We start from the raw sequence: 42,680 nt of genomic DNA, 5'->3' as shown, positions 1-42,680 counted from the left end.
CCCCCGTCCCCCCGTCCCCCCGCGACGGCCTCACAAGCTTCTTGCCCATCCCGCGTGCATTCCGTATAGAATTGGAGTTGATCCCTCTTTCCCGCCGTCGCTGTTGCGAGGGGTGCAAGGCTGATTGACCGGCGCGTCATGCGCCGCGCTGCGGCCTCAACTCTAAACTCAAGGAGAACCTCATGAATCGCAAGCGCAAATGGATGGTTGGGGCGGTGTGCGCCATCATGGCGACGGTCCTTTACGCATTTCCGGCCGCAGCCCTGTACGTTGAGCCCGCCATGATCGGCTCCAACACGGGCAAGGTCGTGCACGCCGGCTTCACCGACCTGCCCCTGCGCGACGGGCAGGGCACCACCAGCGGCGTGGTCATGAAGCTTGCGCACAATCAGACGCTCAATGTCTGGTGGAACGACGGCGAGGGCTGGGCCTATGTTGAAGTGCCGGGCACCAAACAGTTCGGCTGGGTCTGCCTGGAAAACACCTACTGATCGGCGGAACGTTCCCGCGACCGGCGCGAAGCGATAGGGGATTCCAAAGGGACTGGTCCCTTTGGCCGCCGGAGGCATCTTAAACACTTCGTTTTCTCCCACAAAAAAAGCCCGGCCGGGTTTCCCCGGCCGGGCTTTCCCTTTAGAGAAGTTGTTCCCTGGTGATGTAATTATGCCGAAATTCTCGTACAGGGCTACAAGTCATGAACTCGTGTCTGCCTGAGTGTCGCAATCAACCTGTCGTCTTGCTGGCGGTTGCGGGAATACGACCCGGCCGGTGGTTGTTAATATTGCTATTCTGCAGGCGTATGCAAAATCACGGTCATTATTGTCTAAAAGGTATTGAGTGACGAAAAACAGGTCTGGTGTGAACAATAAAGCTGTGTTGGTAGATGGTGCAGAAGTATGACACTTCTCAGTGAAGGGGTCTGGGCGGTCTTGAAGTGGTAATAATCGAAATCCATTTCCAAATAGAACGGGTTTTGCAGGGGATGTGACTTCTTCACGCTGCAAATCTTCATGAATATTGAGTGTTAGTTGCCTGAATTTGTCGATATTTATTGGTTTGTTGTCTTTTCCTTCAGCCTCACCGATGAGTCGCCCTTCATCGGACTCGAATACAACATCAAATTCAGAGGTCGAGTCTTTGTATTGGGAGGCATTAAATCCCATGATGTTTAATGCCTCGATGATCATGTTTTCTAGCGGCTTTCCCTTTTCAAATAATAGGCCGCGCATCGCGCAGATCGAATTAAGTTGCTCAACAATTTGTTCCTTAGCATTTTGAACTCGCTCAACTTCTTTCTCCGCAGCTAGTAACTGTAAGCGGAGGCCGCTCTCTGCTCCAATTGAAAAGTGTTGAGTACTTGCCCATGTGGGTTCCGGCGTGACTTCTGAGTTGCACCGCAATGCTTTGTCAAGGGACACTATGCAAGATATTAGTCTGTTTGCAAATGCTGTAGCTTTGTCTGACCAGCATTCGTCAATGCTGCCGTCTTTGTTTTCTATTTCTTCGAGGAAATCGTCTTGCGAAAAATTTACATCCGGCAGAACCAATAATGATCCGTTTGACATTTTACTCTTGTAGAGTGCTCCTACTGCTTTGTCTCCAACTCGAGTAGCTAGACATGCAGGGACAGATTCGCCGCTAAATATTACTTTGTATTGTGAGAGAGATTCAAATTGTTCCCAGTAAGGCTTAAGAATCTCCGCATATTTTGGGGTAGTTTTGATTGAGCTCCCACATGTTTGTATTGGGCTTATATTTGCGGGAATAGATTGGTAGTTGTTCATGATAGAGACAAGTCTCGTTGTTGTTTTATTTCTTCCGGTGCCAGAGAATGTTCGTTGCCCTGTGTCAACATATACCTCTGACAATTCAGAGGCGTAAACAACGACAGTTTTTCCACTTTCGACGGCTTGTTTTATTTCTCTACGCCAATGCTCACAGCATTCTTTCAGGCGAACAGAATTGCTATCACTAAGGCAAGGTTTCCCTTGGTATTGTTCGTTTGTATGCGAATATAAAAATGAATGTATTGCAGGTTTGAATATGATTATGTCCCAGTCCAGAAGAGAGCTTTTTGATTGAAAATCAACGAACACAGTGTCGTCCGAGGCTAATTCACATTCGACGGTAAGGATTTTCTTTTTCATAATGGTTTGAGGCTCCTTTGGATAGCCGGAAATGGAAAATCAGCGGCCAGAAGTAATCATGATAGCTTAAGGTATTAAGCCATCAACGGACGAAAAAGCAATAAAAGCCCGGCCGGGTTTCCCCGGCCGGGCCTTGCTATTTCTGTTGTCGTGTCGGCGCGGCTATTTCTTCACTTCGGTGTAGTCCGCGTCCACCACGTCCTCGTCCTTGCCGTGGCCGCCGGGCTGGGCTCCGCCAGCTGCGCCGGCCGCTCCGGCCTCGGGGCCGCCGGGCTGTGCGCCCTGCTGCTGGTAGAGCTGCTCGGCCAGCTTGTGGGCCACCTGGGAGAGTTCCTCGGTGCCCTTCTTGATGGCCTCGGCGTCATCGCCCTTCATGGCTTCCTTCAGGCGTTCGATCTTGGCCTCGATCTCGGCCTTGGTCACGGCCTCCACCTTCTCGCCCAGGTCGCGCAGGGTCTTCTCGGTGGTGTAGACCAGGGTGTCGGCGTGGTTGCGGGCCTCGATGACTTCCTGCTTCTTCTTGTCGTCGGAAGCGTGGGACTCGGCGTCCTTGATCAGCTTCTGGATCTCGGCTTCGGAGAGGCCGGAGGAAGCGGTGATCTGGATGGACTGCAGCTTGCCGGTGGCCGTGTCCTTGGCGGAGACGTTGACGATGCCGTTGGCGTCGATGTCGAAGCTGACCTCGATCTGCGGCACGCCGCGGGGGGCGGCGGGCAGGCCGGTGAGCTCGAAGCGGCCCAGGGTCATGTTGTCGGAGGCCATGGGGCGCTCGCCCTGCATGACGTGGATGGACACCGAGGGCTGGTTGTCGGCGGCCGTGGTGAACACCTGCGACTTGCGGGTGGGGATGGTCGTGTTGCGCTCGATGAGCTTGGTGAACACGCCGCCCATGGTCTCGATGCCCAGCGACAGCGGGGTGACGTCGAGCAGGAGCACGTCCTTGACGTCGCCCGCCAGGATGCCGCCCTGGATGGCCGCGCCCATGGCCACGACCTCGTCGGGGTTCATGGAGAGGTTGGGATCCTTGCCGAAGAGGTCCTTCACCTTCTGCTGCACCATGGGCATGCGGGTCATGCCGCCCACGAGGATGATCTCGTCGATGTCCGAGGCGGAGAGGCCGGCGTCGGCCAGGGCTTTCTTGCAGGGCCCGGCGGTGCGTTCGACCAGGTCTTCCACCAGCTTCTCGAGCTTGCCGCGCGAGAGCTTGACCATCATGTGCTTGGGGCCGTTGGCGTCGGCGGTGATGAAGGGCAGGTTGACCTCGGTCTCCATGGCGGTGGAGAGTTCCTTCTTGGCCTTTTCCGCCGCTTCCTTCAGGCGCTGCAGGGCCATGCGGTCCTGGGAGAGGTCGATGCCGTTCTCGCGCTTGAACTCGTCCACCAGGTACTGGATGACGCGGTGGTCGAAGTCCTCGCCGCCCAGGAAGGTGTCGCCGTTGGTGGAACGGACTTCCACCACGTTGTCGCCCACTTCCAGGATGGAGATGTCGAAGGTGCCGCCGCCAAGGTCGAACACGGCGATCTTCTCGTTGGCCTTCTTGTCGAAACCGTAGGCCAGGGAGGCGGCCGTGGGCTCGTTGATGATGCGCTTGACGTCGAGGCCCGCGATGCGGCCGGCGTCCTTGGTGGCCTGGCGCTGGGAGTCGTTGAAGTAGGCCGGGACGGTGATGACGGCTTCGGTGACGGTCTCGCCCAGGCTGGCTTCAGCGTCGGACTTCAGCTTGGCCAGGATCATGGCCGAGATCTCGGGGGCCGAGTACTTCTTGCCGTCGACTTCGACAGCGGCTTCGCCGTTGGCGCCCTCGACGATCTTGTAGGGGCAGTGGGTGAGCCAGTTGGCCACCTCGGGGGAGTTGAAGGAACGGCCCATGAGGCGCTTGACCGCGAAAATGGTGCGCTCGGGGTTGGTGACTGCCTGGCGCTTGGCGATCTCGCCCACGAGGCGTTCCTTGGTAAAGGCGACGATGGAGGGGGTGGTGCGCCCGCCTTCCGGGGTGATGACGCACTTCGGGTCCTTGCCCTCCATGACGTAAACGCACGAGTTGGTCGTGCCGAGGTCGATCCCGATGATTTTACCCATTGAATCCGTTCCTCCTTGAGGGGGGTGATGTCTGCCGGTGTCGCTTGGGAACCGGATTATGTCTTCTCGTAAGTCGCGCCCGCTCGGGCGGGCGCTTCGAGTCCCGACTATAAGTCGGAAAACCGGGGTGTAAAGGGGTACACCCCGAAAATAGCGGGATTAATCTCCCTGGCTCACCAGCACCTTGGCCGGGCGCAGCAGGCGTCCGCGCAGGCGGTAGCCGGAGAGCATGACCTGGATCACGTGGTTGGGGGGCGTCTTGCCGCCGGGCTGCATGCCCACGGCCTCGTGGAATTCGGGGTTGAACTCCTCGCCGGCCTGGCCGCAGGGATCCAGGCCGTGGCGGGCCAGGGTGTCCAGGAAGATCTTGCGGGTCATGTCCACGCCCATGACCACGTCCTTGCAGGCGGCCACGGTGCGGCCGTGGGCCAGGGCCAGGTCCAGGTTGTCGAGCACGGGCAGCAGGTCCGCCAGGACGCCCTCGGCGGCGAACTTGACGAACTCCTCCTTCTCCCGGATCAGGCGCTTCTTGAGGTTCTCGGTGTCCGCCAGGGCGCGCAGGCGCTTGTCGGTCTCGGCGGCCACGGCCTGCTTGAGCGCGGCGATCTCCTCTTCGGGGGTGAGGGGGGCGGCCTCTTCGGCCGGGGTTTCAGGGGTATCGTTTTCAAGCGTCATGCATCGCTCCTTGTAATGCTTGGAAATGCTTCATGCCCGCAGCCCGTTCAAAAAAGGGGCTGGCAAGGCGCAAGGAAAAGTCAGGGCCGAAGCGTATCAGGCATACGTGAGGGCCTGACTCTTCCGCCGCAACGCAGCCAGCGCGGATTTTTCAACGGGCTGCTAGAAGTGGCGGCCCAGCATGGTTGATATCAGCCGGGCGGTGTAATCTACAAGGGGCACCACCTCGGCGTAGTCCATGCGGATGGGCCCGATCACGCTCACGGAGCCCAGCGGCGCGCCTTGCGGGCCGTAGGGCGCGCTCACCAGGCCGCAGGCGGCCAAGTCGCCCACCTTGGCCTCTTCGCCGAGGACCACCACGGTGCGGTACTCGTCCATGGTCTTGTCCAGAACCTCCAGCAGGCGGGTGCGGTCCTCCAGGGCCTTGAGGATGTCGCGCATGGCCGCGATGTCGGAGAACTCCGGCTGGGAGAGCATGTTCAGCGTGCCCTCCACGAACACCTCGGGCGTCTCCGTGGTGGAGAAGGCGTCCATGGCCAGGCGCATGGCCCGCCCCGTCAGGGAGGAGAGCTCGCGCTCGGCCGCGCCCATCTCCGCGATGATGCGGGAGCGCACCTGGGACACGGTGAGGTTCTGGAAATGGTGGTTCAGGTAGTTGCCGAAGTGCACCAGGTCGTCGGCGCGGATGTCCTCCGCGACGCTGACCACGCGCTTCTGCACCAGCCCGCCTTGCAGCACCAGGATGGCCATGACCAGCCCGGGGCGCAAGAGCACGAAATCGATCTGACGCCACAGGGCCTGCGAGTGCCTGGGCGCGAGCACCATGCACACCTGGTTGGAGACGCGCGAGAGCAGGCGCGAGGCGTGGCGCAGCATATCGTCTATCTCAAGGCCGGCGTTACCGAGCTGAACCTGCATCATCTGCTGGGTGGGCACTGCCAGGGGCCGCAGCTGCATCACCTGGTCGAGATAGAGGCGGAAGGCCATGGGCGTGGGTACGCGCCCGGCCGATGTGTGCGGCTGGGCAAGATAGCCCTTGTCCGTCAGGTCGGACATGGTGTTGCGGATGGAGGCCGGGGAGAGGTGCGACCTGCCGGACTTGGAGACCGTTCGGGAGCCAACGGGCTGCGCCTTGGCGATGTAGTCCTCCACGATGGCCGTGAGGACTTCGATTTCCCGAGGGGTCAGGGCTTGGTCCAGCATGGGTTGGCACTCCGGTCTTGAGAGTGCCAGAGAGCTAACAACGGGGGGAGGGGCTGTCAAGGGAGGCGGGTCTACCCCGTGTGCTCCAGGTCAAGCACTTCCTGCCCCCGCACGTAGGGCATCATCACCGGCTTGTTCACCTGGGAAAGCAGGTTCTCGATGGCGGCCTTGAGGCGCAGGATGGCCTCCTCCACGCCCCTGAGGGAGTTGACCTTGCGCTCCAGGTCCAGCTCCTTGAGCAGTTCATGCAGCTCTCCCACCTCTGCGGCCAGCCCCTCGGCCTCCTTGGGCAGCGGGCGCGCCAGGGCGGCGCGCACGTCCCCGGCCAGGAACTCCAGCTCCTCCATGACCAGGGCGTTGTAGTTCATCATGATGCCCAGCACGTTGTTGCCCACGTGGGCCATGCCGCCCGCGGCCTTGGCCAGGGCGTCCTTGCCGACCTCGAGCTGGCGTCCCACGGTGAGCGAGATGATCTTGGAGGCGTCGGCCAGAAACTGGGAGTCGTAGCGGTCGAAGAATCCGGTCTGGTGCGAGTAGAGGTTGATGGCGCCGAAGGCGTAGCAGTCAGAGCGCAGGATGAAGGCCAAGCGGGAGCGGTAGCCCTCCTGGTAGGCCATGCAGTCCACGGATTCGCCGCCGCGCTCCAAGCCGCGCAGGTCGTTCGAGAGCACGTGGAACACCCCGCGCTCGTGCACGGCGCGCATCACGGGGTGGTTGGGCAGCGAGTCCTCCATGGCCCAGACGAAGATGGGGGTTTGGCGGTTGGAGGAGTCGGACGCGGCCACGTTGATCCAGTTGCCCTCCTCGTCGCGCAGGCGGCAGACGAACAGGTCCGCGCCCAGCTCGCGCAGCAGGATCTCGCCGGATTGCTCCAGAACCTCTTCCGCCGTGGTGAACTCCTGCCCGGCGGCGATCAGCTCGTAAATGATCTCGATGGTCAGCGTGCTGCGCTCGTAGGCGCGCTTGAGCAGCTCGAAGCGGTGCTCAAGCTCCACGAAGTGCGGGTGGCAGTGGCGCAGCCGGGCCAGGCGGGAGGACTTCACGCGGTCCAGGTCGAGCCGGAGCTCGGTGAGGCAGGTGAGCAGCTCCCCCCAGTCCCTCACCGGGGTGTCCAGGCCGAGGAAGTCGGGGCGCTTCACAAGGATGTCGAGGCTGGTCCTGATGGAGACCAGCAGGTGCAGGACTGCGGTGCGTACGGCGGAAGGAGCCTGTTCGAGCATGCGGGTGATCTCGCAGCGCATGTCCAGGCGGTTCTCGAAACGGCAGGCTTGTCTGATGTCGTGAGCTAGTGGGGCCATGTAGGCAGAAGTTAGTCAAGGAAGCACGAAAGGCAAGAGGAAAATGCGGGAATCGCAAAGGAATGATTTCACAATGCAAGGGCCGCGGGAATCGTCATCCCCGCGGCCCTCCCTGAGGAAGAGACCGGGCTCAGCCCATGCCTCTCGACTCGGTGAGCTGACGCTCGCGAGCGCTCTCTTCTCGCGGCATCGCCTCACTACAACCAACCCGCGTCTTTATTAGCAATCCCGGTGCCAACTTGCAGTGTCGATGGCAAATATTTGTAACAAGCTGTTTTGAATGGATATAGTCGATAGGGGGCTGGACAGGGCCCCGGCATTTTGCTAACCGGAGTTTACAGGGTGCATCCTGAAGAACGCAGCACTGGGAACGCAGGAACGCGCCCACTCATGAACCGAAGAGCTTCCGGCGGATGGTCCGCCAGAGGCCGGGGCGTTGCACCCCTTGCAGGGCAAGCCACCGATCCACGAAGCGGCGCTGCTGCGCCGAGGCGGGCCGGGCGCGCGGGGCGCAGCCCACAAGGCCCGCTTGGGCCAGTTCCTCGGGGGGGGACTCCAGGCACAGGCCGTGGCGGGCCAGCCAGCAGGCCAGCACCAGCCCGGTGCGCCCCATGCCGAAGCGGCAATGGATGAGCACCTTGTCTCCGCCCGCGATGGATGCGTCCACCCAGTCCAGGGCGGAGGCGAGCGGGCCGGGTTCGGGCACGCCCATGTCGTCTATGGGCAGGTAACGCACGAGGAAGCCGTAGTCGCGCTCGTAGTCCGCCAGGTCGCAGAACTCGGCGCAGAGGTTGAGCACGCAGCAGAGGCCCTGGGCCTTGAGCAGCTCCACGTGTTCGGGCTTGCAAGGCATGGCGCCCACGGCCAGGGCCTGTGTGACCCAGAAAATTTCGTATCCGTCCTCGAGGCAGGTGCTCGTCACGGCGTCTCCTCCACTGGATGGTTCCATCTGGCCCCTTGAGGGGCCGCCAGTCAAGCCCGCCCCGGCCTCCCGGCGCGGGGGGAGCGCGCTCATGAGCCTCTTCAAGCCTCGCAACCTGCAGACCAAGTTCATCATTGGCCTGGCCGCCATCATGGCCGTGGTGGGGGTCTTCTTCGTCTACCTGCTCCAGCAGTACCTGCGCGAGACCCTGGAGCAGGAGACGCGGGGCAAGGCCCAGGTGATCCTGCGGGGTGTGGAGTCGCTGCATGTGTACGTGCAGAACAACCTGCGCCCGGTGATGACGGGGCCGCTCTTGGAGAACGAGGGCCTCCTGGAGGCCATGTCCTGCACGGCGCTGGCGCGGGCCGCCATGGGCGGCGGGGGGCAGGCCCAGGGCAAGGACGCCGACTCCTACCGCTTCCGGCGCGTGGCCATCGGGGCCCGCAGCCCGGACCTGGAGGCCGCCGGCCTGGAGCGCGACTTCATCCAGCGCTTCCAGCGGGATGAATACCTGGAGTGGGCCGAGGCACTCACCGACGAGAACGGGCAGGAGACCTTCATCATGGCCCAGCCCGTGCGCTACCAGGGCTTCTGCCTGCGCTGCCACGGCGACCCGGCCGACGCCCCGCGCGACCTGGTGGCCGCCTTCGGCTCTGACAGGGGCTTCGGCCGCAAGGAGGGCGAGCTGGCCGGGGCGCACGTGGTGCGCCTGCCCATGCGCGGAAGCGAGCTGCGCATCCGGGGCGCCACCCTGGGCTTTGTGCTCATGTTCAGCGTGGGCGCGCTGATCCTCTTCGGCACCATCTACTTCTTCTTCAACCGCCTGGTGGTGCACAACCTGCGCCGGGCCCAGGTGGTCATGGCGCGCCACTTCCCGGACGCCGCCCCGGTGGACGCGCCGCGCTCCGTGCTGCAACGCTCCGACGAGATCGAGGGGATGCTCGGCTCCCTGGAGCACTTCGCGGACAGCCTGAGCCAGGCCAGGGCGCAGCTCAAGTCCTACGCCTCCAACCTGGAGTCCATGGTGGCCGTGCGCACGCAGGACCTCTCCCGGGAGGCAGAGGCCCGCAGGGCGGACGTGGGACTGTTCGTGAACCTGCTCAGCGGGTTCAACCGCAGCCAGGACAGGGTGGAGCTGCTGGACGCCTGCCTGGAGCTCATCGCCAGGAGGTTCAACGCCCAGCGGGTGGTCTACTGCTGCACCATGGCCTCGGGCGTCACCGGGGGCACGCGCTCCTGGCCGGACCCGGGCGACACCGGGCCGGTGCCCTACCACTGGCAGAGCCTGGCCGGAAGCGGCGTGGCGGACTTTCAGCGCGGCTGCGCCAACATACCCGTGCAGACCCCGGACACCACGCTCGGTGTGCTGACCATCTGCTGGGCGCCGGGCGGCCAACCCGACAACCTGCCGCAGGAGGTGCTCCTGGCGGTGGGGCAGCAGTTGGGCGTGGTGCTCGAGAACATGGATGCGCTGGACAACCTCCTGCGCCAGAACGACATGCTCCAGGCCGTGTTCGAGGGCATCTCCGACCCTGTGGCCCTGCTGGACGGGCAGGGCCGGGTGCTGCTGGCCAACCGCTCGGCCCAGGCCTTGGCCGGGCCGGAGGACGGCGACGGCAGGCCGAGGCTGCTCGGGGCGCTGGGGGTCGAGGCGGCCCGCCTGGGGGATGGCGGCTCCCCCGAAGTGCCGGATATCCCAGTGGTGCGCGAGGTGCGCCTGCCCGGCGACCGCACGTTCATGGCCTCGCTCTACCCCCTGCCCGACTTCAGGGGCCAGGGCGTGCGGCTGGTGGCCTACGCCCGCGAGATCACCGACGAGCGGCGCATGCGGGAGCTGGCCCAGCAGAACGAGAAGCTGCTGGCGGTGGGCCGCCTGGCGGCCGGGCTGGCCCACGAGATCAACAACCCCCTGGGGGTGATCCTCTTCTACGGCGAGCTGCTGCGCTCCTCCATGAGCGAGGGACAGGCCGGGCGCGAGGACGTGGAGGTCATCCTCAAGCACACCCGCACGGCCCAGAAGGTCCTGCGCGACCTGCTCAACTTCGTGCGCCCCAAGCGGGCGGCCCCAGCCCCGTGCGACCTGGGCGGCGCGGCCAGGCAGACCGCCGGCGTGTTCCAGGCCCACGCGGCGGCCTCGGGCGTCAGCCTGGAGGTGGACGCCCCCGAGGGCCTGCCGCCGGTGCTGGCGGACGCCTCCGCCCTGGAGCAGGTGCTCTCCAACCTGCTCATCAACGCCCTGGACGCCGTGCCCGGCGGCGGGGCCATCGCCGTGAGGGCCTTCGTCGAGGATGGGCAGGGGGTGCTCTCGGTGTCGGACAACGGGCCGGGCATCGCCCAGGAAGATCTGGGCCGCATTTTCGACCCCTTCTTCACCACGAAGGAGGTGGGCAAGGGCACCGGCCTGGGCCTGGCCGTGGTCTACGGCCTGGTCAAGGACATGGGCGGCAGCGTGATGGCGCGCAGCGAAGGCGGGGCGGAGTTCATCGTGCGCCTGCCACTGGCGGGCGCGAAAGAGGGGGCGGGACGTGAAGCGGCTTGAATCCATTCTGGTGGTCGACGACCAACCCGATTTCGCCAAGGGGCTGGCCAGGCTGATAAACTCCCGCCATGACGACCTGGAGGTCCTCCTGGCGCAGGACGGCACGCAGGCCCTGCGGCTCCTCGAGGAGCAGCGCTTCGACATCCTCTTCACCGATCTGCGCATGCCGGGCATGGACGGCCAGGAGCTGCTGGAGCGGGCCGTGCGCCTGGACCCCTCGCTCACGGTGGTCATGCTCACGGCCCACGGCGACGTGGAGTCAGCCGTGGCGGCCATCAAGACCGGGGCCTACGACTTCCTCTCCAAACCGCTGGAGCCCGACAGCCTGTTCATGGCCCTGGAGAAGGCCCTGGAGCGCTCCCGCCTGCTGCGAGAGAACAGGCGCCTGCGAGGCAGCGTGGCCGCCAGCGAGGCGGGGCTTGAGATCATCGGCGAGTCGCCCTGCATGCTGCGCCTGAAGAAGACCATAGCAGCCGTGGCCGGGTCGGACTACACGGTGCTCATCCAGGGCGAATCCGGCACCGGCAAGGAGGCCGTGGCCAGGGCCATCCACCGCCTGAGCGGGCGCAGCCAGGGGGCCATGCTCTCGGTGAACTGCCCGGCCATACCGGACCAACTGCTCGAATCCGAGCTGTTCGGCCACGTCAAGGGCGCGTTCACCGGGGCGGACAGGGCCAGCAAGGGCCTGTTCCTGGCGGCCGAGGGCGGCACCATCCTGCTCGACGAAATCGGGGACATCCCCATGAACATCCAGACCAAGCTGCTGCGCGTGCTCCAGGAGCGCGAGGTCCGGGCAGTGGGCGGCAGCGAGACCGTGAAGGTGGACGTGCGCATCCTGGCCTCCACCAACCAGCACCTGGCCGAGAAGATCAAGGACAAGAGCTTCCGCGAGGATCTGTTCTACCGCCTCAACGTGCTCACCATCCAGACCCCGGCCCTGCGCGAGCGCCGGGAGGACATCCCACTGCTGGCCGTGCACTTCATGCAGCGCAGCTGCGAGGAGATGCACCTGCCCGTCAAGGAGCTCACCCCCGACGCCCTGGGCTACCTGGCCGGGCGAGAGTGGCCGGGCAACGTGCGCCAGCTGCTCAACTTCATGCGCCGGCTGGTGGTTTTCTCGCCGGGGGACGTCATCGACGCCGAGGCCGCCCTGCTGGTGGACGGCGGCGAGACCTCCCCCCAGGGGGCCTCGGCCCCGCTGGGCAGCTACCAGGACGCCAAGAACACCGCCCTGGACGCCTTCACCCGCACCTACGTGGACCAGCTGCTCACCCGCACCAAGGGCAACATCTCCGAAGCGGCCAGGGTAAGCGGGCTGGAACGGGCGAGTTTACAGAAAATTTTGAAACGTTTAGGTATCGAAGCCCAGGATTTCAAAGCCTGACGGCTTCAGGAGGCCTTGCATGCCCGCGCGTCTGCTCGCAACGCTGCTTCTCGCCGTCTGGGCGCTCCCGGCCTTTGTCGTTCCGGTCCGCGCGCAGACTGCCGCCATCCGCTCGGCGGAGGTGGTCATCCCGCAGAACATGCACATCCCGGTTCCGGCGGGGTTGAAGCAGCTCTTTCCGCAGGGCTTCGTGCCGGGGATGGGCTTCGGACTCAACTGCGCCATCGCACAGTCCGACGGCTCCATGGTGCTGCACACCCTCACCGGGCGCGGCCCGGTTCTGCCCGGCCCCACCGTGCAGCAGGGCGGCGCCTGGACCGGGTCGGGCCTGTTCGTGCTCCCCGGCTACACTCCCTCCATCCTGACCCTGAAGCTCTCCGGTAACAAGGCCGAGCTGGTGGGCGCGATCCCTCTTTGCGACGAAGGCGGCAAACCCGTCAGCGGGCTGCCCCCGGCGCCCACGGTCACCGGCGCGCCCGTGGTCGTCCCGCTGGACCTGGGGCTCGGCAGGCTGCCCTTCGCGGCGACAGGATTCGACCCCCAGGGCGTGGCCTTCGACGTCAAGCGCGGCGTGTACTGGATCGCTGACAGCTACCGGCCCGCGCTGCTGCGCGTCTCCCCGCGCGACGGGCGCGTGCTGGAGGTCCTCGCCGCCGGGGGCGACCTCGAGGACCTGCTGGCCACGCACCGCCCCGGCTGGGGATTCTCCGGCGTGAGCCTGAGCCCGGTGGGCAAGGTGCACACCATGATGCGCGGCGTGCTGTTCGTTAACGACGTGCCTGCGGTGTTCAGCCGCATCATCGAGTACGACCCCGACTCCGAGCGCGTGCGCCAGCTGGCCTACCCCATAGACACCGAGACCTTCCCGGACCGCGCCCGGGTGGTCACCGGCGACCCGGTGGCCTACGCCGACAAGAAGGTGCTCGTGCTGGAGCAGGGCATCGACAAGGAGGGCAAGCCCCGCAGCCTCGTCTTCGCGGCGGACCTCTCCCAGGGGCACAACATCAGCCGGGTGTTCAACGAGGAGGGCAAGCCCACCGAGATCCTGGTGGAGCCCGCCCAGTGGAAGGCCGCGGGAACCCGCCTGGTGAAGAAGACCCTCGTGCTGGACCTGCAGGCCTCCGGCTTCAGCGAACCCTTCGTGGAGAGCATGACCCTGCTCTCCGACGGGCGCACCCTGGCCTTCATGAGCGGGCACGGCTTCGGGCTGGAGGGGCAGATTTCGGGCTACGCCACCAACAAGGACGGCACCCCGGGGCTCAACCCCGCCTCCTACATGCTGGCGGACGGAAAGGGCCTTGTCTACGGCGACCAGCCCAGCAAGGCCGTCTTCGGCATCCGCCCAACCAGGGAGGTGCCGAGGCTCTGGCTGGTCACGCTGCCGAAGAAGGTGGTGGATTACTAGCGGGGGCGGTCAGACCAGCCCCAGGCACAGGGCCGCGGCCAGGGTGACGAGCATCCCCCCCACCAGCCTGCGCACGGCCGTGATGGTGACCTTGCCCAGTACGCGCGCGCCGATGAAGGCTCCCAGGAACGCCGACAGCGTGGCCGCCGCGATCAGGCCCGGGTTGCCCCGGAGCACCCCCGGGCCGGTCAGGCCCGCGTAGACCGTGAGTCTGGCGGCGTCCACCAGGCAGGCCAGCACCACGCCCGTGGCCACGAAAGCCTCCTTGCCGAGCCCAGCTCCCAGCAGGAAGGCGCTGCGGAAGGCCCCCTGGTTGCCGCTGAGCCCGCCGAAGAAGCCGCTCACGATCCCTCCCAGGGGCAGCCAGGACGCCGGGTGGGGCCGCGCGCCCTTGCCGCCGCGCAGCTCGCGTACGGCGAAGAACAGGATGAGCACCCCCACCAGCAGTTTCACCGGGGCCACCTCCAGGGCGTTACCGTAAAGGGTGTAGCGGTACAGGGGCGGCAGGCCGGACACCCTGACCAGCGCCCAGGCCCCGGCGAGGCTGGCCAGCATGGCCGGGATGCCGAAGCGCAGCACCACGCTCAGGTCGGCCCGCCTGCCGAACAGCGCCAGCTTGAAGAGATTGTTGGCGAAGTGCACCACAGCCGTGGCCGCCACGGCCGTCTCCACGGGGAAGAAGAGCGCCATGACGGGCGCCAGCACGGTGCCCAGCCCGAAACCCGAGAAGAGGGTCAGGCCGGACGCGGCCAGGGCCGTGAGGCAGATGACGAGGTATTCCATGCAGTCCTCCTGGCGGTCCGGGATTGTGGCGCCGGGGTGAGGAAATGCCCGCTCCGTAGCCGTCCACCGGCCCGGGGCGGGGTCGCCCCCGCTCCGGGGACCAGTTGATCCTTACATCTCAGCATTGTCGACGCGGCAACTAAAAAGGCGGCCTTGAGGCCGCCTTGTGTTCAAACGCGTGATCAGCGCTATTCCGGCCCCACCTCAAGGCTTGAGAAAACGTACTCGCGCAGGGCCTGCAGCCAGGGGCGCGGCGAGACGCCGGTGGCTCCGCTGAACTTGGCCGTGGAGAGCACGGAGTAGGCCGGGCGCTTGGCCTTCATGGGCCACTGGTCGCTGGTGATGGCCCGCACCTGGCAGCGCAGCCCGGCGGCGGTCACCGCCTCGCTGGCCAGCTCGCACCAGCTGGCCCGCCCGGCGTTGGCCAGGTGGAAGAGCCCGGTGGCCCCAGCCTGCACCAGGGCCACGGAATAGGCGGCCAGGTCAGGGGTGAAGGAGGGCGAGCCGATCTGGTCGTGCACCACGCTCAGCTCGTCGCGCTGCTTGGCCAGGTTGAGGATGGTGTGCACGAAGTTCTTCTTGTCCGGCCCGAAGAGCCAGGCCACGCGGGCCACGATCAGCTTCTCCGGGGCGGCCTGGGCCAGGGCCTTCTCTCCGTCGAGCTTGCTCTGCCCGTACACGCACAGGGGGCCGGTGGGGTCTTCCTCGGTGTAGGGGGTGGTCTTCCGGCCGTCGAACACGAAGTCCGTGCTGTAGTGGAACAGGCCCACGTCGCGGTCCCTGCAGAGCCTGCCGAGCATCTGGGGCAGGCCCCGGTTCAGGCGCGCGGCCTCGACGGGTTCGTCCTCGGCCTTGTCCACCGCCGTGTAGGCCACGGCGTTCACCAGCCAGTCGGGCTGGAATTCGTCCAGGAAGGCCCCGGTGGCCTTGGGGTCGCAGATGTCGAAGTCGGCGCGGCCGATGGGCCTGGTCTCGAACCCGGCGGCCTCGAAGGCCCTGGTCAGGGGCATGCCCAGGAGTCCGGTGCGTCCGCCCAACACTGCGACTTTCATTATTTGCGCTCCCCGTACCAGGTGTCCATGAAGGCCCTGTAGGCGCCGCTCTGCACCTGCTCCAGCCAGTCGGTGTTCTCTTTGTACCAGGCCAGGGTGCGGGCGATGCCCTGCTCGAAGGTGACCTCGGGCTCGAAGCCGAGCTCGCGCTGGGCCAGGGAGTAGTCCATGGCGTAGCGGCGGTCGTGCCCGGGCCGGTCGGTGACGTAGCTGATGAGGCTCTCGGGCTTGCCCAGGGAGGCCAGGATGGTCTTGACCACCTCGATGTTGGGTTTCTCCGCGTTGCCGCCGAAGTTGTAGGCCTGGCCGGGGCGGCCCTTGAGCAGGGTCAGCTCCACGCCGAGGCAGTGGTCGGTCACGTAGATCCAGTCGCGCACGTTCATGCCGTCGCCGTACACCGGCAGGCTCTCCCCGCGCGAGGCCTTGAGGATCATCAGCGGGATGAGCTTCTCCGGGAACTGGTAGGGCCCGTAGTTGTTGGAGCAGCGGGTGATGGTCACGGCGTAGCCGTAGGTCTCGTGGAAGGCGCGGCAGATCAGGTCGGCCGAGGCCTTGGAGGCCGAGTAGGGGCTGTTGGGCGCGATGGGCGTCTCTTCGGTGAACTTGCCCGTGGGGCCCAGGGTGCCGTAGACCTCGTCTGTTGAGACGTGCACGAACTTGGGCACGCCCAGGCGGCGGGCCGTCTCCAGCAGGGTCTGGGTGCCCAGCACGTTGGTGAGCACGAAGGGCGTGGAGTCCGCGATGGAGCGGTCCACGTGGGATTCGGCGGCGAAGTTGACCACCGCGTCGATCTTGTGGGTGGTGATGGCGTGGGCAACCAGCTCGGCGTTGCCGATGTCGCCGTGGATGAAATGATAGCGGGAGCCGCCGTACTGGCGCTCCACGGGCAGCAGGTTGAAGCGGTTCCCGGCGTAGGTCAGCTTGTCCAGGTTGACGATGACCGCTTCGGGATGCTTCTCGAGCATCATATAGACGAAGTTGGTGCCGATGAAGCCGCACCCACCGGTGACGAGTAGACGCATGGAAAACCTTCTTGAGCGTGGAGTGGCGGGGTTCGCGCCCCGGTGTTTCCTTGCCTCAAAGCGGCCCGGTAATCAATCTGTAAAAAAAGTGCTTGCCAAGCGGGGCCTGTTTCCCTATTTACCTCGGCGGGCGGCTAACTCAGCGGTTAGAGTGCCATCTTCACACGGTGGAAGTCCGGGGTTCAAATCCCCGGCCGCCCACCACCGAAAGCAACAAAAGCCTCGCGATAGCGGGGCTTTGCTTTTTTCCCTGTGCCGGGATGCCTGGCGGCTCCGCCGCCCCCGGCGACCCACGGAGGCCCGCCGTGAGCAACGTGACCGTTCATCTGCTTCTGCTGGCCCTCCTGGCTCAGGCGGCCCCCGCTCTGGCCCAGCGGCAGGATATCCACGACGCCAACGGCCTCTACCAAGGGCGCGTGGACGAGGCCGGGCGCACCTACGACCGGTACGGCAACTATGTGGGCCGCACGGGCGAGGACGGCAGGTCCTACGACCGCTACGGCAATTACAAGGGGCGCATCGACGGGCAGGGGCGCTCCTACGACGCTTACGGCAACTACACGGGCCGCATCGACGGGCAAGGCGGGATCCGCACACCCGACGGGAAAAGCGTCGGCAGGTCCGTGCCCAAGTGACCGCCTCCGCCCCGCGGAGCGCCCAACGCCTCATCAAACATGATCCAGCTCATCCTCTACACCCCTGAAATCCCCCAGAACACCGGCTCCATCGCCAGGCTCTGCGCCGCCACGGACATGCCCCTGCACCTGGTGGAGCCCCTGGGCTTCAAGCTCACCGACCGCTACCTCAAGCGCGCCGGGCTGGACTACTGGCCCCACGTGCGCCTCAGCGTCTGGCCGGACTGGCAGTCCATGCTCGAAGGGGTGCGGCCCGAACGGCTGGTGTTCACCTCCTCGGGGCACCGGGGCATCATCGGCGCTCCCTACCACGAGTTCGCCTACCGCACGGGCGACTGCCTGGTCTTCGGCTCCGAGAGCAAGGGCCTGCCGGAGGAACTGCTTGCGGGCCAGCCCCACCTGGTGCGCATCCCCATCAGGGGCTGCGTGCGCTCGCTCAACATCGCCAACGCCGCCTCCATCCTGCTCTACGAAGCCCTGCGCGTCACGGGCGGTCTGGAGGACGACGCGCTTCAGCCCGCCTGACGCACCTTTGGGGACCCCAATTTGCCCTGTCGCAATAGGGGTATTTAGTTTTTCCCAACATCATGCCATAATTACGCACCATTCGGAAGGGATCGGATGTCCCTTCGTCTCAAGCCTTTTGGAGGTCGACCATGCTCCACTCCGCATCCATCAGGTTCCGGGCCATCCTGCTCGGCGTCCTTCCACCCCTTGTACTGTACGCGGCCTTCGTTCTGGCCTCCGGCCCCCTGGGCCTCTCCGCGGGCGCAGCGCAGCTGGCCGGGCTGGCCGCCGGCCTGCTGGCCGGGCTCGGGTGCGGGCTGCTGCTCTTCGGCGGCGTCCGCGACAATCTGAGCGAGATCAACCAGGCCGTGGCCAAGGTGGCGGGCGGCGACTTCGGGGCCAAGCTCCCGGCCCCCAGCGTGGCCGAGCTGGACGCCCTGGAGGCCTCCCTGGTTAGCCTCATCGGGCAGCTCAAGCTGACCTTGGGCAACTGGCGCGGCTTCACCGAGGCGGTGCTGGTGCCCTACGCCCTGGTGGACACCAAGGGAAACCTGGTGATGTGCAACGACCGCGCCCTCGAAATGCTTGAGCGCGGCGGGAAGCCCTCCGATTACCCGGGCATGTTCTTCTCGGAATTCTTCTATGGCGACCGCACCCGCAAGGCCCTGATCGTGGACATCATGGCGAACAACCAGGGCGTGGTGCGCGACGTTGAGTTCAAGAACCTCAAGGGCAACACCCGTTTCATCCAGGCGGCCCTCTCCCCCCTTCACGACCTGGACGGCAAGGTCAGCGGCGGGCTGTGCATGTATCTGGACTACACCGAGATCAGGACCAAGGAAGACCACATCACCCGCCAGAGCCAGGCCATCATGGAGACCGTCTCCGTGGTGGAGAACATCTCGCGGGAGCTGGCGTCCACCTGCCGGGCCCTGACCTCCCAGGTGGATGCCGCCAGCCGGGGCGCGCGCGTGCAGAGCGAGCGCGCCGAGGAGACCGCCGCCTCCATGGAGGAGATGAACGCCACCGTGCTCGAGGTCGCGCGCAACGCGGGCACTGCCGCCCACAGCGCGGGCGAGGCCCAGGCCAAGGCCCGCGAGGGCGAGCAGGTGGTGGGCAAGGCCGTGGAGGCCATCCTCCAGGTCGACGCGCTGACCTCCACCCTCAAGCGCAGCATGGACGGCCTCTCCGAGCGCGCCGAGGCCATCGGGCGGATCATGGGCGTGATTTCCGACATCGCGGACCAGACCAACCTCCTGGCCCTGAACGCCGCCATCGAGGCGGCGCGAGCGGGCGATGCGGGCAGGGGCTTCGCCGTGGTCGCCGACGAGGTGCGCAAGCTGGCCGAGAAGACCATGACCGCCACCCACGAGGTGGGCGAGGTCACGGGGGCCATCCGCACCGGCGTGGGGCAGAGCATCGCCGGGACCGACCAGGCCGCCGAGGCCGTGCAGCGCGCCACCCGGCTGGCCCGCGAATCAGGCGAGGCGCTCAAGGGCATCGTTGGCCTGGCCGAGGCCACCTCCGACCAGGTGCGCGGCATCGCCGCCGCGGCCGAGCAGCAGTCCGCCGCCAGCGACGAGATCGCCCGCGCCGTGGACGACGTGCGCCGCGTCAGCCAGGAGACCTCCCAGGAGATGGGCGGGGCCTCGAACGGAGTTGACGCCCTGGCGCGCCTCGCCGGGCAGCTGGAGAGCGCCATCCGGTCACTGGCGAGCTGACGGCCCCCAACCCGAGCGGTTTCGTATCGCCAAGCCCCCGCGCCCATTCGGTGCGGGGGCTTTTCCATCTTGTAAGGTTGCGAGAAACGTCTTGTCCTTTTAAGGAACAATCTGCATAGCACAGCGTAACGTAATGTCTCGATGAGGTATTCCATGCCGTACCAGCCCGCCGCTCGCCGTTTTTTTGATTCAGGCACTTCCGACATTCCGCACCGCACGCTCAACGTCCTCCCCGCCATCCGCCGGGCCATGCGGGATGGCCGCCCGATCCGCTGGACGGGAGCGATCGCGTTGCTGATGGCCTTGGCCCTGAGCCCGGCATTGTGCGCGGCGGGGACCTTCACGGTGACCAACAGCAACGACTCGGGCGCAGGCTCCCTTCGCCAGGCCATCCAGGACCTCAACGCCGCGGGGGACGGTACCAACACGATCCAGTTCAGCATCCCAGGTTCGACGGTGAACCTGCTCACGGCCCTGCCCACGTTCGACAGCCCCGTGACCTTCCTGAACAACTCCGGGGGCGCGGTGACGATCGTATCGCCCCCCGGCTCCACGGCCGGGCTCACCATGAACGAGCGTCTCTCCTTCGGGGGGGCAAACGCCATCAATTTCTCCTCCAGCGCCTCGGGAGCCGGTAACGCCACCGGCGTGGGCGCCCAGGGCGGAGGCGAGCTGGTGCTCAGCACCGTCTCCGCCAACACTTCCATCACCGCCCTGGCCGATTCCGGCACCGCGGTGGGCATGACCTCCTCAGGCGACAACCTGAGGATCACCGGGAACATGGCCGGGTCCGTCACGGCCATATCCACCAACGGGAGCGCCTACGGCATGCGCGCCGCCGACGATCTGAACATCCAGGGCGCGCTCTCCGGCTCTGTCAAGGTCCTGAGCATTTACGGCTCGGGGGCCTACGGCCTGGCCGCAACGGGCGACCGGCTGAGCATCGGCTCCGTGGCCAGTACGGCCTCGGTGGTGGCCCAGACCATGGGGAACGGCGCCTACGGGCTCTACGGCGCTTCCGGCCTGAACATCTCCGGCGGCATGGCGGGCAGGATCACGGCCCTGGCCGGAACGCACACCGCTGTGGGCATCTTCAGCGGCGGCGCCCTGAACGGCGGCGCGGGCCTGCCCCTGAGCATCTCCGGCGGGGTCTTTGCCTCGGCCAACGGCCTGGCCGTGGCCGTCGGTTCGGCCGGACCCATGAACCTCTACGTCACCGGGACGCTCAGCGGCGTGGACAACTCCGGGAGCGGCGCGGGCTACGCCATCCGCGCTGGCAGGCCCGACGGCCAGGGCGGCTGGATCCCCGGCACGGCCAACAACGTGGTCACCCTGGACACGGGCGCGGTCCTCGCAGGCAAGGTGGACCTTGGCAGCGGCACGAACGTCCTGAACCTCTTCGGCATGGGCTCCACAGGGGTGCAGTTCCGGGGCGTCACCAACCTGGTGGCGGGCAACTACGGCGACGCCGCCAACTGGGTGCTGAACCCGAACACCGAGAATGCGAGCAGCTTCGGCAGCCTGGTCGTCAACCGCAACGCCTCCCTGAGCATCAACGAGAACGTGTCCATCCTGGGCGACATCCAGGACGACGGCGCGTTGATCTACGACATCGCCACGCCGAAGATCTACGCGGGCACCATCTCCGGCACGGGGTCGGTGTCCAAGGCGGGCCCGGGCACCCTGTGGATGCAGGGGGCCAATACCTATTCGGGCGGAACCATCCTGCGCGGAGGCAGGCTCAACGTCGTCTCGGACGCCAACCTGGGCGACCCCTCGGGCGCGGTGAGCTTCAACGGCGGCATTCTGCAGGCGGGCGGGCCGCTTACGACGGCAAGGAGCCTGAACGTCGCCGGCAACGGCGGCACCCTGGACAACGCCGGGTACGCCGTGGCCCTCAACGGACCGTTCACGGGCTACGGCGCCTTCACCTTCATGGGCGCTGGCACCACCACCCTGTCGGGCAACGGCTCGGGCTACACCGGGCAGGCCCTGCTGGCCGGGGGGACGCTGTTCTTGCCCGCTGGCGGGTCGCTCGGAAGCGCGGGTGGAGGCGCGCTGACCTCCAACCCCGGCACCCTCGTGGGCGGGTACGGCACCGTGGGCAACTTCAACAACAACGGCGTCGTCTCCCCGGGCGGCTCCATAGGCACGCTCACGGTCGCCGGGAACTACACCCAAGGCCCCACGGCCGTGTTCGTCGAAGAGGTGGACCCCTCCGGCCGGGCGGACCTGCTCAACGTCCAGGGCCGCGCCGCCCTGAACGGCGGCCAGATGCTGGTCAGCGCGCCCGTGGCCTTCTACCCCACGGGCATGGCCTGGCAGGCCATCAGCGCCGCGGGCGGGCTCACCGGGGCCTTCGCGGGGGGGAGCACCACCTTCCCGTCCTACATCGTGAATTTCCAGCCCGTGAGCACGCCGAACGGGGTGTACACCGAGGTGGTCCGCAACCCCTACGCCATGTTCGCCTCCAACTCCCTGGCGGCCTCGGCGGGCAACGGCCTGAACCTGGCCGCCTACAGCGCCACCGGGATCTTGGCCTACGCCCTGCTCGGGCTGGACCTGGCCTCGCCCGCGAGCATCGCCTCCTCCCTGGACCACCTGCACCCCGAACCCTACGACGCCTTCACCCAGAGCGGGTTCGACACCGGCAGGCTGCTGACCTCCACCATCCAGGGGCGGCTGCACGGGCTGCGCTCCGGCCAAGAGCAGGCCGCCTTCTCCGGCCCCTTCGACGCCGGGACCGCCCCCGTGCAGGACGTGGACGCCATGCGCAACGGCGCCCCCCAGGCCGTGGCCGCAAGCGGCGAGGCCAACAGGGCCGGCGTGTTCCTCAAGCCCTTCGGCATGACCGCATACCAGGGTTCCACCAACGGGAGCACGCCCTACAGCGTCTTCTCCGGCGGCGTGCTGGGCGGCTTCGACTACCGCATCAGCGACAGCCTCGCAGGGCAGGTCTTCGGCGGCTACACAGGGCGCGGCCTGAGCCTGGGCGGCGCGGCCTCCGGCGATGGCCGCGTGGACACCGCGACCCTGGGCCTCTCGGCCACCTGGTACGGCGAGAACTGGTTCGGCGAGGCCGCCCTGCACGGCGGCCTGGACGCCTACCACGCCCGGCGCACTATCTCGGCGCCCACGGGCTCGCTCACCGCGAAATCCACCTGGAACGGATGGAACCTGTTCGCCAACGCGGGCGGCGGCTACGAGTGGCGCGCGGACGACTGGTCCTTCGGGCCCGTGGCCTCCCTGAGCTACGCCCTCATCGGCCAGGACGCCTTCGACGAGACCCAGGCCGGACCCCTTGGCCTCTCCGTGCGCCGCAGGACAGACGCCTCCCTGCAGACCGGCCTGGGCGGGCGCGTGTCCAGGAGCATGGAGTTCGGCGGGCTGCGGGTCACACCCGAGGCCCGGGTGCTCTGGGGCCACGAGTGGATTAGCGGCGGGCGGGACATCGCCGCCAGCTATCTGGGCAGCGCCGGCTCCGGCTTCACCACCAGGACCGTGCCCCCGGCCACGGACTGGGCCACGGTGAGCGCCGGTTTGACCGTGGACTGCTCCAAGCGCTTCCAGGTGGCGGCGCGCGCCGGCGCGGACCTGTTCCGCAGGGACTACCAGAATCTGGCCGCCAGCCTCAGCCTGCGCTACACCTTCTAGAATCGACCCTCGGCCCCGCCCGTGCTTGACGCGGGCGGGGCCGCGCGGGCATACCCCGCAGCCATGGACGCCCACTTCTTAGTGCCCCTGGCTGCCGTCGCGCTGGACGCCGCCCTGGGCGACCCCCACCGCTGGCCCCACCCCGTGCGCCTCATCGGCGCGGCGCTCGACGCGCTGGAGCGCCCTGTACGCACCATCCCCGCCCAGTTGCACCAGGTATACGGGGCCTTCGCGGCCCTTCTGCTGAGCCTCGGGGCCTACACCTGCGTCTACGCCCTGGGGCTGCTCCCGGGTGTCGGCTGGGCGGTCTCCCTCTATTTTGCCTACGCCGGTCTGGCCTTGGGGCAGTTGCTGCGCGAGGCCAGGGCGGCCGCGCGGCTCATCGAGGCCGGGCGGGACGAGGCAGCAAGGAAGGCGCTGGGCATGCTCGTCAGCCGCGACACCTCCGGCCTGGACCGCGAGGCCCAGTGGCGCACGCTGGCCGAGACCGTGAGCGAGAACTTCTGCGACGCGTTCGTGGCCCCGTTCTTCTATCTGTGCCTCGGGGGCGCGCCGCTGTTGTGGCTTTACAAGACCATCTCCACCATGGACTCCATGTGGGGCTACAAGACGCCGCGCTTCAAATACCTCGGCTGGGCAGGAGCCCGCGCCGACGACCTGCTGGCCTGGCTCCCAGCGCGTCTTTCGGCCTGGGCGCTCATCGTCGCGGCTCCGCTGCTGGGCCTGCCCACCGCCGGCGCCAGGGCCAACGTGCGGACCGACGCGGCCCGAATGGCCAGCCCCAACGCGGGCTGGCCCATGAGCGCGGCTGCCTGGCTGTGCGGGGCCTCCATGGGTGGGCGGGCGGTCTACTTCGGGCGGGAGGTGGAGAAACCGTTGCTTGGGCCTGAGGAGTGCGCTTGGGGGGCGGATTCCTTCAAAACGCTCATGAATCTGATCATCATCGCTTCAATAACGCTGTGCTTGGCCGCAAGCGTACTGTTACTGGGCTTGGAAGTGGTATTTTCGTGAAACCCTACCGGCTTCGCCGTTGACCTTTTTTCCTGTCACGCTACAACCATAACCATAGAAGTTTTTAAGGAGGGTACGGGTATGGTACTCGAGGGCACGGTCAAGTGGTTTAGCGATAAAAAGGGTTACGGATTCATCACGGGCGAAGGGCAGGAGGACATCTTCGTCCATTACTCCTCCATCCAGGGTGATGGCTTCCGCACCCTGCGCGAGGGCGAGAAGGTTCTCTACGAGATGGTCACCGGCGAACGCGGCATGAAAGCCACCAACGTGGTTCGTCCCGCCTGACCGATTCCTCCCATCGTTATCATCTGAAGCCCCGCGCCCACCCGCGGGGCTTTGATTTTTGCGCCAGTGGGGAGCGCCCCGGGAGGGCGCTCCCCTGCGCGGGCGACATGTAGGGCGTCCGGGGAAGGGAGAGGGCGCCGGACGCCCCGGCCCGGCCCCGCGTTTCGCAGCGCGGGGAACATCGTCACCCGGAGGCGGCGTTTCGTCGCCCGCCTCCCGGAAAATCCCGCCCGTCTCCACCCGCCCCGCCGGTCCGTGGCGGCAGCCTCCGCCTGGAGCGGCGGATGGAGGGGCATTGGCGGCCGTCTGCAGCCCGTCGGGCATTCACCTCAGGCCGCGACGCAATGATCCGGTCACAGCTTCGCATCTGCCGGTCCCTTCCCCCCAATCTCCTGTTCGGCATACGTTCCCCGCGCGTGGCCCGGCTCTCCACGCGGCCAGCTAGGCCGCCGCAACCGCGGCGGATTCCGTCGCCGATCCCAGCAGGCCCAGCCGCGCGCTCATGGTGCTCTCAAGGTTCTGGAAGAACAGCTTGATGGCGTCCAACTGCGTGGTGTCTTCGGAGCTGGCTGTGCTGGCGGCGGTGGAACCCGCGCTCGTGGTCGTTACGGAATCCGCCGAGCCCTCCCGGCCCGAAGCGTGATGCCCGTGGCGGCCGCGGGGCTTGTCGGGCTTGAGGCTGTCCATGCTGCCGCTGGAGGCGGCCTCCGCGAACTTGGAGGACATGTCGTTCAGGAAAGCGCTCTCGCCGGGGTCCGTGACGTTCCCGGCCTGTTCGGCCAGTTGCTGCGAGATGGCCTCCGTGACCTCCTTGAACTTGGCCGGGTCGCTGGACTGCAGGCTGGCCAGCTGGGTGAAGAGGTCCTTGCCGGTCTTGGTGGAGCTGGCCGAACCCGTGGAGCCGCTCGACGTGCTGCCCGTTTCGCCCAGGATCTGCGAGATGACGCTGTTCAGCTCGTCGAACCCGGCCTGCATGTCGCCTCCGGGGCCGGCGGCAGCCGACGCTCCTCCGGGGGGCGGGGGCGGCGGGCCCTGGGGCTTGAGGCTGTCCATGCTGCCGGTCTTGGCCGCCTCGGCGAACTTGGCCGAGAGGTCGCTGTACATGTTCGCCTGCCCGGCGCTGGTGGCCGAGGAGGCCTGCTTGGCCAGGTCGCCGGCGATCTCCTGGGCCACCTCCTTGAACTTGTCCGGGTCGGAGGTCTGCAGCGAGAGGAGCTGGCTCATCATCTGACCCATCTTGGAGAAGCTGGCCTTGTCGGTTTCAGAGGATGAACCGCTGTTGCCCGATGCCTGGGAACTCTGCGTCTGGCCGACTTCCTGGATGCCGTAAACCGATTCAAGCCGGTTCTGGCTGCCGATGCTGCTGATGCTCATTTTTCTTCACCTCCGTTGTAACTTTTCCGCACGCTGTGTTTATTGCGGCCCGATGAACCTGCCGCCGGTGCGAAAGCAACGGGAGTGCCTGTCTGGGTATGGCAAGTAAACGTACAAGATTACAGCTAGTTATGCTTTTGATCGCGAGTGCCCCGTTTCCGCGAACAGGCATCACTCGGTATGTAAAACGTAGTATTTCAACATGTTGGAATCGGTTGGGGGCGGAGGGAAAATATTGCCCGGTTGAAAAATGCAATTTTGAGCAAAAAAATAATCACAGAGTGTAACTTTTCAAGAAGTGTCAGAACGCAGCGTCTTTACTATGTTTTTAAAAGTGAAATTGCGTGCATTAAAAAAGGTTACATTGAGAGCATAAAATAAAAAATATAAACTTAACCTCCAGTGTTGTCCTAAACTCTGCTGTGTTGCATCCGATAACCATGGAAACATCACGTTTACGGAGGTTCAACAGCCATGAGCACCATTAGCGGCCTTTCAACCAGCCAGTCCTACGCCTCGAGCCTGGTCACGGGAACAACCCAGACTGCGGACACCGCCTCGGCGGCGGAAGTCGCGGGCCTCTCCACGGAGGACAAGGCAAAAATTTCCCAGGGCGCGAAGCGGATGAACCAGCTGAGCCAGTTGGCCGGCAGCGACCCCGAGAAATTCAAGGAGGTGGCGCAGACGATCTCCGACGGTCTGGCCGAGGAGGCCAAGAACGCCACGGACTCGCGCGATGCCAAAATGCTTACCGAGATGTCCGCCAAGTTCGCGGACGCCGCCAAGACTGGCAGCATGGACAGCCTGAAGATGGAGAAGCCCAAGGGGCCGCCCATGGGGTCGGGCGGGAACGGGAACGGGAACGGCAACGCCGCGTCGAAGTTCGCCGGGGCCATGCGCACGGACAACCCCATGGCCGCGATGGACGCCGTCATCGACAACGCCCTGAGCGGCGTGGGCACGACGGACAGCGGCACTTCCACCGCCTCCAGCGCGGCCGCCTGACGACACGATTCGGCTCCGCTTCCCGCGCAGGGGAAGGCGTGCGGGGAAGCCTGGGAGGGCGACGGACGCGGGGAGCCGGAAGTCGGGCAGGGCAGGGGAAGCGGCGTGGCGCGCAGCACGACAAATTTCGCGCGAACATGACCGCATGAATCTCGGGGAGGCGCTGCCTCCCCAAACTCCACCGGCAGGGGAGTGACTCCCCTGCACCCCCAATAGATTCGCGTTCGCCCTGAATATTGCGGGGTCCAGGGGGATCATCCCCCTGGCGGGGTACGGGGCGGCGCCCCGCTCTTTTCTTGCGGCCTCGCAAAGCACAAAAAAAGGCCGGTCCCAATGGACCGGCCCCTTGTTTTCGGTGGTGATGCTTCTAGGAGGCTCCCAGCTCCTGCCCGCGCCGCCTCGCCGCCTCCACGGCGTCGATGATGGCGGCGCGCATGGCCATGCGGTCCATGTGGGCCAGCGCGGCGATGGTGGTGCCCCCGGGGGAGGTGACCATCTCGCGCAGCACGCTCACGTGGGTCATGCTCTCGTTGGCCAGCTTGAGCGAGCCGCCGATGAGTTCGCCCACGATGCTCGTGGCCATGGGCCTGGGCAGCCCGGCGGCCAGGGCCGCCTCGATGAGGGCCTCCATGAAGTAGTAGACGTATGCCGGACCGCTGCCCGCCACGGCGGTGAACGAGTCGAACAGCTTCTCCTCCAGCACGTGGACGCTGCCCACGGAGGCGAAGATCTTCTGCACGACGTCCTTCTGCTCCTGCGTGAGGTGCGGGTCGTCCAGGCACACGGCGGAAACGCCCGCGCCCACCAGGGCGGGGGTGTTGGGCATCACGCGCACCACGGGGCAGGCGTGCCCGATCCACTCCGAGAGCCGCTCGCGGGTGATCCCGGCGGCAATGGAGATAAGGCACTTGTCCGCGGTGAGCGCGGGATGGACTTGAGCCAGCACCGCCTTCATCTGCTGGGGCTTCACGCACATGAGCACGTACCCGGCCTTTTCCACGGCGCCGTGGATGGTGTCCACGGCCTGGAGAGCGCACTGCGCGCACAGGGCGTTCAGCTTCTCGCGGTCCAGGTCGAAGCCGAGGAGGCTCACGCCGTCCATGCCCGAGAGCCCTTTGATGAGGGCCGCGCCCATGTTGCCGGTGCCGATGAAGGAGATGGCGGCGTTCATGGCGCTATCCCACCAGCTCGGTGGCGTTGAAGAAGTAGCCGATCTCGAAGGCGGCGGTTTCGGGGGCGTCGGAGCCGTGCACCGAGTTCTCCTGCTTGGAGAGGGCGTGCACCTTGCGGATGGTGCCGTCGACGGCCTGGGCGGGGTCGGTGGCGCCCATGAGCTCGCGGTAGCGCTTGATGGCGTTGTTGCCGGCCAGGACCACGGCCACGATGGGGCCGGAGGCCATGTACTCGGTCAGCTCGCCGAAGAAGGGGCGCTCCTTGTGCACATGGTAGAAACCCTGGGCAAGAGGCAGGTCCAGCTTGAGCATCTTCATGGCCACGATCTTGAGATCGGCTTTCTCGATCATGTAGAGGATGCTGCCCACGAGATCGCGGCGGACAGCGTCGGGCTTGATGAGGCAGAGCGTGAGTTCCATGAAGATGCCTTCCTTACGTTGGGGTTGAACCGGAGGCCCGGGCGGCGTGTGCCGTACGGGCGGGAGAACTCCTGTCCTTGAAACGCGCTACACCAGCAACATCTTGTCCGACGAGAATTCCTCTCCTTTCAGGGTGTAGAAGCGTTCCAGAAGGTCCTCCACGCTGAACCGCTCCTTCTGCTCACCTTCGATGTCCAGGAAGACGCTGCCCTGGTGCATCATGATCAGCCGGTTGCCCTGGCGCAGGGCGTGGTTCATGTTGTGGGTGACCATAAGGGTGGTCAGCTTGTGGGTATCGACGATGCGCTGGGTCAGCTCCAGCACCTGGGCCGCGGTCTTGGGGTCCAGGGCGGCGGTGTGCTCGTCCAGCAGCAGGATTTCGGGGCGCACCATGGTGGCCATGATCATGGTCAGGGACTGGCGCTGCCCGCCGGAGAGCAGGCCCACCTTGTCCTTGAGGCGGTCTTCGAGGCCCAGCCCGATCTGGGAGAGCAGCTCCCGGTAGCGGGCGCGGTCCTTGCTTTTGACGCCGAGCGAGAGCCCGCGCGGCTTGCCGCGACGGTCGGCCAGGGCCATGTTCTCCTCGATGGTCAGGGAGGCGGCGGAGCCCATGAGCGGGTCCTGGAAGACGCGGCCGATGAAGCGGGCGCGCTTGTATTCGGGCCAGGCGGTGATGTCCGAGCCTTCGAGGGTGATGGTGCCCTGGTCCGGGAAGAAGCCGCCCGCGATGCAGTTGAGCGTGGTGGACTTGCCCGCGCCGTTGGAGCCGATGACCGCGATGAAGTCGCCCTGGCGGATGTCCAGGTTGACGTCGTTCAGGGCCAGCACCTCGTTGACGCTGCCCTTGTGGAAGCGCTTGGTGATGTTCTTGAGGGTAAGCATCAGCGGGCCATCTTCCTTTTGAGCCTGGGCGCGGTGAGCGCGGTCACCACGATGAAGGCGGTGATCAGGTTCAGGTCGCTGGGGGAGAAGGAGAACTCGCCCAGCTTGACCCCGAGCGCCAGGGCGATGGCCAGCCTGTAGGCCACGGAGCCGAGCACCGCCGCGATGATCATCCTGGAGATGCGCCCCTGGCCGAGCAGGGTCTCGCCGATGATCACCGAGGCCAGCCCGGCCACGATGGTGCCCACGCCCATGTTCACGTCCGCCGCGCCCTGGTTCTGGGCCACAAGGGCCCCGCACAGGGCGACCAGTGCGTTGGAGAGGCCCACGCCCAGCACGATCATGTTGCCGGTGTTCACGCCCAGGGCGGTGATCATGCGCGGGTTGTCGCCGGTGGCCAGCATGGCCTGGCCCAACTCCGTGCGGGTGAACCAGATGAGCGCCAGGGCCGCGCAGACCGTGAAGGCCGCGAACAGGCAGGTCCCGGCCAGGGAGGAGGGCAGGCCGAAGGCCGTCAGGGAGTCGAGCACCGTGGTCTTGCCCAGCAGGGTGAAGTTGGGGCGGCCCATGATGCGGATGTTGATGGAGTAGAGCGCGATCATGGTCAGGATGCTGGCCAGCAGGTGCAGGATCTTGAGCCGCGTGTTCAGAAGCCCGGTGACGGCCCCGGCGCAGAATCCGGCCAGGGTGGCGGGCAGCAGGGAGAGGTAGGGGTCCATGCCCGCGCCGATGCACACGGAGGAGACCGCCGCGCCAAGCGGCAGGGAGCCGTCCACGGTGAGGTCGGGAAAGTCGAGGATGCGAAAGGTGAGATACACCCCGAGCACCATCAGCCCGTAGACGAGGCCCTGTTCGAGCGCGCCGATGAAAGCGTAAAATGACATGCGTGCGTTACCCCGGTGTGGTCGCGTTGAGCGCGAAAACCCACTGCCTGTGCCCGGAAAACGCGGGTTTGTCAAAGGCGGGCGGCAGCGGAGAGGGTGTAAAAGAAAAGGGACGGGGCAGGCCCCGTCCCTTGAGATGCCTTGCCGGGCGGAACTACTCGAACTTCTTCACGGCCTTGGCCACCACCGCTTCGGGGATGGTCACGCCCTGGGCCTTGGCGGCCTTCAGGTTCAGGTGGATGTCCAGGTTCTTCAGGCTCTCCACGGGCAGGTCGGCGGGCTTGGCGCCGTCCAGGATCTTCTTGCCCATGGCGGCGGTCTGCTTGCCCATGGCGTAGTAGTCCACGGCCAGGGCCGCGATGGCGCCCTTGCCCACGGACTCGTTGTCGGAGCTGAACAGGGGCAGCTTGTTCTCGTCGCAGACCTTCACCAGGGACTCGAAGGCCGAGACCACGGTGTTGTCCAGCGGGATGTAAACGGCGTCGCACTTGCCCACCAGGCTCTTGGCGGCCTGGTACACGCCGCCGGAGTTGGCCACGGTGGCCTCCACGATCTTGATGTTCAGGGGCGCGGCGGCGGCCTTCACGGCGTTGACCTGGCTCACGGAGTTGGCTTCGCCCGCGTTGTAGACGATGCCGACGGTGGCGGTCTTGGGCAGGATGGTCTTGATGAGCTCGATCTGCTTGTCCACGGGGGGCATGTCGGTCATGCCGGTCAAGTTGCCGCCGGGAGCCTGCATGCTCTTGACCAGGCCCGCGCCCACGGGGTCGGACACGGCGGTGAACAGCACGGGGATGTCCTTGATCTTCTGGGCGCAGACCTGCGCGCCCGGGGTGGCGATGGCCAGCACCAGGTTGGGCTTCTCGTCGAGCATCTGGCCGGCGATCTGCACGTTGGTGGCGGAGTTGCCCTGTGCGATGTGCACGTTGAACTTGGCGTCCACGCCCGCCTCTTTCAGGCCGTCCATGAAGCCCTTGCGCGCGTTGTCCAGGGCGGGGTGCTCGACGATCTGGGTGATGGAGATCACCTTGGTCTGGGCCAGGGCGGCGCTTGCCGCGAACAGCATCGCGGCGGCCAGAGAGAGGACGAGGAAGCGTTTCATGCCTGCTCCTTAAGAGGTTTGTGCGGCGGCACCGACACGCCGGGCGCCGTAGTTTCCTGTTTCGCGGGGATGGCGTCCCGGGCCGGGGAAAATGCTAAGGGCCGGAAACCATCCTCGTCCGGGACGGTATGGCCGCAAATGGCGAAAAAGTCAAAACCGGGCGGCAAAATGACGACGCAGCCAGCCCGGAGTTCAACCGCCCTTGAGCTGCGCGCCGAGCGTCACGATGGTCACGCCCTTGTCCCGGCGCATGGCCCAGCCGGCCAGGGCGGCGATGGTCTCGGGATGGGGGTGGCCGATGGCCACGGCCCTGCCTTTCGACTTGGCCTCGCGCTCGGCCTGCCTGAGCGCCAGCATGGCGGCCTGCTGCCCGCGCTCCGCGTCGATGAACACCGCGCGGGAGAGCGCGGGCACGCCGGCCCTGGCGGCCTCCTTCCAGCCCACGCTCTTGTCCGAGGTGCGCGAATCCAGGAAGAAAAGGGCGGGGCGGAGCTTGAGTTCGGCCATGACGGCGGCCATGAGGGCCTGGTCCTCGGTGGCCTGGGAGCCCTGGTGGTTGCTCACACCGGCTGCGTGGGGCACCTGGGCCAGGTGGGCCGAGAGGATGCCCGCCACCTCGCGCGGGCTCATGCCCGGGCGCAGGGTGCCCGCCGGGGCGGCCGCCTGGGCCTTGGCCTCCATGGGCTGGTGCAGGATGACCTCCTGCTTGGCCTTGGCGGCCATCTCGTCCACGTCGCGGGTGTGGGCCAGGTTGGGCATGATGGAGAACGTCACGGGGAAGCCCAGGTCCAACAGCTCCTGGGCCTGCTCTTTGGAGCCGCCCAGGTCGTCGATGACGATGGTCAGGAGCGGGCCGGACGGGGCGGGGAGCTGCGCGGGCTGGGGCTCGGCCGCGGGCTGGGCCGGGGGCTGGCCCGGAGCCTGAGGGGAGGCGGGCGCCTGAGCCTGTCCGGCCTCCGGCGCCGGTTTGGCCGGGGCCTGCGCCGGGGTCTGCGCCGGGGTCTGCACTGAGGCGCTCTGGGGCTTGGCGGGCGGCGTCTTCTGGCCGGGCAGGTAGAAGAAGGCGTAGCCGAAGAACATGATCAGCAGGGCCACGGCCGCGCCCGCGAGAAACACGAGCGCGGCCGGAGCTTTGCCCTGGCCGCGCTTTGTCTTCGTGGAGCGCCGCCGGGGCTTGGAACCGGGGCGTTTGGGAGGCATGTCCTACCTTATTCGGCCGCCGAGGCCACGGGGGCGTACTTGATCAGCTCCAGGGCCAGCTTGAGCTGGTTGTCCTTGTCCAGGAGCTCCTTGATCTTGACCTTGGGGTCAGAGCCGTCGGACTGCTTCTTGCGGGCCAGGTTGTCCAGGTGGCGGGAGAGGTCGCGCTCGCGCACCTGATGGCCCTGGGCGAAGAGGTCCTTCTCCTTGTCGCCGTCCTGCAGGGGCACCTTGAAGTCGGGCTCGATGCCCTCGGCCTGGATGGAGCGGCCGCTGGGGGTGTAGTACAGGGCGGTGGTCAGCTTGATGCCCGAGCCGTCGTTCAAGGGGATCACGGTCTGCACAGAGCCCTTGCCGAAGGTCTTGTCGCCCACCAGCAGGGCGCGCTTGTTGTCCTGCAGGGCTCCGGCCACGATCTCGGAGGCCGAGGCCGAACCGGCGTTGATGAGCACGGTCAGGGGGATGTTGCTCTCGACTCCGGCGGCCTTCTTGGCGTCGAAGTCCTTGCGCTGCTCGTCGCGCTTGCCCTTGATGGTCACGATGCGGCCCTTGGGCAGGAAGAAGTTGGAGACGCTCACGGCCTGGTCCAGCAGACCGCCGGGGTTGTTGCGCATATCCAGGATGATGCCCTTCAGGGCCTTGCCGGACTTGGTGTGGTTGGCCACCACGTCGCGCAGCTCGACGGTGGTGTTTTCGTTGAAGCGGGTGATGCGCACCAGCAGGTATCCGGGGTCGATCTCGGTGCCCTTGACCGAGATGATGGGGATGGCGTCGCGCACGATGCGGTACTTCTCGGGCTTGTTGCTGCCCTTGTGCACCACGGTGAGGCTCACGGGCTTGCCCTTGGGGCCGCGGATGCGCTGCACGGCGTCCATGAGGGACATGTCCTGCGTGGACTGGCCCTCGATCTCCACCAGGATGTCGCCCGCCTTGAGGCCCGCCTTGTCGGCCGGGGTGTCGTCGATGGGGGAGATGACCGTGATGCGGCCGTTCTCCACGCTGATCTCGATGCCGATGCCCGAGAACTCGCCCGAGGTGCTGACCTGCATCTCCTTGAAGTCCTCCTTGGTGAGGAAGCTGGAGTGCGGGTCGAGCTGCTGGAGCATGCCGACGATGGCGCCGTCGATGAGCTCCTGGCGGGTGACGTTCTTGACGTAGTTGGTTTCCACCAGGTCGAGCACCTGGCTGAAGCGTTTCAGGGGGCCGAACCGGTCCTCCTGCTGAGCGAGGGCCAGGCCGGCGGTGAGGAGCAGGGCCACCACGAGAAGGGCGAGCCCGGCCTTGGTGATGCGGGACATAGAATAGCCTCCAGCGGAAAAAAGGCCGTATGCCCGCCGGGCGGCGCCTGGGGCCGAACTGGCCCGCTGGCGGTGCGACCGGCCGGGATTCATCGGGTGGGGTTAATAGGTTTCACCTCAAAACGCAATGCCAATCACTCAGGCAAACCCCGCTCACGCCGCGCGTTCCGGGCGGTTCGCCCCAGGAATCATCCCGGCGGGTTCTCCAGGAAGGGGCCCAGGGGGCACTCCCCGCACAGCGGCGCGCGCGTCTTGCAGAAGTGGTGGCCGACGCCCACCAGCTGGGCGTGGAAATCGTTGTACAGGGCCGTGTCGGGCTCCAGCACGTCCATGAAGAAATCGCGCATGTCGTCGTAGCCCGCGTCCTCGGGCAGCAGCCCGTGGCGGGAGAGTATGCGCCGGGTGTAGGTGTCGGCCACGAAGCTGGGCATGCCCAGGGCGTAGCAGAGGATGGAGTCCGCCGTCTCCGGCCCCACCCCGCGCACGCCGAGCAGCTCCTCGCGCACCTGGAGCATGTCGCGCGAGGCCAGCTCCGCCAGGTCGAAGCCGCAGCTTTCGCGCAGGTAGGCCAACAGGTTCTTCAGGCGCTGGGCCTTGAGCCGGAAATAGCCCGCCGGGCGGATCAGCTCCGCCAGGCGCTCCAGGGGCAGGGCGTCCAGGGCCTCGGGGTCGAGGCAGCCGTGTCCCCTGAGGGCGTCGATGGCCTTGCGCACGCCCGTCCAGGCGGTGTTCTGGGTCAGCACCGCGCCCACGCAGACCTCGAAGGGCGTCTCGGCCGGCCACCAGCCTCTGTGGCCACGGGCGCCAAGCATGGCCTTGTAATACTCAAGCAGCAGGGTCTCGCGGTTCATGGCCGCATGGTAGCCGCGCCGGGGCGGGGCGCGCAAGCCCTTCATGGTTTGCTTTTCGGGTGGCCTGGTGTATCGGGAGAGTCTGTGGAAAACCACCGCATCAAGGAGTCTGCCCCATGAAACGTTCCTTCATCGCCTCCTGCGCGTGCGCCGTTCTCCTTGCCGCCTTCTGCGCCGGGGCCGCCCTGGCCCAGGACGCCTCCAAGACTGTGATGGCCGCCTGCACCAAGTGCCACATGGCCGAGCGCCTCTGCGCCGCCCTGGGCAAGAAGGACCAGGCCGCCTGGGAAGTCACCGTGACCAGGATGATCGGCAAGGGCGCGCAGATCTCGGAAAAGGAGAAGCCCGCCGTGATCGCATACCTGGCTGGGCTCAAGCCCGGCAGCAAGCCCGTGTGCGAATAACGTGTCCATAAGCTTCGTCTACGTGACCGCCCCCAGCCCCGAGGAGGCCCTGCGCATCGGCCGGGCCCTGGTGGAGGAGCGGCTGGTGGCCTGCGTCAACGTGCTGGACGGCCTGCGCTCCCTCTACTGGTGGGACGGGGCCGTCCAGGACGAGCGCGAGGCCTGTTTCGTCGCCAAGACGCGTTCGGAGCTTGCCGAAGCCGTGGTGGCCCGTGTACGGCAGCTCCATACCTACGAAGTGCCCTGCGTGGTGGTGCTGCCGGTGGCGGACGGCAACCCCGACTTCCTGGACTGGGTGGCCGCCGAAACCCGTCCCAACAGTTAAGGAGCCTCGATGCGCATCCTCGTCTCCGGGTCGGTGGCCTACGACCGGATCATGACCTTTCCCGGCAAGTTCGCCGATCACATCCTCCCCGAGAAGATCCACATCCTGAACGTCTGCTTCCTGGTGGACGGGCTCACGGAGAAGTTCGGCGGCACGGCGGGCAACATCGCCTACAGCATGAGCCTGCTCGGCGAGAAGCCCACCATCATCGCCTCCGCGGGCAAGGACTTCGAGCCCTACGCCTCCTGGCTGGCCGGGCTGGGCCTGAGCATGGAGGGCATCCGCCGCGTGCCGGAGGAATTCACCCCCGGCGCCTACATCACCACGGACCAGTCCGACAACCAGATCACCGGCTTCAACCCCGGAGCCATGAAGGTGCAGTCGGGCTTCAGCGTGGAGGGCTTCGACCCGGCGCAGACCATGGGCATCGTGGCCCCCGGCTGCCTGGCCGACATGAAGCACTACTGCGCCCGCTACAAGGAGCTGGGCATCCCCTTCTTCTTCGACCCAGGCCAGAACATCCCCGCCTTCTCGGGCGAGGACCTGGCCGAGATGCTCACCGGCGCGAGCTTCCTGATCACCAACGACTACGAGCTGCAGATGATCATGAACGCCACCGGCCTGAGCAAGGGGGCCATCCTGCACCGGGTGGACACCCTCATCACCACCCTGGGCGAGAACGGCGTGGCCATAAACGAAAAGGGCGTGGAGTTCACCGTGCCCGCGGCCGCCGTCACAGCCGTGAAGGACCCCACCGGGGCGGGCGACTCCTTCCGGGCGGGCCTGCTCTGCGGCCTGGCGCACGGCAAGAGCCTGGCCGTGGCCGCCAGGATGGGGGCCGTGGCCGCCGCCTATTGCGTGGAGCAGCACGGCACCCAGGAGCACACCTTCACCCCTGAAGAGTTCTGGGCCCGCTACGAGGCCAACTACGGCAAGAGCGAGGGCTAGCCGCTCCCTGAGGGGCCGCCTGAGCGGGGGGCCTTCGCCAGATGCATCCAAGCCGCCGGGCCAGCCCCCGGCGGCTTTTTCGTTTCCCCAACGCGGGAAGGTGCAATTTTTTTGATCAATGGAATTGAAAAATCCTCTCAATGTGGTATGGGTTGAGAAAGCTTAGGCTGGCGTTGTTTCCTGCAACCTCCAAAAGTCCGGGTCTCTCCGGAGCGGCCCTCGGGCGGGATTGCGCGACATGCACGGAATGGAAATTTTCAGCACCGATCTCCGCCCCCTCTTCCTGGTCTGGTCGCTTTGCCAGGCGGCCCAGGCCTGCGTGCTTCTCCACGTCTGGAAAATCCACAGCAACTTCCCCCCCGCCAGGGAGTGGGGCGCCGGGGCGCTGCTCTCCGCACTGGGCCTGGCGCTGCTGGGCCTGCGCGCCTGGGTGCCCCCCTGGTGCTGCGCGGTTGCAGCCAACGGCCTGCTTCTGGGCGGGATGATGGTCTTCAATTTCGGCATCGTGCGCGCAACCGGGAGCAACCCGCCCTGGCGCCGGGGCGCGGCTCTCTGCGCCCTGGCTCTGGGGCTGCTCGTCTGGTTCACCCTGGTTCAGGACGACTACCCCGTGCGGGTCGTCGTCCTGAGCTTGGTGGCGGTGGCTTTCGATCTGCTGGTCATCCACGCCTGCCTGACCAGCCGGGAAACCTCGCTGACCTCCACGCTGCGCCTGATTGCGGCGGTCCACGTCCTGCTTGCGGCCTCGGTCTGCTGGCGCGCGGTGGCTGGCGCGCTCGCCGGTGCCGACGCCGTTTCCATGCCCACCGTGTCGCAGGCGCAGTTCGTGGTGGCCTCCATCATGGCCTGCGTGGTGCTCACCACCCTGCTCGTGCTGCTGACCTCGCAGCTCCTGCAGAAGGAGGTCAACGCACTGGCCCGCCAGGACCCCCTGACCAAGGCCGCCAACCGCATGGCCCTGGACGAGATCGTGCGCGTGGAGTGGCCGCGCGGGACCCGCCACCACACCCCCGTCAGCTGCCTGCTGCTGGACGTGGACCACTTCAAGCGCTTCAACGACGAGCACGGCCACCTGGCCGGGGACGCCATGCTCCGCGCCGTCTCCGACGCGGCCCGCACCCAGCTGCGCACCGAGGACGTCTGGGCGCGCTACGGCGGCGAGGAGTTCGTGGCCCTGCTGCCCCAGACCGACATCCGCCAGGCCTGCGCCATCGCCCAGCGGTTGCGCCAGGCCGTGGCCAAGGCCGCCATCAAGGGCGAGAACGGCTCCCTGGGCGTGACCGTGAGCATCGGCGCGGCCGAGTGCAACCCGGCCACGCAGAGCTGGCAGCAACTGGTGGGCCTGGCCGACCAGGCCCTCTACCTGGCCAAGCGCAGGGGGCGCGACCGGGTGGAGGTGGCCATCGGTGAAACCCAGGCCCCGCCGGATCTCTACCCTGACGTGGCCCGCTACGTGCGCCTGGAGTGGGACAGCACCCTGGAGTGCGGCGACCCCGCGCTGGACGCCCAGCACAGGGAGATCTTCGCCTCGGCCAACAAGCTGCTTTCCGCCGTGGCCGTGGAATGCCCCGAAGGGGAGTGCAGGGCGCTCATAGGCAAGCTCATGGAGCAGATCAGACGCCACTTCAGCTACGAGGAGACGGTCCTGCGCGCCGCCGGCTACCCCCTGGTGGAGGAGCACGCCCGCTCGCACGAGGTGCTCGTGCATCAGGCCACCGAGCTGGCCGAGCGCTTCGAGCGCAGGGAGCTCTCCACCGGCCAGCTGTTCACCTTCCTGCTCGACGAGGTGGTTTCCCGCCATATGCTGGCCAGCGACCACGAGTACTTCGGCTACCTGGGCAGGGAAACGCGCCAATAGGTGTTGTTGCGGCCCCCGCTTTGAGCGATACTGGGGCCCGGCCGCCTTCGGCCGAGCCAACCAGCCCCCGGGCGCGCCCTTCCGCAAGGCCCGGGGCCCGCAGGAGCAGGCCATGAGAACAGGCACCGAGGAAAAAACCCCTCTGCGCGTCAACGCCGAAAAGATCCAGAACTACCTCCGCCAGGCCTTCGGAGAGAGCGCCCGCCTGAGCTGGCTGGGCGAGATCGGCCAGACCGGCACCCAGGGCATGAAGGAGTTCGGCTACGGCAAGCCGCTGCGCATCGAGTTCTCCGTGGATGGCAGGGTGAAGTCCGCCGTGCTCTCCATCATGCGCGGCGACAAGTACGGGCACCAGTTCTACTGGGACCGCGCCGCCATCCTGATGTTCCAGCACGAGACCTCCGGGCGCCTGCCGCGCCACGCCAAGTCACTGGGCCTGGGCTACTTCGACGCCGCCGACCGCATGGTGGGCGTGAAGGAGCCCAAGGAGTTCTTCATCCTCACCGAGCTGCTCGAAGGCGAGGATTACTACCGCCACCTGGAGCGCATCGGCCGCACCGAGGCCACGCCCAAGGACGCGGCCCTGGCCGTCTCCTTCGCGGACTGGCTGGCGGACATCCACTCCGAGCGGGTGGACAACCCGGACCTCTACCTGCGCCGGGTGCGCGACCTGATCGGGGCCTCGGAGTGCATCTTCGGCCTGGTGGACGCCTACCCCCATCCCTACGACCTCTTCCCGCCGGAGCGCTTCCAGGCCCTGGAGCGCCGCGTGGTGGACTGGCGCTGGAAGCTGCGCGCCTACACCCGGCGGCTGAGCCCGGTCCACGGGGACTTCCACCCCTGGAACGTCCTGGTGGAGGACCAGGGCGAGCGCTACGACTTCCACGTGCTGGACCGCAGTCGCGGAGAATTCGGGGAGCCAGCCGACGACGTGGCCACCATGAGCCTCAACTTCGTGCTCTTCTCGCTCTACGGGCAGACGGATTCCCCCAGGCTCTCCGGCCCGCTGGAGCAGCTCTACACCGCCTTCTGGGAGCGCTACCTGGAGCGCACCCATGACGAGGAGATTCTGGACGTGATCGCGCCGTTCTATATGTTCCGGGGCCTGGTGATCGCCTCGCCCCAGTGGTACCCGCACCACCCCGAGCCCGTGCGCCGGGGCCTGCTGCGGTTCCTGGAAAACGTTCTGGAGGATGACCGCTTCGACTGGCGCGGCATCAACAAGTACCTGGCATGAGCGCCCTGGCCGCAGAGGCGGAAGGCCCCCGGCCTGAGTGGGCGGGGGCGGTGTTGTGGTTCACGGGGCTGCCCGGGGCGGGCAAGTCCACGGTGGCCAAGGCCGTGGCGGATGAATTGACGCGCAGGGGGCTCAACCCGGTCTGGCTGCAGATGGACGCCCGGCGCAAGCACTACACGCCCCGGCCCCTCTACACCGCCAAGGAGCGGGAGGCCGCCTACCGCATGTTCGCGGAGGAGGCCGCCGCCCTGGCCGAAGAGGGCAGGGTGGTGCTCATGGACGGCACCGCGCCGCTGCGCTCCATGCGGGACCACGCGCGCGGGCTGGTGGAGCGCTTCGCCGAGGTGCACCTGCGCTGCGGCGTGGCCACGGCCATGCGCCGTGAGTCGGCCCGGCCCGAGGGGCTGGTCATGGCCGGGCTGTACGCCAAGGCCGTGAAGCGCAAGGCCACGGGCCAGAAGTTCGATGGCCTGGGCCAGGTCGTGGGTGTGGACGTGCCCTTCGAGGAGGACCCGCGCGCGGAGCTGGTGCTCGACGCGGAGAAACTGAGCGTGGAGCAGATGCGCGACGCGGTGCTCAAGCGCTTCGCGGGCTGGTTCGTGGATGGCGAGGAACGCTAGCGCCGCACTTTACCGCGCCCCTTCCATGCATTAGTATGGCAGGATGAAGTTTCACGTCTTCACGTTCGGCTGCCAGATGAACGCCGCCGATTCCGGCTGGCTGACACGTTCGCTGGAAAACATGGGATGGGAGAAGGCCCCCGCCGACCAGGCCAAGGCCTTCATCGTCAACACCTGCTCCGTGCGCGAAAAGCCCGAGCAGAAACTCTATAGCGAACTCGGCCGCATCGCCGAGCACCTGGAGCGCGAGCCGGGGCTGTTCTGCGCCGTGGGCGGCTGCGTGGCCCAGCAGGTGGGGGCCAAGCTCTGGAACCGCTTCCCCTTCGTGCGGCTCGTCTTCGGCACGGACGGCGTGGCCCAGGCCCCGCAGGCCCTGGCGCGCATCGCCCGGGAGCCCAGGCTGCGCGTCTCGCTGCTCGACTTCTCCGACTCCTACATCGAGCGCGACGCCGCACTGCCCGGCCCCCTGGAGTCGCCCCGGGCCTTCGTGAACATCATGCAGGGCTGCGACAACTTCTGCACCTACTGCATCGTGCCCTATGTTCGCGGCCGCCAGAAATCGCGCACCTCGGAGGCCGTGCTGGCCGAGTGCCGCTCCCTGGCCGAGCGGGGCGTCAAGGACGTCACGCTCCTGGGGCAGAACGTGAACAGCTACGGGCGCGACAAGGGCGGCGACGGCACCAGCTTCCCGCAATTGCTGCGCGCGGTGGCCGCCGTGGACGGCATCGAGCGGGTGCGCTTCACCACCTCGCACCCCAAGGACATCGCGCCCGAGGTGGTGGCCGCCTTCGGGGAGCTCGAGAACATCTGCCCCACGCTGCACCTGCCCGTGCAGTCCGGCTCGGACGACGTTCTCAGGCGCATGGGGCGCAGCTACACCGTGGAGAAATACCTGGGCATCGTGGACGCCCTGCGCCGCGCCCGCCCTGACATCTCGCTCACCACGGACTTCATCGTGGGCTTTCCCGGCGAGACCGAGGAGGACTTCAAGGCCACGCTGGAGCTGATACCCCGCGCCGGGTTCGAGGGCTCGTTCTCCTTCATCTACAGCGACCGCCCCGGCGTGGCCGCCGCCAAGATGGAGCCCAAGATCCCCGCCGAGATCAAGTCCTGGCGGCTCGACGAGCTTCAGGCCTTGCAAAATGCCCGGCAGCAGTCCATTTTGCAGGGGCTCGTCTCCTCGGTGGCCCCGGTGCTCGTGGAAGGGCCCGGCAAACGCAGGGACTCCGACGCCCCGGCCTGGCGCGGCCGCGACGCCCACGGCCGCACCGTGAACTTCCTGGCCCCTGCCAGCCCGGATCTGTTCGGGCGCATCGTGAACGTGCGCGTGACGGAGGCCAAAAAGCATTCCTTATGGGGGGAGATACTGCCATGATCGAAATGAAGGTTTCGGGCCTCGCCCTCGACGAGGAGACGCAGGCCCCCGTGCTCGTGCTCAAGAGCATCGACGAAAAGACGACCCTGCCCATCTGGATCGGGGCCATGGAGGCCATGGCCATCTCGCTGACGCTCAACGACGTCAAGCTGCCCCGTCCCATGACGCACGACCTGCTGCTCTCCTCCATCGAGGCCCTGGGCGGCAAGGTGCTGCGCATCTCCGTCACCGGGCTCACCGACGGCACCTTCTTCGCGATCATCAGCGTGGACCAGGGCGGCAAGGAAGTGGAGATCGACGCCCGGCCCTCCGACGCCGTGGCCCTGGCCCTGCGCGCCAAGGCCCCCATCCTGGTGGCCCCCGCCGTTGTGGAGGCCCTGGCCGAGAACAAGCCCAAGCCGGGCATCGCCACCGACGGCACCGACGACTGGACGGACATCCTGGAAAGCTACAACCCCGCCGACACCAAATACAAGATGTAGGGCCACATGATCGACCTGCACACCCACACCACCTTCTCCGACGGCGAGCTCATCCCGGCGGAGCTGGCCCGCCGCGCCGCCAAGGCCGGATACAAGGGGCTGGCCATCACCGACCACGCGGACCACTCCAACATGTACCTCATCCTGGAGAACCTGCAGCGCTTCGCCAAGGAGGCCGGGCCCTACCTGGACATCAACCTGGCCGTGGGCGTGGAGCTGACCCACGTTCCCCCCGGGCTGATCCCCGGCCTCATCACCGAGGCCCGGCGCGCCGGGGCCATGCTCGTGGTGGTGCACGGCGAGACCATCGTGGAGCCCGTGGCGCGCGGCACCAACCTGGCCGCCATCGAAGGTGGGGCGGACGTGCTGGCCCATCCGGGCCTCATCACCGAGCAGGAGGCCCTGCTGGCCGCCGAGAACGGCGTGCTCCTGGAGATCACCACCCGCAAGGGCCACAGCCTGACCAACGGGCACGTGGCCGTGATGGCCCGCAAGACCGGCGCCGGGCTGGTGATCGACAACGACGCCCACGCCCCCGGCGACCTCGTCTCCGCCGAGATGCGGGCCATGATCGCCAAGGGCGCGGGCCTCACCAAGGACGAACACCTGCAGGCCGAACGCAACGCCGAGGCGCTGCTCTCCCGGGTGCTGGGGCTGCACGCCTAGCGGCTGCGGGGGGCGGGCACGACGCGAAGCCGGAAGGGAGTCCAGAGGGCCGAAGGCCCTTTGGCCGCCGGAGGCGCTCTTCCGGTATTGGATGCCAGTCGGAAAGGATTGCCTCCGGCGGGCAAAGGGAGTTCCTCCCTTTGCGATCCCTTTCCGCTTCGCATTCCAGCCCGGCAACACGCTCTGATCTTGTAATATTTTCGCGCTGTGACGCGTTGTCTCCGTGGGGAGCCGGGCCGGGCGGCGGAGCAC

The 42,680-nt window shown here is 66.7% G+C and carries 38 protein-coding genes and 1 tRNA gene; 21 read left to right on the top strand and 18 right to left on the bottom strand.

Translation table 11 applies throughout. The annotated features are described in order from the left end of the window. The first annotated feature begins 182 nt into the window (after window positions 1–182). Window positions 183–491, top strand: coding sequence for an SH3 domain-containing protein (locus MLE18_RS17050; RefSeq protein WP_243440008.1), 309 nt, complete (start codon window positions 183–185; stop codon window positions 489–491). Between the two features lie 201 nt (window positions 492–692). Here the strand turns inward: MLE18_RS17050 and MLE18_RS17045 are convergent, their stop codons facing one another. The 6 genes from MLE18_RS17045 to MLE18_RS17020 all read right to left on the bottom strand — a co-directional run bounded on the left by MLE18_RS17045 (window position 693) and on the right by MLE18_RS17020 (window position 8,324). Next, entirely contained in the window at window positions 693–2,147 is a 1,455-nt protein-coding gene (locus MLE18_RS17045) for a hypothetical protein (protein ID WP_243440007.1), read from the bottom strand. A 162-nt stretch (window positions 2,148–2,309) separates the two neighbouring features. After that, entirely contained in the window at window positions 2,310–4,226 is a 1,917-nt protein-coding gene (gene dnaK, locus MLE18_RS17040) for a molecular chaperone DnaK (RefSeq protein WP_243440006.1), read from the bottom strand. A 159-nt stretch (window positions 4,227–4,385) separates the two neighbouring features. Then, window positions 4,386–4,901 carry a nucleotide exchange factor GrpE gene (locus MLE18_RS17035; protein WP_243440005.1) on the bottom strand — a complete coding sequence of 172 codons (516 nt, stop codon included), beginning with the start codon at window positions 4,899–4,901 and terminating at the stop codon, window positions 4,386–4,388. A gap of 162 nt (window positions 4,902–5,063) precedes the next feature. Continuing rightward, window positions 5,064–6,104, bottom strand: coding sequence for a heat-inducible transcriptional repressor HrcA (gene hrcA / locus MLE18_RS17030; RefSeq protein ID WP_243440004.1), 1,041 nt, complete (start codon window positions 6,102–6,104; stop codon window positions 5,064–5,066). A gap of 71 nt (window positions 6,105–6,175) precedes the next feature. Then, the gene (locus tag MLE18_RS17025; RefSeq protein ID WP_243440003.1) at window positions 6,176–7,402 is read right to left on the bottom strand and encodes a histidine kinase; all 1,227 of its coding nucleotides are present in this window, start codon (window positions 7,400–7,402) and stop codon (window positions 6,176–6,178) included. Between the two features lie 388 nt (window positions 7,403–7,790). Further along, window positions 7,791–8,324, bottom strand: coding sequence for a protein-tyrosine phosphatase family protein (locus MLE18_RS17020; RefSeq protein ID WP_243440002.1), 534 nt, complete (start codon window positions 8,322–8,324; stop codon window positions 7,791–7,793). 91 nt (window positions 8,325–8,415) lie between these two features. Between MLE18_RS17020 and MLE18_RS17015 the strand changes: the two genes are divergently transcribed. The 3 genes from MLE18_RS17015 to MLE18_RS17005 are packed head-to-tail and all read left to right on the top strand — an operon-like array spanning window position 8,416 to window position 13,652. Next, window positions 8,416–10,863, top strand: coding sequence for a c-type heme family protein (locus tag MLE18_RS17015; RefSeq protein WP_243440001.1), 2,448 nt, complete (start codon window positions 8,416–8,418; stop codon window positions 10,861–10,863). Beyond that, window positions 10,850–12,247: a sigma-54-dependent transcriptional regulator gene (locus MLE18_RS17010; protein WP_243440000.1), complete on the top strand. Its 1,398-nt coding sequence runs from the start codon at window positions 10,850–10,852 to the stop codon at window positions 12,245–12,247. Before MLE18_RS17015 ends, MLE18_RS17010 begins: the two co-directional genes overlap by 14 nt. 19 nt (window positions 12,248–12,266) lie before the next feature. After that, window positions 12,267–13,652, top strand: a complete 1,386-nt coding sequence (locus MLE18_RS17005) for an esterase-like activity of phytase family protein (protein WP_243439999.1) — start codon at window positions 12,267–12,269, stop codon at window positions 13,650–13,652. A gap of 9 nt (window positions 13,653–13,661) precedes the next feature. On the opposite strand, the gene MLE18_RS17000 is transcribed toward MLE18_RS17005, so the two are convergent. The 3 genes from MLE18_RS17000 to rfbB all read right to left on the bottom strand — a co-directional run bounded on the left by MLE18_RS17000 (window position 13,662) and on the right by rfbB (window position 16,509). Next, complete coding sequence (locus MLE18_RS17000; RefSeq protein WP_243439998.1) at window positions 13,662–14,435, bottom strand: sulfite exporter TauE/SafE family protein; 774 nt, start codon at window positions 14,433–14,435, stop codon at window positions 13,662–13,664. Between the two features lie 188 nt (window positions 14,436–14,623). Continuing rightward, window positions 14,624–15,487: a dTDP-4-dehydrorhamnose reductase gene (rfbD, locus tag MLE18_RS16995; protein WP_243439997.1), complete on the bottom strand. Its 864-nt coding sequence runs from the start codon at window positions 15,485–15,487 to the stop codon at window positions 14,624–14,626. Next, window positions 15,487–16,509 (bottom strand): dTDP-glucose 4,6-dehydratase, encoded by a 1,023-nt coding sequence (rfbB, locus tag MLE18_RS16990; protein ID WP_243439996.1) that lies wholly within the window; start codon window positions 16,507–16,509, stop codon window positions 15,487–15,489. The genes rfbD and rfbB overlap by 1 nt, the downstream gene beginning before the upstream one ends. Before the next feature lie 128 nt (window positions 16,510–16,637). Here rfbB and MLE18_RS16985 point away from each other — a divergent pair. From MLE18_RS16985 to MLE18_RS16955, 7 genes are all read left to right on the top strand, one after another. Continuing rightward, a tRNA-Val gene (locus tag MLE18_RS16985) sits at window positions 16,638–16,713 on the top strand. Window positions 16,714–16,814: 101 nt separating this feature from the next. Next, complete coding sequence (locus MLE18_RS16980) at window positions 16,815–17,144, top strand: hypothetical protein (RefSeq protein ID WP_243439995.1); 330 nt, start codon at window positions 16,815–16,817, stop codon at window positions 17,142–17,144. A gap of 39 nt (window positions 17,145–17,183) precedes the next feature. Then, entirely contained in the window at window positions 17,184–17,669 is a 486-nt protein-coding gene (locus tag MLE18_RS16975; protein WP_243439994.1) for a tRNA (cytidine(34)-2'-O)-methyltransferase, read from the top strand. Window positions 17,670–17,800: 131 nt separating this feature from the next. Next, window positions 17,801–19,372 (top strand): methyl-accepting chemotaxis protein, encoded by a 1,572-nt coding sequence (locus tag MLE18_RS16970; RefSeq protein WP_243439993.1) that lies wholly within the window; start codon window positions 17,801–17,803, stop codon window positions 19,370–19,372. A 153-nt stretch (window positions 19,373–19,525) separates the two neighbouring features. Next, window positions 19,526–23,026, top strand: a complete 3,501-nt coding sequence (locus MLE18_RS16965) for an autotransporter outer membrane beta-barrel domain-containing protein (protein ID WP_243439992.1) — start codon at window positions 19,526–19,528, stop codon at window positions 23,024–23,026. Between the two features lie 21 nt (window positions 23,027–23,047). Then, window positions 23,048–24,037 (top strand): adenosylcobinamide-phosphate synthase CbiB, encoded by a 990-nt coding sequence (gene cbiB, locus MLE18_RS16960; RefSeq protein WP_243439991.1) that lies wholly within the window; start codon window positions 23,048–23,050, stop codon window positions 24,035–24,037. Between the two features lie 81 nt (window positions 24,038–24,118). Further along, on the top strand, window positions 24,119–24,325 hold the full coding sequence (locus tag MLE18_RS16955; protein WP_243439990.1) for a cold-shock protein: 207 nt from the start codon (window positions 24,119–24,121) through the stop codon (window positions 24,323–24,325). 441 nt (window positions 24,326–24,766) lie between these two features. Here MLE18_RS16955 and MLE18_RS16950 read toward each other — a convergent pair whose 3' ends face one another. Beyond that, window positions 24,767–25,699, bottom strand: a complete 933-nt coding sequence (locus MLE18_RS16950) for a hypothetical protein (protein WP_243439989.1) — start codon at window positions 25,697–25,699, stop codon at window positions 24,767–24,769. Window positions 25,700–26,173: 474 nt separating this feature from the next. On the opposite strand from MLE18_RS16950, the gene MLE18_RS16945 reads away from it, so the two are divergent. After that, complete coding sequence (locus tag MLE18_RS16945; RefSeq protein WP_243439988.1) at window positions 26,174–26,704, top strand: hypothetical protein; 531 nt, start codon at window positions 26,174–26,176, stop codon at window positions 26,702–26,704. Window positions 26,705–27,071: 367 nt separating this feature from the next. On the opposite strand, the gene proC is transcribed toward MLE18_RS16945, so the two are convergent. From proC to MLE18_RS16905, 8 genes are all read right to left on the bottom strand, one after another. Next, window positions 27,072–27,875, bottom strand: a complete 804-nt coding sequence (proC, locus tag MLE18_RS16940) for a pyrroline-5-carboxylate reductase (RefSeq protein ID WP_243439987.1) — start codon at window positions 27,873–27,875, stop codon at window positions 27,072–27,074. A gap of 4 nt (window positions 27,876–27,879) precedes the next feature. Beyond that, complete coding sequence (gene ndk, locus MLE18_RS16935) at window positions 27,880–28,296, bottom strand: nucleoside-diphosphate kinase (RefSeq protein ID WP_243439986.1); 417 nt, start codon at window positions 28,294–28,296, stop codon at window positions 27,880–27,882. 87 nt (window positions 28,297–28,383) lie between these two features. Beyond that, window positions 28,384–29,178 carry an ABC transporter ATP-binding protein gene (locus MLE18_RS16930; RefSeq protein ID WP_243439985.1) on the bottom strand — a complete coding sequence of 265 codons (795 nt, stop codon included), beginning with the start codon at window positions 29,176–29,178 and terminating at the stop codon, window positions 28,384–28,386. Continuing rightward, window positions 29,178–30,062, bottom strand: a complete 885-nt coding sequence (locus MLE18_RS16925; protein ID WP_243439984.1) for an ABC transporter permease — start codon at window positions 30,060–30,062, stop codon at window positions 29,178–29,180. The genes MLE18_RS16930 and MLE18_RS16925 overlap by 1 nt, the downstream gene beginning before the upstream one ends. 154 nt (window positions 30,063–30,216) lie before the next feature. Beyond that, entirely contained in the window at window positions 30,217–31,164 is a 948-nt protein-coding gene (locus MLE18_RS16920; protein ID WP_243439983.1) for an ABC transporter substrate-binding protein, read from the bottom strand. A 192-nt stretch (window positions 31,165–31,356) separates the two neighbouring features. After that, window positions 31,357–32,364, bottom strand: a complete 1,008-nt coding sequence (locus MLE18_RS16915) for a divergent polysaccharide deacetylase family protein (RefSeq protein ID WP_243439982.1) — start codon at window positions 32,362–32,364, stop codon at window positions 31,357–31,359. A gap of 8 nt (window positions 32,365–32,372) precedes the next feature. Beyond that, window positions 32,373–33,662 (bottom strand): S41 family peptidase, encoded by a 1,290-nt coding sequence (locus MLE18_RS16910; protein ID WP_243439981.1) that lies wholly within the window; start codon window positions 33,660–33,662, stop codon window positions 32,373–32,375. Window positions 33,663–33,850: 188 nt separating this feature from the next. Next, window positions 33,851–34,513, bottom strand: a complete 663-nt coding sequence (locus MLE18_RS16905; protein ID WP_419714900.1) for an endonuclease III domain-containing protein — start codon at window positions 34,511–34,513, stop codon at window positions 33,851–33,853. A gap of 116 nt (window positions 34,514–34,629) precedes the next feature. On the opposite strand from MLE18_RS16905, the gene MLE18_RS16900 reads away from it, so the two are divergent. The 9 genes from MLE18_RS16900 to MLE18_RS16860 all read left to right on the top strand — a co-directional run bounded on the left by MLE18_RS16900 (window position 34,630) and on the right by MLE18_RS16860 (window position 42,428). Next, on the top strand, window positions 34,630–34,917 hold the full coding sequence (locus MLE18_RS16900) for a hypothetical protein (RefSeq protein ID WP_243439979.1): 288 nt from the start codon (window positions 34,630–34,632) through the stop codon (window positions 34,915–34,917). Between the two features lies 1 nt (window position 34,918). Further along, on the top strand, window positions 34,919–35,242 hold the full coding sequence (cutA, locus tag MLE18_RS16895; protein ID WP_243439978.1) for a divalent-cation tolerance protein CutA: 324 nt from the start codon (window positions 34,919–34,921) through the stop codon (window positions 35,240–35,242). 9 nt (window positions 35,243–35,251) lie between these two features. Beyond that, a complete protein-coding gene (locus MLE18_RS16890; RefSeq protein WP_243439977.1) occupies window positions 35,252–36,190 on the top strand; it encodes a carbohydrate kinase family protein in 939 nt (312 codons plus the stop codon). Window positions 36,191–36,428: 238 nt separating this feature from the next. Continuing rightward, window positions 36,429–38,048: a diguanylate cyclase gene (locus MLE18_RS16885; RefSeq protein ID WP_243439976.1), complete on the top strand. Its 1,620-nt coding sequence runs from the start codon at window positions 36,429–36,431 to the stop codon at window positions 38,046–38,048. Window positions 38,049–38,160: 112 nt separating this feature from the next. Next, entirely contained in the window at window positions 38,161–39,285 is a 1,125-nt protein-coding gene (locus MLE18_RS16880) for a phosphotransferase family protein (protein WP_243439975.1), read from the top strand. Then, complete coding sequence (locus MLE18_RS16875; RefSeq protein WP_243439974.1) at window positions 39,282–39,905, top strand: adenylyl-sulfate kinase; 624 nt, start codon at window positions 39,282–39,284, stop codon at window positions 39,903–39,905. Before MLE18_RS16880 ends, MLE18_RS16875 begins: the two co-directional genes overlap by 4 nt. A 43-nt stretch (window positions 39,906–39,948) precedes the next feature. Beyond that, on the top strand, window positions 39,949–41,280 hold the full coding sequence (gene miaB / locus MLE18_RS16870) for a tRNA (N6-isopentenyl adenosine(37)-C2)-methylthiotransferase MiaB (protein ID WP_243439973.1): 1,332 nt from the start codon (window positions 39,949–39,951) through the stop codon (window positions 41,278–41,280). After that, complete coding sequence (locus tag MLE18_RS16865) at window positions 41,277–41,762, top strand: bifunctional nuclease family protein (RefSeq protein WP_243439972.1); 486 nt, start codon at window positions 41,277–41,279, stop codon at window positions 41,760–41,762. Before miaB ends, MLE18_RS16865 begins: the two co-directional genes overlap by 4 nt. Before the next feature lie 6 nt (window positions 41,763–41,768). Beyond that, complete coding sequence (locus MLE18_RS16860) at window positions 41,769–42,428, top strand: histidinol phosphate phosphatase domain-containing protein (protein WP_243439971.1); 660 nt, start codon at window positions 41,769–41,771, stop codon at window positions 42,426–42,428. Window positions 42,429–42,680: the final 252 nt, after the last annotated feature.

Source organism: Fundidesulfovibrio soli (assembly GCF_022808695.1).
Lineage (GTDB): Bacteria > Desulfobacterota > Desulfovibrionia > Desulfovibrionales > Desulfovibrionaceae > Fundidesulfovibrio > Fundidesulfovibrio soli.
This window is presented reverse-complemented; position numbering and strand designations above follow the sequence as displayed.

Excerpts from the sequence above, each read along its gene's own strand:
- MLE18_RS16865 (WP_243439972.1), top strand. The coding sequence starts at position 41,277 with ATGATCGAAATGAAGGTTTCGGGCCTCGCCCTCGACGAGGAGACGCAG.
- MLE18_RS16875 (WP_243439974.1), top strand. The coding sequence starts at position 39,282 with ATGAGCGCCCTGGCCGCAGAGGCGGAAGGCCCCCGGCCTGAGTGGGCG.
- MLE18_RS16885 (WP_243439976.1), top strand. The coding sequence starts at position 36,429 with ATGCACGGAATGGAAATTTTCAGCACCGATCTCCGCCCCCTCTTCCTG.
- MLE18_RS17000 (WP_243439998.1), bottom strand. The coding sequence starts at position 14,435 with ATGGAATACCTCGTCATCTGCCTCACGGCCCTGGCCGCGTCCGGCCTG.
- MLE18_RS17025 (WP_243440003.1), bottom strand. The coding sequence starts at position 7,402 with ATGGCCCCACTAGCTCACGACATCAGACAAGCCTGCCGTTTCGAGAAC.
- MLE18_RS17015 (WP_243440001.1), top strand. The coding sequence starts at position 8,416 with ATGAGCCTCTTCAAGCCTCGCAACCTGCAGACCAAGTTCATCATTGGC.
- MLE18_RS16970 (WP_243439993.1), top strand. The coding sequence starts at position 17,801 with ATGCTCCACTCCGCATCCATCAGGTTCCGGGCCATCCTGCTCGGCGTC.
- MLE18_RS17005 (WP_243439999.1), top strand. The coding sequence starts at position 12,267 with ATGCCCGCGCGTCTGCTCGCAACGCTGCTTCTCGCCGTCTGGGCGCTC.
- MLE18_RS16900 (WP_243439979.1), top strand. The coding sequence starts at position 34,630 with ATGAAACGTTCCTTCATCGCCTCCTGCGCGTGCGCCGTTCTCCTTGCC.
- proC (WP_243439987.1), bottom strand. The coding sequence starts at position 27,875 with ATGAACGCCGCCATCTCCTTCATCGGCACCGGCAACATGGGCGCGGCC.
- ndk (WP_243439986.1), bottom strand. The coding sequence starts at position 28,296 with ATGGAACTCACGCTCTGCCTCATCAAGCCCGACGCTGTCCGCCGCGAT.
- MLE18_RS16975 (WP_243439994.1), top strand. The coding sequence starts at position 17,184 with ATGATCCAGCTCATCCTCTACACCCCTGAAATCCCCCAGAACACCGGC.
- MLE18_RS16920 (WP_243439983.1), bottom strand. The coding sequence starts at position 31,164 with ATGAAACGCTTCCTCGTCCTCTCTCTGGCCGCCGCGATGCTGTTCGCG.
- MLE18_RS16930 (WP_243439985.1), bottom strand. The coding sequence starts at position 29,178 with ATGCTTACCCTCAAGAACATCACCAAGCGCTTCCACAAGGGCAGCGTC.
- MLE18_RS16880 (WP_243439975.1), top strand. The coding sequence starts at position 38,161 with ATGAGAACAGGCACCGAGGAAAAAACCCCTCTGCGCGTCAACGCCGAA.
- MLE18_RS16910 (WP_243439981.1), bottom strand. The coding sequence starts at position 33,662 with ATGTCCCGCATCACCAAGGCCGGGCTCGCCCTTCTCGTGGTGGCCCTG.
- dnaK (WP_243440006.1), bottom strand. The coding sequence starts at position 4,226 with ATGGGTAAAATCATCGGGATCGACCTCGGCACGACCAACTCGTGCGTT.
- rfbB (WP_243439996.1), bottom strand. The coding sequence starts at position 16,509 with ATGCGTCTACTCGTCACCGGTGGGTGCGGCTTCATCGGCACCAACTTC.
- MLE18_RS16860 (WP_243439971.1), top strand. The coding sequence starts at position 41,769 with ATGATCGACCTGCACACCCACACCACCTTCTCCGACGGCGAGCTCATC.
- MLE18_RS16925 (WP_243439984.1), bottom strand. The coding sequence starts at position 30,062 with ATGTCATTTTACGCTTTCATCGGCGCGCTCGAACAGGGCCTCGTCTAC.
- MLE18_RS16890 (WP_243439977.1), top strand. The coding sequence starts at position 35,252 with ATGCGCATCCTCGTCTCCGGGTCGGTGGCCTACGACCGGATCATGACC.
- miaB (WP_243439973.1), top strand. The coding sequence starts at position 39,949 with ATGAAGTTTCACGTCTTCACGTTCGGCTGCCAGATGAACGCCGCCGAT.
- MLE18_RS17035 (WP_243440005.1), bottom strand. The coding sequence starts at position 4,901 with ATGACGCTTGAAAACGATACCCCTGAAACCCCGGCCGAAGAGGCCGCC.
- MLE18_RS16955 (WP_243439990.1), top strand. The coding sequence starts at position 24,119 with ATGGTACTCGAGGGCACGGTCAAGTGGTTTAGCGATAAAAAGGGTTAC.
- MLE18_RS16915 (WP_243439982.1), bottom strand. The coding sequence starts at position 32,364 with ATGCCTCCCAAACGCCCCGGTTCCAAGCCCCGGCGGCGCTCCACGAAG.
- MLE18_RS16950 (WP_243439989.1), bottom strand. The coding sequence starts at position 25,699 with ATGAGCATCAGCAGCATCGGCAGCCAGAACCGGCTTGAATCGGTTTAC.
- MLE18_RS16945 (WP_243439988.1), top strand. The coding sequence starts at position 26,174 with ATGAGCACCATTAGCGGCCTTTCAACCAGCCAGTCCTACGCCTCGAGC.
- MLE18_RS16965 (WP_243439992.1), top strand. The coding sequence starts at position 19,526 with ATGCCGTACCAGCCCGCCGCTCGCCGTTTTTTTGATTCAGGCACTTCC.
- MLE18_RS16905 (WP_419714900.1), bottom strand. The coding sequence starts at position 34,513 with ATGAACCGCGAGACCCTGCTGCTTGAGTATTACAAGGCCATGCTTGGC.
- MLE18_RS17050 (WP_243440008.1), top strand. The coding sequence starts at position 183 with ATGAATCGCAAGCGCAAATGGATGGTTGGGGCGGTGTGCGCCATCATG.
- hrcA (WP_243440004.1), bottom strand. The coding sequence starts at position 6,104 with ATGCTGGACCAAGCCCTGACCCCTCGGGAAATCGAAGTCCTCACGGCC.
- MLE18_RS17045 (WP_243440007.1), bottom strand. The coding sequence starts at position 2,147 with ATGAAAAAGAAAATCCTTACCGTCGAATGTGAATTAGCCTCGGACGAC.
- rfbD (WP_243439997.1), bottom strand. The coding sequence starts at position 15,487 with ATGAAAGTCGCAGTGTTGGGCGGACGCACCGGACTCCTGGGCATGCCC.